The sequence below is a fragment of the Photobacterium galatheae genome, assembly GCF_000695255.1.
In the GTDB taxonomy this organism is placed as follows: Bacteria; Pseudomonadota; Gammaproteobacteria; order Enterobacterales; family Vibrionaceae; genus Photobacterium; species Photobacterium galatheae.
In genome coordinates this window covers 230,687-284,127 of sequence record NZ_JMIB01000006.1, presented here as the reverse complement: position 1 = coordinate 284,127, position 53,441 = coordinate 230,687, and the positions used below count along the sequence as shown (strand labels likewise).

At 53.4% G+C, this 53,441-nt stretch carries 37 protein-coding genes, 1 tRNA gene, 1 rRNA gene and 1 riboswitch (1 of these 40 cut by a window edge); of the genes, 34 read left to right on the top strand and 5 right to left on the bottom strand.

Annotated elements, in window-relative coordinates:
- Positions 1 to 100 precede the first annotated feature (100 nt).
- From EA58_RS05225 to metA, 3 genes are all read left to right on the top strand, one after another.
- Positions 101 to 176 (top strand) — tRNA-Thr (locus EA58_RS05225).
- Positions 177 to 183: 7 nt separating this feature from the next.
- Positions 184 to 299 (top strand): 5S ribosomal RNA (rrf, locus tag EA58_RS05220).
- Between the two features lie 219 nt (positions 300 to 518).
- Positions 519 to 1,460, top strand: a complete 942-nt coding sequence (gene metA, locus EA58_RS05215; RefSeq protein WP_036749804.1) for a homoserine O-acetyltransferase MetA — start codon at positions 519 to 521, stop codon at positions 1,458 to 1,460.
- A gap of 72 nt (positions 1,461 to 1,532) precedes the next feature.
- Here metA and EA58_RS05210 read toward each other — a convergent pair whose 3' ends face one another.
- Positions 1,533 to 2,870, bottom strand: coding sequence for a cation:proton antiporter (locus EA58_RS05210; RefSeq protein WP_036749800.1), 1,338 nt, complete (start codon positions 2,868 to 2,870; stop codon positions 1,533 to 1,535).
- A 199-nt stretch (positions 2,871 to 3,069) separates the two neighbouring features.
- On the opposite strand from EA58_RS05210, the gene metH reads away from it, so the two are divergent.
- The gene (gene metH / locus EA58_RS05205; RefSeq protein ID WP_036749798.1) at positions 3,070 to 6,738 is read left to right on the top strand and encodes a methionine synthase; all 3,669 of its coding nucleotides are present in this window, start codon (positions 3,070 to 3,072) and stop codon (positions 6,736 to 6,738) included.
- 118 nt (positions 6,739 to 6,856) lie between these two features.
- Here metH and lysC read toward each other — a convergent pair whose 3' ends face one another.
- Complete coding sequence (lysC, locus tag EA58_RS05200; protein WP_051641906.1) at positions 6,857 to 8,236, bottom strand: lysine-sensitive aspartokinase 3; 1,380 nt, start codon at positions 8,234 to 8,236, stop codon at positions 6,857 to 6,859.
- A gap of 105 nt (positions 8,237 to 8,341) precedes the next feature.
- Positions 8,342 to 8,523, bottom strand: a riboswitch (Lysine riboswitch).
- Positions 8,524 to 8,774: 251 nt separating this feature from the next.
- Between lysC and EA58_RS05195 the strand changes: the two genes are divergently transcribed.
- Positions 8,775 to 9,893, top strand: coding sequence for a pyridoxal-phosphate-dependent aminotransferase family protein (locus EA58_RS05195; protein WP_036749868.1), 1,119 nt, complete (start codon positions 8,775 to 8,777; stop codon positions 9,891 to 9,893).
- A 57-nt stretch (positions 9,894 to 9,950) separates the two neighbouring features.
- Here EA58_RS05195 and EA58_RS05190 read toward each other — a convergent pair whose 3' ends face one another.
- Together EA58_RS05190 and uvrA are read right to left on the bottom strand one after the other, a co-directional pair.
- Positions 9,951 to 11,732: a PglL family O-oligosaccharyltransferase gene (locus EA58_RS05190; RefSeq protein WP_036749796.1), complete on the bottom strand. Its 1,782-nt coding sequence runs from the start codon at positions 11,730 to 11,732 to the stop codon at positions 9,951 to 9,953.
- A 106-nt stretch (positions 11,733 to 11,838) separates the two neighbouring features.
- Positions 11,839 to 14,664: an excinuclease ABC subunit UvrA gene (gene uvrA / locus EA58_RS05185; protein WP_036749865.1), complete on the bottom strand. Its 2,826-nt coding sequence runs from the start codon at positions 14,662 to 14,664 to the stop codon at positions 11,839 to 11,841.
- A 249-nt stretch (positions 14,665 to 14,913) separates the two neighbouring features.
- On the opposite strand from uvrA, the gene EA58_RS05180 reads away from it, so the two are divergent.
- The 6 genes from EA58_RS05180 to EA58_RS05160 all read left to right on the top strand — a co-directional run bounded on the left by EA58_RS05180 (position 14,914) and on the right by EA58_RS05160 (position 24,206).
- Positions 14,914 to 15,450, top strand: coding sequence for a single-stranded DNA-binding protein (locus EA58_RS05180; RefSeq protein ID WP_036749794.1), 537 nt, complete (start codon positions 14,914 to 14,916; stop codon positions 15,448 to 15,450).
- A 219-nt stretch (positions 15,451 to 15,669) separates the two neighbouring features.
- On the top strand, positions 15,670 to 17,139 hold the full coding sequence (locus EA58_RS05175) for a cytochrome-c peroxidase (RefSeq protein WP_036749791.1): 1,470 nt from the start codon (positions 15,670 to 15,672) through the stop codon (positions 17,137 to 17,139).
- Positions 17,140 to 17,295: 156 nt separating this feature from the next.
- Positions 17,296 to 20,367 carry a hypothetical protein gene (locus tag EA58_RS05170; RefSeq protein ID WP_036749788.1) on the top strand — a complete coding sequence of 1,024 codons (3,072 nt, stop codon included), beginning with the start codon at positions 17,296 to 17,298 and terminating at the stop codon, positions 20,365 to 20,367.
- 2 nt (positions 20,368 to 20,369) lie between these two features.
- Entirely contained in the window at positions 20,370 to 22,010 is a 1,641-nt protein-coding gene (locus EA58_RS05165; RefSeq protein WP_036749785.1) for a hypothetical protein, read from the top strand.
- Positions 22,007 to 22,396, top strand: coding sequence for a hypothetical protein (locus EA58_RS21525; protein WP_152547939.1), 390 nt, complete (start codon positions 22,007 to 22,009; stop codon positions 22,394 to 22,396). The genes EA58_RS05165 and EA58_RS21525 overlap by 4 nt, the downstream gene beginning before the upstream one ends.
- Positions 22,389 to 24,206, top strand: coding sequence for a reverse transcriptase family protein (locus tag EA58_RS05160; RefSeq protein ID WP_051641903.1), 1,818 nt, complete (start codon positions 22,389 to 22,391; stop codon positions 24,204 to 24,206). The genes EA58_RS21525 and EA58_RS05160 overlap by 8 nt, the downstream gene beginning before the upstream one ends.
- A gap of 80 nt (positions 24,207 to 24,286) precedes the next feature.
- Here EA58_RS05160 and EA58_RS05155 read toward each other — a convergent pair whose 3' ends face one another.
- Positions 24,287 to 25,171 (bottom strand): LysR family transcriptional regulator, encoded by an 885-nt coding sequence (locus EA58_RS05155; protein ID WP_036749783.1) that lies wholly within the window; start codon positions 25,169 to 25,171, stop codon positions 24,287 to 24,289.
- A gap of 202 nt (positions 25,172 to 25,373) precedes the next feature.
- Between EA58_RS05155 and csrD the strand changes: the two genes are divergently transcribed.
- The 23 genes from csrD to EA58_RS05040 form a co-directional block, all read left to right on the top strand.
- The gene (gene csrD / locus EA58_RS05150) at positions 25,374 to 27,317 is read left to right on the top strand and encodes an RNase E specificity factor CsrD (RefSeq protein ID WP_036749782.1); all 1,944 of its coding nucleotides are present in this window, start codon (positions 25,374 to 25,376) and stop codon (positions 27,315 to 27,317) included.
- A 161-nt stretch (positions 27,318 to 27,478) separates the two neighbouring features.
- Positions 27,479 to 28,933 (top strand): PilN domain-containing protein, encoded by a 1,455-nt coding sequence (locus EA58_RS05145; protein WP_036749779.1) that lies wholly within the window; start codon positions 27,479 to 27,481, stop codon positions 28,931 to 28,933.
- On the top strand, positions 28,930 to 29,565 hold the full coding sequence (gene gspM, locus EA58_RS05140; protein ID WP_036749778.1) for a type II secretion system protein GspM: 636 nt from the start codon (positions 28,930 to 28,932) through the stop codon (positions 29,563 to 29,565). The genes EA58_RS05145 and gspM overlap by 4 nt, the downstream gene beginning before the upstream one ends.
- Positions 29,558 to 29,890, top strand: a complete 333-nt coding sequence (locus tag EA58_RS05135) for a hypothetical protein (protein ID WP_036749775.1) — start codon at positions 29,558 to 29,560, stop codon at positions 29,888 to 29,890. The genes gspM and EA58_RS05135 overlap by 8 nt, the downstream gene beginning before the upstream one ends.
- Positions 29,891 to 29,901: 11 nt before the next feature.
- The gene (gene mshL, locus EA58_RS05130) at positions 29,902 to 31,566 is read left to right on the top strand and encodes a pilus (MSHA type) biogenesis protein MshL (RefSeq protein WP_036749773.1); all 1,665 of its coding nucleotides are present in this window, start codon (positions 29,902 to 29,904) and stop codon (positions 31,564 to 31,566) included.
- Between the two features lie 5 nt (positions 31,567 to 31,571).
- Complete coding sequence (locus EA58_RS05125) at positions 31,572 to 32,414, top strand: ExeA family protein (RefSeq protein WP_036749770.1); 843 nt, start codon at positions 31,572 to 31,574, stop codon at positions 32,412 to 32,414.
- Between the two features lie 2 nt (positions 32,415 to 32,416).
- The gene (locus EA58_RS05120) at positions 32,417 to 33,718 is read left to right on the top strand and encodes a tetratricopeptide repeat protein (protein WP_036749767.1); all 1,302 of its coding nucleotides are present in this window, start codon (positions 32,417 to 32,419) and stop codon (positions 33,716 to 33,718) included.
- 4 nt (positions 33,719 to 33,722) lie between these two features.
- Positions 33,723 to 35,468 (top strand): GspE/PulE family protein, encoded by a 1,746-nt coding sequence (locus tag EA58_RS05115; RefSeq protein WP_036749764.1) that lies wholly within the window; start codon positions 33,723 to 33,725, stop codon positions 35,466 to 35,468.
- Complete coding sequence (locus EA58_RS05110; RefSeq protein WP_036749761.1) at positions 35,468 to 36,688, top strand: type II secretion system F family protein; 1,221 nt, start codon at positions 35,468 to 35,470, stop codon at positions 36,686 to 36,688. Before EA58_RS05115 ends, EA58_RS05110 begins: the two co-directional genes overlap by 1 nt.
- A 197-nt stretch (positions 36,689 to 36,885) precedes the next feature.
- A complete protein-coding gene (locus EA58_RS05105) occupies positions 36,886 to 37,491 on the top strand; it encodes a prepilin-type N-terminal cleavage/methylation domain-containing protein (RefSeq protein ID WP_235199558.1) in 606 nt (201 codons plus the stop codon).
- 9 nt (positions 37,492 to 37,500) lie between these two features.
- Positions 37,501 to 37,971, top strand: coding sequence for a type II secretion system protein (locus EA58_RS05100; protein ID WP_036749758.1), 471 nt, complete (start codon positions 37,501 to 37,503; stop codon positions 37,969 to 37,971).
- A 98-nt stretch (positions 37,972 to 38,069) separates the two neighbouring features.
- Entirely contained in the window at positions 38,070 to 38,576 is a 507-nt protein-coding gene (locus EA58_RS05095) for a prepilin-type N-terminal cleavage/methylation domain-containing protein (RefSeq protein WP_036749755.1), read from the top strand.
- Positions 38,563 to 39,174 (top strand): type II secretion system protein, encoded by a 612-nt coding sequence (locus EA58_RS05090; protein ID WP_235199557.1) that lies wholly within the window; start codon positions 38,563 to 38,565, stop codon positions 39,172 to 39,174. Before EA58_RS05095 ends, EA58_RS05090 begins: the two co-directional genes overlap by 14 nt.
- Positions 39,174 to 39,920, top strand: a complete 747-nt coding sequence (locus tag EA58_RS05085; RefSeq protein WP_036749749.1) for a PilW family protein — start codon at positions 39,174 to 39,176, stop codon at positions 39,918 to 39,920. Before EA58_RS05090 ends, EA58_RS05085 begins: the two co-directional genes overlap by 1 nt.
- Positions 39,910 to 40,365, top strand: coding sequence for a hypothetical protein (locus EA58_RS05080; RefSeq protein WP_036749747.1), 456 nt, complete (start codon positions 39,910 to 39,912; stop codon positions 40,363 to 40,365). The genes EA58_RS05085 and EA58_RS05080 overlap by 11 nt, the downstream gene beginning before the upstream one ends.
- Before the next feature lie 1,216 nt (positions 40,366 to 41,581).
- Entirely contained in the window at positions 41,582 to 43,909 is a 2,328-nt protein-coding gene (locus EA58_RS05075) for a DUF6701 domain-containing protein (RefSeq protein WP_152547937.1), read from the top strand.
- Between the two features lie 189 nt (positions 43,910 to 44,098).
- Complete coding sequence (gene mreB / locus EA58_RS05070) at positions 44,099 to 45,142, top strand: rod shape-determining protein MreB (protein ID WP_036749742.1); 1,044 nt, start codon at positions 44,099 to 44,101, stop codon at positions 45,140 to 45,142.
- A gap of 40 nt (positions 45,143 to 45,182) precedes the next feature.
- On the top strand, positions 45,183 to 46,046 hold the full coding sequence (gene mreC / locus EA58_RS05065; protein WP_036749740.1) for a rod shape-determining protein MreC: 864 nt from the start codon (positions 45,183 to 45,185) through the stop codon (positions 46,044 to 46,046).
- Positions 46,039 to 46,527 carry a rod shape-determining protein MreD gene (mreD, locus tag EA58_RS05060; RefSeq protein ID WP_036749737.1) on the top strand — a complete coding sequence of 163 codons (489 nt, stop codon included), beginning with the start codon at positions 46,039 to 46,041 and terminating at the stop codon, positions 46,525 to 46,527. Before mreC ends, mreD begins: the two co-directional genes overlap by 8 nt.
- Positions 46,528 to 46,617: 90 nt before the next feature.
- Positions 46,618 to 47,184, top strand: coding sequence for a Maf family protein (locus tag EA58_RS05055; protein WP_036749734.1), 567 nt, complete (start codon positions 46,618 to 46,620; stop codon positions 47,182 to 47,184).
- Positions 47,185 to 47,203: 19 nt separating this feature from the next.
- The gene (gene rng, locus EA58_RS05050; protein WP_036749732.1) at positions 47,204 to 48,673 is read left to right on the top strand and encodes a ribonuclease G; all 1,470 of its coding nucleotides are present in this window, start codon (positions 47,204 to 47,206) and stop codon (positions 48,671 to 48,673) included.
- A 25-nt stretch (positions 48,674 to 48,698) separates the two neighbouring features.
- Complete coding sequence (locus EA58_RS05045) at positions 48,699 to 52,604, top strand: YhdP family protein (protein ID WP_051641901.1); 3,906 nt, start codon at positions 48,699 to 48,701, stop codon at positions 52,602 to 52,604.
- 89 nt (positions 52,605 to 52,693) lie between these two features.
- A protein-coding gene (locus EA58_RS05040; protein WP_036749853.1) for a carbon-nitrogen hydrolase family protein crosses the window boundary here: on the top strand, positions 52,694 to 53,441 show its 5' portion. 83 nt of this gene lie beyond the right edge of the window; 748 of the gene's 831 nt are visible here — the first part of the coding sequence; its start codon is at positions 52,694 to 52,696; its stop codon lies beyond the right edge, outside the window.

Here is a 53,441-nt window from a genome sequence, read left to right as displayed (position 1 = left end):
TGAATGTACACTGCGCTTCTCGCATCAAAATCGTCATCGCACAGCGACAAATTCTTCAGACAAAGCAGTGAAGCGTAAGACTTTGTTGAGATAAAAATTTGCTGGTATAGCTCAGTTGGTAGAGCGCACCCTTGGTAAGGGTGAGGTCCCCAGTTCAAATCTGGGTACTAGCACCATAATTTGCCTGGCGACCATAGCGCTGTGGAACCACCTGATCCCATGCCGAACTCAGACGTGAAACGCAGCAGCGCCGATGGTAGTGTGGGGTCTCCCCATGTGAGAGTAGGACATCGCCAGGCTCCCCATTCAAAACCCAGCCTTTGGCTGGGTTTTTTCGTTTTAGCCAAATATCCTTTCATCTTAAGATTACTGATTGAAAATGAACTCTTTTTATTAGTTTTCTTCTTCAACACCCTTCTATCTATAATTCTTTTAATGCGTTATTGCTTGCAGTCATCCGTGAAATTTTATAATTTTTGGGTATCTGGACGTCTAAACATCTTAGGGAGAGTTTGAACATGCCCATTAAAATTCCTGACCAGTTACCGGCTACTGATATTCTCAGGGGAGAGAATATTTTCGTGATGTCAGAAAAACGAGCAGCCAGTCAGGGAATTCGTCCGCTGAAATTGTTGTTACTGAATCTGATGCCGCGGAAGATTGAAACAGAAACGCAGTTTTTGCGTCTGCTATCAAACAGCCCGCTGCAGGTTGATGTTGAGTTGTTGAGGATCGACAATCGTCCGACGAAGAATACACCGACCGAGCATCTGGATACGTTTTACCGTCAGTTTGAAATGGTGAAAGACCGTAATTTCGATGGTCTGATAGTCACAGGGGCACCGCTGGGGCTGGTACAGTTCGAAGATGTTCTGTATTGGGAAGAGATCCAGACGATTCTGAATTGGGCGAAGGGACACGTAACATCGACGATGTACGTGTGCTGGGCCGCACAGGCGGGCTTGAAGTTAATGTATGATCTGCCGAAGCGAACCCGAAAAGAAAAGCTGTCTGGTATCTATACACATACGACTCACAATTTGCATCATCCTTTATTGCGTGGCTTTGACGATACCTTTCTCGCGCCACATTCCCGTTATGCAGACTTTTCCCCAGACTTTTTAACGCAGCATACAGACTTAGATCTATTAGCGACCTCTGAGCAGGCTGGGGTTTATCTGGCAGCAACGAAGGACAAGCGAAATGTTTTCGTCACAGGTCATCCTGAGTACGATGCGAAAACTTTGCATCTGGAATATATACGGGACTTGAGCGAAGGCATGGAGCCATGCATGCCTGTGAATTACTACAAGGATGATAATCCGGACAACGAGCCAGTTGCCAGCTGGCGTAGCCATGGTCATCTGCTGTTTTCGAATTGGCTGAATTATTGTGTATATCAGCAAACACCATATGATCTGGAACATTTCTCAGAAGATAAGTTTACCAAAGACGACTGAAGTTTCAGCGACATTGATACAAACAAAAAGACCTGCTGGTAGCAGGTCTTTTTGTTTGATGGCAGTGAAACCTTACGATTTAGGATTGGTTTCGGGCTGTTGATGGGATGGGAGTGTCTGATCGCTGTCGCTGTTATTTTTTGCTTCCCAGGCTTTGGCTTTTTCGATCATTGATGTGATGGTCGAGCCCTGGATTAGGATCGAGAACACCACAACCGCATAGGTCATCACCAGAATCAGTTCTTTGACGTCAATATTTTTTTCCGGGATAACAATGACACCGGCCGGAATCGCCATCGCCATTGCCAGGGCCAAGCCGCCCCGCAGGCCCCCCCAGGTCAGTATTTTCACTGATTCCGGGTTGTATTTCCGGAATCGCTTGAAGCCGACATAAGAGAGTTTGACACTCAGGTAGCGGGCCAGCAAAACCAGAGGTACAGCGATCACCATCAGTGTCCAGTCTTCTTCATGGAAACTGAAAGACAGCATGCTCATCCCGATCAGCAGGAACAGAACGCCGTTCAGGAATTCATCGACCAGTTCCCAGAAGTGATCCAGGTGGTCCTCACTTTCTTTTGAGAAACCAATATAGCGGGTCCAGTTGCCGATCATAATGCCAGAGACAACCATCGCCAGTGGGCCAGAGACATGAATGACATCAGCAAAAACGTATCCGGCTGTCGGCACGCCCAGGGTCAACAGTAATTCCATGGAGTGATCGTCCGTCGAGCTGATCAGATAGTGGAAAAGCAGACCTAAGACAAAACCGTAAGTGATCCCTCCAATGGCTTCCTGCAGGAACAGGTGGCCAACACCCAGGACGGTTGGTGCCTCATCACCGAAAGCAATAGTGAACAGCGTGACAAAAATCACCAGACCAAAACCATCATTAAAGAGCGACTCCCCTTCAATTTGGGTTGAAATACGACGCGGGGCATGCAATTTTTTAACAATCGCAAGTACCGCAATTGGATCCGTTGGAGAAATCAGTGCGCCGAATAGCAGACAGTAGATCAGGTCAAACTGGATGCCCAGTGTCTGGCAAATCCACCAGAGTGTGCCACCGATAAAAAAGGTGGAAAATAGGGTTGCGGCCAGTGCCAGGATGGCAATTTCCCACTTTTGATCTTCGAGGTGAGGCAGTTTGATTCCCAGACCGCCGGCGAAAAGCAGAAAGCCAAGAATCCCTTTCAGCAAGAAGCTTTCGAAGTCGATCTGTCCCAACTGCTCTGCGGCGATTTCTTCCAGGTGAAACCAGCCATTGTGACCCGCGATCACAATTCCGAGCGATAAAACAATGGCGCCTGCGGTGATGGCAATGGTTGTTTGCATCTTGCCTATTTTATGGTTAACAAAGGCAATTGCCATTGCGGCAGCGGCGAGAAAACAGAGGGTACTGTAAACCGACATCCTTGATCCTCATCTGTTGGAAAAGTGTTAAGCAAAAATTGTGACAAAATATAAATGTTCGGGCCCGTGATAGCCATAAAAACTTTGGACAGATCGATGAAGAATTAGTTTGCGCAAACGATGTATAGACGTCTAGATTTCCAATCAGGCTGTGATAGGATGATTGCAGCTGATAAGTTTAAGTGTAAGGAAGTAAGCAGTGTCGAATGGAACGGAATTATTACAGAAGCGATTAAATGAGCAGATCCTGATCATCGATGGCGGGATGGGCACTATGATCCAAAGCTATAAGCTGGATGAGCAGGATTATCGAGGTGAACGTTTTGCCGACTGGCATTCCGACCTGAAAGGAAACAATGACCTGCTGGTTCTGACTCAGCCGCAATTGATCAAGGATATTCACGCTGCTTACCTTGAGGCTGGGGCCGATATCCTCGAAACCAACACCTTTAACGCCACAACCATCGCGATGGCAGACTACGACATGGAGAGTCTGAGTGCCGAGATCAACTTGGCGGCAGCCCGGCTGGCACGCCAGGTCGCAGATGAGTGGACCGCAAAAACGCCGGATAAACCGCGTTTTGTTGCGGGTGTCCTTGGCCCGACCAACCGAACCTGTTCTATTTCTCCGGATGTGAATGATCCGGGTTATCGTAATGTGACTTTTGATCAACTGGTTGAGGCGTATTCAGAATCGACCCGTGCGCTGATTGAAGGTGGTGCCGATATCATCCTGATCGAAACGATTTTCGACACTCTGAATGCGAAAGCCTGTGCTTTTGCGGTGGATTCGGTATTCGAAACACTGGGAATAACCCTGCCGGTGATGATTTCCGGGACGATCACCGATGCCTCCGGCCGTACCTTGTCCGGTCAAACGACCGAAGCTTTCTATAACTCACTTCGGCACGTCAAACCGATCTCTTTTGGCCTGAACTGTGCGCTGGGTCCTGATGAACTGCGTCAGTATGTCGAAGAGCTGTCGCGCATTTCCGAATGTGCTGTTTCAGCGCACCCGAATGCCGGTCTGCCGAATGCTTTTGGTGAATATGACCTTGAAGCAGATGAGATGGCCGAACATATCCGGGAGTGGGCGGAGTCCGGTTTCCTCAATTTGGTGGGGGGCTGTTGCGGAACGACACCGGAACATATCCGTGAAATGGCCCGGGTGACGGCGAATCTCCCGCCAAGGAAGCTACCGGATTTACCCGTGGCTTGTCGATTGTCTGGCCTGGAACCCCTGACCATCGAAAAAGAAACTCTGTTTGTGAACGTCGGTGAGCGAACCAATGTCACCGGGTCAGCTCGTTTTCGTCGTTTGATCAAAGAAGAATTGTATGACGAGGCGCTGGAAGTCGCTCGTCAGCAGGTTGAGGCTGGCGCACAGATCATTGATATCAACATGGATGAAGGCATGCTGGATGCAGAAGCGGCCATGGTGCGCTTTTTGAATCTGTGTGCTTCTGAGCCGGAAATTTCCCGTGTTCCGATCATGATTGACTCCTCGAAGTGGGAAATTCTTGAATCAGGTCTGAAATGTGTTCAGGGCAAGCCAATTGTCAACTCAATCTCACTCAAGGAAGGGAAAGAGAAATTTGTTGAGCAGGCTAAATTAATCCGTCGCTACGGTGCGGCGGTGATCGTGATGGCGTTCGATGAAGTGGGTCAGGCTGATACCCGTGAACGGAAGATCGAAATCTGTACTAATGCCTATCATATTCTGGTTGATGAAGTTGGTTTCCCGCCGGAAGATATCATTTTTGACCCGAATATCTTTGCGGTCGCGACAGGGATTGAAGAGCATAACAACTACGCCGTGGATTTCATTGAAGCGGTTGGGGATATCAAGCGTCATTTGCCGCATGCCATGGTCTCCGGTGGGGTGTCGAACGTTTCTTTCTCTTTCCGGGGGAATGAGCCGGTGCGTGAGGCAATTCACGCGGTCTTCCTGTACCACTGCTTCAAGAACGGGATGGATATGGGGATCGTGAATGCCGGTCAGCTGGCGATTTACGATGACTTGCCGGAAGAGCTGCGTGTGGCCGTGGAAGATGTGGTCCTCAACCGTCGTGATGATTCCACGGAGCGTCTGCTGGATTTGGCCGATAAATACCGGGGCAGCGGCGAAGCGGTGGAAGACAAAACCGCCGCGGAATGGCGGGGCTGGCCCGTTGAAAAGCGACTGTCTCATGCACTGGTTAAAGGCATTACTGAGTTTATTGTTGAAGATACGGAAGAAGCTCGCCAGCAGGCCAGCAAACCGCTGGAGGTGATTGAAGGGCCGTTGATGGCAGGAATGAACGTGGTGGGTGACCTGTTCGGTGAAGGCAAAATGTTCCTGCCGCAGGTGGTGAAATCGGCCCGGGTGATGAAGCAGGCTGTGGCCTATCTGGAGCCTTACATCAATGCCGAGAAACAGGCAGGTAAGAGTAACGGAAAAATCCTGCTGGCAACCGTGAAAGGTGACGTGCATGACATCGGTAAGAACATTGTCGGCGTCGTCTTGCAGTGTAATAACTTCGAGATTATTGATCTCGGAGTGATGGTGCCTTGTGACAAAATTCTGAAGGTCGCGAAAGAAGAGCATGTCGATATTATTGGCTTGTCTGGCCTGATCACCCCTTCATTGGATGAAATGGTGCATGTGGCGAAAGAGATGGAGCGTCAGGGGTTTGAGATTCCGCTGTTGATTGGCGGGGCGACGACTTCTAAAGCGCATACTGCGGTAAAAATTGAACAGAACTATCATGCACCTGTGGTGTATGTTTCGAATGCATCCCGGGCTGTCGGGGTGTGTGCGGCATTGTTATCTGAGACGCAACGACCTGCTTTTGTCGAGCGCCTGGATCAGGAGTATGAGGTGGTGCGCGAGCAGCATGCCCGCAAGCGTCCGCGCAGTGCACCGGTCAGCCTGGAAACGGCGCGTGCCAATAAAGTGGCGATAGACTGGAACAGCTATACACCGCCAGCCCCTAAACAACCGGGTATCCATGTGTTTAAAGACTTCGATATCGCGACGCTGCGGCGTTACATCGACTGGACGCCTTTCTTTATGACCTGGTCATTGAGTGGCAAATATCCGACGATTCTGCGTCATGAAGTGGTCGGGAAAGAAGCACAGCGGTTGTTCGATGATGCTAATCAGCTGCTGGATGACATTGAAGCAACCGGTATGATCAAAGCCAATGGCGTGTGTGGTCTGTTCCCGGCGAATAACATTGGTGATGATATTGAGGTTTATACCGATGAAAACCGGACTCAGGTGCTGACCACGCTACGTGGTCTGCGTCAGCAAACCGAAAAACCAAAGGGGCCGAATTACTGTTTGTCGGATTATGTTGCTCCGAAAGACAGTGAAAAAGCTGACTGGATTGGTGCATTTGCTGTCACGGGCGGGATCGGTGAGTACGACATTGCTGAGCAGTTTAAAGCCAAAGGGGATGACTATAATGCCATCATGATTCAGGCGGTGGCCGATCGTCTTGCAGAAGCGTTTGCCGAATGCATGCACGAGCAGGTGCGTAAGGAAATCTGGGGTTATGCGCCGGATGAAGCCCTGAATAATGAGGATCTGATCCGTGAGAAATATCAGGGGATCCGTCCGGCACCGGGCTATCCGGCTTGCCCTGAACATACAGAGAAAGGCGAGATCTGGAAACTATTGGATGCGGAAGCCAATACCGGGATGCAGTTGACCGAAAGTTTTGCCATGTGGCCGGGTGCCGCGGTGTCGGGCTGGTATTTCTCTCATCCGGAATCCCGTTATTTCGCGGTTGCACAGATTCAGCGAGATCAGATGCTGGACTATGCTGAGCGAAAAGGCTGGGATGCAACCGAAGCGGAGAAATGGCTCGGTCCAAATCTGTAGTCGGATTCGTAGCAAGTCGTGGTCATCGGATGCGGTGGCCGCTGTTTAGCTCAGCGTGTGAAGACATCAAAAAAGGCGCTCATGGAGCGCCTTTTTTGGATCTGCGAGATGATTCGGATTACTCGAAAATCTTATGATGCAGATTCTGAGCAATCGAGAGCGCGTGCTCGGTTTTCACCAGGAAGCACAGGTTGTGTGGACTGGCACCGTAACAAATCATCCGCAGTTTGTATTCTTCCAGCGTGTTGAACACAGTGCTGACCGAACCGGCGGTTTGGCTCATGCGGTTTCCGATCAGAGAGATCAGGCACAGATCCTGTTCAATCTCGACACGGCACAGCTCGCTGAGTGCCGCGTGTGCTCCCGGAGGAAGCGTAGGTGCACCGCCACCCGTGTCTGTCTGATCCATCGTCAGAGAGACGCTGACTTCAGAGGTAGAAATCAGATCAACCGAGACTTTGTGTTCAGCCAGAATACGGAACACTTCAGCCAGGAAGCCGTAGGCGTGGAACATGTTCAGGCTGGTCAGGGTAATCAGGGTCTGATTGTTGCGCAGTGCCAGTGCACGGAACAGAGGCGCTTCACTGACTGATTTACGGATCCAGGTTCCGCCTTGCTCTGGTGCTTTCGAAGAACCCACGAACACAGGAATCTGACGGCGAACCGCCGGGATCAGTGTGGATGGGTGAAGAATTTTGGCACCAAAGTTGGCCATCTCAGAGGCTTCACTGAAGCTGATTTCTTTGATCGGCGTAGCTTTTGGCGCAATCCGTGGATCGGTCGTATACATCCCGGGGACGTCGGTCCAGATTTCCAGCGTACCGGCGTCGATCGCCTCAGCCATCAGCGCAGCGCTGTAGTCGCTGCCACCGCGGCCCAGTGTGGTGGTACGGCCCTGTTCATCACTGCCAATAAAGCCTTGTGAAACCACGATTTTATCCTGTAGTAATGGCAACAGTTTTTCTTCCGTCAGTTGACGGATCATCTCTGGTTCCGGGCTGGCTTTCCCGAAGCGGCTGTCTGTCCGCATGACATCACGGATATCATAGCGCACAGCATCGGCACCCATTTCGCACAGAATTTGAGTAAACAGATAAGTTGACAGCAATTCGCCATTCGCGACCAGTTGATCGGTCAGTTCAGCAGACTTCTGAACTGCGGTTTGAGCCGCGAGAGCAGCAACCTGATCCAGCAGTGTGTCAATTTTCCCGGCAACCGTTTCAGGTTGTTGTAAGTCTGCCAAGACACTGTGATGGATTGCACGCAGGCGATCCATCAGACTGCTGCGGTGTGCAACATCAGCGACACCGTTGGCCAGTTCGACCAGAATATTGGTCACACCGGAACATGCGCTGATGAGAACCAGCTTAGTCTTCGGATGATTAATGACGATCTTGGCACTACGGCTCATTGCGACGAAATCAGCCACGCTAGTGCCGCCAAATTTTGCGACAGTAATTTCAGCGTTCTGCGCTGAAGAAAAATGTACAGGGCTCAAAATGATCTCCCACTTAACAAAGCGTAAAGTCATGGGGCAAAATTTGGGGAATCTTTCCGACTTGATGTCAGAAGAGCCGTTCGGCGAGACATGATAAAGACAGCTGCGACCAGAAGCTCTCCACCTGTGCTTGATGCTGCAGGTGACAGCCAGAAGGATTCAACCTTCAAAGCCGATACGGCAAGCCCCCTGTCTTACCGTATCTCGGCGTTGCTCCCCCTCTCTATGGTGCTTTGGGGTGGGGCCCCGCCGCATAGATACCTGGATAACGCGCCTCTTCCGTTTTCACCTGAAAATGAGCTTTTCAGGGTGAACAAAAATTGCCCTTATTGAATAGGAGCAGGGGGGCTTTGTCAATGCCTGAATGCATTTTTCTGTGTCGTTATTGTTACTGATCCTGCAGAAATTTGTCCCTGAGGTTCCAGCGTCGTGCGGTTCTGTTATGCTCGGTTGGGATATTTTATGAATACCACTGTTGCCAATCATCATTAAAGTGCTGATCGAGAAGGATTTCAGCTACGATGCCAATGGAGGCCCCATGACAATTCAAAGTTTTTATCCGCCACAGCGTACCCTGATGGGACCCGGCCCATCCGATATTTATCCTCAGGTGCTACAGGCGCTCAGTCGTCCGACTTTGGGCCATCTTGACCCATTATTCATTGGCATGATGGATGAACTGAAAAGTTTGCTCCAGTATGCTTTCCAGACCACGAACCCTTTTACCATTGCGGTTTCTGCACCGGGCAGTGCCGGGATGGAGGCGTGTTTTGTCAATCTGGTTGAGCCGGGGGATAAGGTCATCGTCTGCCGCAATGGGGTGTTCGGCGAGCGGATGCGTGAAAATGTTATCCGTTGTGGTGGTGAAGCCGTGCTGGTGGATAACGAATGGGGTGAGCCGGTTGATCCGCTGGCCGTTGAAGCGGCACTGAAAGCGCACCCGGATGCCAAAATTCTGGCCTTTGTCCATGCCGAAACCTCAACCGGCGCGCTCAGTGATGCGGAAACGCTGGCGAAACTGGCTCGGGCGCATGGGTGCCTGACCATTGTCGATGCTGTGACGTCACTGGGTGGTGTGCCGCTGAAAGTGGATGAATGGCAGCTTGATGCGGTGTATTCCGGCAGCCAGAAATGCCTGTCCTGTGTGCCGGGGCTGTCACCGCTGACCTTCTCGCCTCGTGCGATAGAGGCCATACAGCAACGTAAGACGCCGGTACAGAGCTGGTTCCTGGATCAGAGCCTGGTGTTGGCTTACTGGAGTGGTGAAGGGAAACGGAGTTACCATCATACCGCGCCAGTGAATAGCCTGTACGCGCTGCATGAAGCACTGGTTCGTCTGCAAAACGAAGGGCTGGAAAATGCCTGGCAGCGCCACGCCGAGATGCATCAGTCACTGCGTGCCGGGCTGGAAGCCATGGGCATTCGATTCGTCGTTGAAGAAAAGAGCCGTTTACCACAATTGAACGCTGTGTATATTCCGGATGGCGTGGATGATGCTCAAGTGCGTCAGACCTTGCTGGAGAAATACAATCTGGAGATCGGGGCGGGCTTAGGTGCGCTTGCCGGGAAGGCATGGCGTATCGGACTGATGGGTTATGCTGCCCGTAATGAGAATGTGGCACTTTGCCTGAAAGCGCTGGAAGATGTGCTGAAATAATCCGTGACGGGCAAAATGGATAAGAAAACGGCTGCTGTGCAGCCGTTTTTGATCGGATTAGTTTTGCGCTGTTTTTGTCTCAGTCTCAGTCTCAGTCTCTGTTTTTGGTGTTGGCTGAGTGAATATCGGCAATGTCTGATCGCTGAAATCCAGGCTCGGGAACAAGTACTGGGCTTCTTCCCGTACATGCTCGGCCTGACGGGAATGGGCCATTGCCTGATGCGCTCGGATCAGATATTGGTACAGAATCGGCCGCGGTAACTCCCGGGCTTTCTTCTCGGACCAACGAATGAATCCCTGTATCAGCTCAGGGTTGTTCTGATGTATCCCCACTTTGAGCTGGGTCTGATATAAGTCCCATTCGAACCGATGGCGCCAGGCCCAGGTGTTGTTCACTTTCTCCAGGACGGCTAAATCGGGCGGTGAAGTGGTTTCAAAGCGGGTCAGTGCTGCTCCGGAGTACAGGGTTGTCAGCATAAAAGCGCTGATACAGGAAGGGAGCAGTATCCCCCCGATTCGGAAAGGTTGATGATAACGCAGCGGCTGTTTGAAATATTTGGCGCTGAGTGAGTCGACCCAGTGCAGCAGGAAAATGAAAATCACCCAATGGATCAGCGAATGATAGAACGGATACTCCAGCTGGGTATGTAAAGTGATCGGAAACAGCAAAGCAACCAGTGCCAGCTGGGTATTTGCCGGAGCACGCCGGATCTTCGCCAGCACGGCGACGGCGGCAATGAGTAGCGCCAGCAACGGCAGAATTCCGCCTTCACTGGCCCAGAACAACAGTTCGTTGTGCGGATGGTCCAGGTTGGCTAACCCGTATGGCTGCGTGGGATCGGCCTGATGCCATTGTGCAGTCTGCATCAGGTAAGCCGGCTCAAAGTTGCCGTATCCTACCCCCCGCATGGGCGCATGCAGGAACATCTCCGTGACTTGCGGGTATATTATCGTACGGGCACTTTCCAGTGAAACCCTGCCCGGTTGCGGCGACCAATTCAATGTACTGGTCAGATTCCAGGCCAGACTCAGTCCCATGACAACCATCAGCAGCCACATACGCCACTGGGCCCGGGCAGCAAACTGGGTCAGGTATGGCAGGATCAGCAATACGCCGACGACAGCAGCGATCCAACCCGTCCGGGAGCTGAGGACAATCAGCATAGGCACGATGGCAACGGGGGTGAGCAACAAACCCAGCTGGGAGAATGTCCAGCGGCGTTGATAGGTGGGTAGGCGCGCCAGCAGGTAGGCCGAGAGGATCAGTCCGGTTGCCAGAAAAGTGGCCATGACATTGGGTTGCTGGAAGATGCCGTAGGGGCGATTGATTTCCGTATTGTAACCCAGGGCGTTCTCAGGGGAGACCCAGAGAAACAGATACCAAGCCAGAGCTGTTTGCAGCCAGACCGCCTTCAGGATCAACCACAAAATTTGCTGGCGTTGTTTCTGGCTGAATGCGAACTGCTGGAGTGCCACAAAGAATAGCCAGCCAGCCCAGAGCGCAAATAATCGGTTTGCTGCCGCTTCAGGGGTCGCTTCCGGATAGAAGATCGGAAGCGTCAGCATGACGCAGCAAAGAAAGAGCACCAGCGTCAGACGAGAATAACGTAATATTTTCTGGCGACTGATTTCCAGCAAACCAATGGCGATGGCAAAACTGAATGGAATCCAACTGCTGACATTGAACGGGAGTTCGAGTCCGGAACCGCCCTGATTGTGCTGAAAGTAGTGCATGGTCAGCAAAAACAGGAAAGTCAGCGCCAGAATAAAAGGTCGCGTCAGGGGTTTGCTGATCGTGGCTGCCGCCAGCCGGGTGCCCCGTAATTGAATGACAGTCACGTTGTCCAGTCCCTCGACATATCGTCAAAAAAATCAGGCTGGTGGCCAGCCTGATCGAGATGATTATTGTTGTGCAGCTTGCTGATTACGCCTGCTGAGCGGCCTTTCACGGTAACAAAGGCTTAAGGAAGCGGGCTGTATGTGATCCCGCCACTTCAGCGACCTGTTCCGGTGTTCCGGCTGCGATGATTTCACCACCGCCATTACCGCCTTCCGGCCCCAGATCGATGATCCAGTCTGCGGTTTTGATCACATCAAGATTGTGTTCAATGACTACAATGGTGTTGCCGTGATCGCGCAGCTTGTGCAAGACACTCAGCAACTGCTGAATATCGTGGAAATGCAGACCTGTGGTCGGTTCGTCCAGAATATACAGGGTTTTACCTGTATCGCGCTTGGACAGCTCGCGAGCCAGTTTTACCCGCTGTGCTTCACCGCCAGACAATGTGGTCGCAGCCTGACCCAGACGAATATAGGATAAACCGACATCCATCAGCGTTTGCAGTTTTCGGGCAATTGCGGGGACAGGATCAAAAAATGTCCGGGCGTCCTCGACGGTCATTTCCAGTACTTCGTCAATGGTCTTGCCTTTATATTTCACTTCCAGGGTTTCACGGTTATAGCGTTTCCCTTTACAGCTGTCACAAGGCACATAGACATCTGGCAGGAAGTGCATTTCCACTTTGATCACGCCGTCACCCTGACAGGCTTCGCAGCGGCCACCTTTCACGTTAAAGCTGAAGCGCCCCGGCTTGTAACCCCGTGAGCGGGATTCCTGTGTTCCGGAAAACAATTCACGGATCGGGGTGAAAATACCGGTATAGGTTGCCGGGTTCGAGCGCGGTGTCCGGCCAATCGGGCTTTGATCGATGTCGATGACCTTGTCCAGATGTTCCAGCCCCTGAATATCAAGATAAGGTGCTGGCTCACCGGAAGTGGCACCATTCAGTTCATGGTGGGCGATCCGGAAGAAGGTGTCGTTGATGAGGGTTGATTTACCCGAACCGGAGACACCGGTGACGCAGGTCATCAGGCCAACCGGGATCGAGACATCCACTTTTTTCAGGTTATTGCCGCGAGCGCCGGTCAGTTGGACGATTTTTTCCGCATCCATCGGCGTGCGTTCTGCCGGAACTTCAATCTGTTTTTTTCCGCTCAGGTAGTGACCGGTCAGGGATTCCTGCGACGACAGGATGTCGTCCAGTGTACCTTCAGCAATGACCTGACCGCCGTGTACCCCCGCGCCCGGGCCGATATCAATGATATGATCGGCGCAGCGAATCGCATCCTCGTCGTGTTCAACGACCAGCACGGTGTTGCCCAGATCGCGCAGCCGGGTCAGGGTGCTGAGCAGACGTTCGTTATCACGCTGGTGGAGACCAATGGAGGGTTCATCCAGAACATACATCACACCGACCAGTCCTGCGCCGATCTGGCTGGCCAGTCGGATTCGCTGGGCTTCACCACCCGACAGGGTTTCAGCACTGCGCGACAGGTTGAGGTAGTTCAGGCCGACGTTGACCAGAAAGGTCAGACGGTCGTTGATTTCCTTCAGGATTTTATCGGCAATTTGTGCACGCTGGCCTTCCAGTGTCAGCTCGGTGAAAAACGTCAGAGCCTGACTGATGCTCATCTCACTGACATGAGGCAGGTTGGTCTGTTCGATAAAGACATGGCGCGCCTCTTCACGAAGGCGGGAACCGTCACAACTTGAACAGGGCTTGGTCGAAATATATTTGGCCAGATCTTCCCGGACCGCGTTGGATTCGGTTTCGCGGTATCGGCGCTCCATGTTGTTGAGGATGCCCTCAAACGGGTGGCGGCGCACCGTGACATCGCCGCGATCATTGATGTACTTGAACTCGATGTTGGTCGTCCCCGACCCTTGCAGCAGCACTTTCTGCACTCTGTTCGGCAGGGTGTGAAAGGGGGCTTCGACATCGAAATCGTAATGCTCAGCCAGTGAGCTCAGCATCTGGAAATAATAATAGTTGCGCTTATCCCAGCCGCGAATTGCACCACCGGCCAGACTCAGCTCTTTATTCTGAACCACACGGGCCGGGTCGAAATACTGCTGGACACCCAGACCGTCACAGGTGCCGCAGGCACCGGCTGGGTTATTGAAGGAGAACAGGCGCGGTTCCAGTTCGCGCATACTGTAGCCACAGTGTGGACAGGCGAAGTTGGCGGAAAAGATCAGCTCTTCCATGTCGCCATCGTCCATCGGACTGATCACCACAGTCCCGCCGGACAGCTCTAGTGCCGTTTCAAAGGATTCAGCCAGACGTTGCTGGAGATCATCGCGAACCTTGAAGCGATCCACCACGACTTCAATGGTGTGCTTTTTGTGTAATTCGAGCGTCGGTGGATCGGACAGATCGCAGACTTCCCCGTCGATCCGGGCGCGGATATAGCCCTGAGCGGCCAGATTGGCTAGGGTTTTCAGGTGTTCACCTTTCCGCTCTTTGACGATTGGTGCCAGCAACATCAGTTTACTGCCTTCTGGCAGCGTCAGGACTTTATCGACCATCTGGCTGATCGTCTGGGCGGCCAGCGGGACATCATGGGTCGGGCAGCGCGGTTCACCGACCCGGGCAAACAACAGGCGCAGGTAGTCGTAAATTTCGGTAATGGTTCCGACGGTTGAACGCGGGTTGTGTGAGGTTGATTTCTGCTCGATGGAAATCGCCGGAGACAAGCCTTCAATGTGGTCGACATCCGGTTTTTCCATCAATGACAGGAACTGTCTGGCATAGGCTGACAGCGATTCGACATAGCGGCGCTGACCTTCGGCATACAGGGTATCGAAGGCCAGGGAAGACTTGCCGGAACCTGACAGGCCGGTAATCACAATCAGCTTATCCCGCGGGATAGTCAGGCTGATATTTTTGAGATTGTGGGTGCGGGCACCCCTGACTTCGATCTTATCCATGGTTGCAGTCATCAGCGCTTGAATAAATTGGTCTGCATTATGGCATAGCCCAAAAAGGCTTAAAAGACTTGACTGTATAAAAACACAGTGCTTTGATCGTCTTTTATGCGTTTAGTCTGGACGTGGAATGGGTGATGTTGCCCTATGCCTGTGGGGGCGCCCCATGTTAAACTCGACAATTAAGTTTAAACTTTGAATGAGAGCAGGGCGCCGTTTGGCACCCTCAACAGCGAAAACCTGGAGTGAACTATGGCCAGTCGTGGCGTGAATAAAGTTATCCTGGTAGGTAACTTGGGAAATGATCCTGAAATCCGTTATATGCCAAACGGCAATGCAGTAGCGAATATTACCATTGCTACTTCTGAAACCTGGCGTGACAAAGCGACCGGCGAACAGCGTGAAAAAACTGAGTGGCACCGTGTTGCCCTGTTTGGCAAGCTGGCTGAAGTTGCTGGTGAGTACCTGCGCAAAGGGTCTCAGGTTTATATTGAAGGTCAGCTGCAAACTCGTAAGTGGCAGGACCAGAGCGGTCAGGATCGCTATACCACCGAAGTTGTGGTGCAGGGTTTTAACGGTGTGATGCAGATGCTGGGCGGCCGTCAGGGCGGTCAGGGCGCGCCAATGGGTGGCCAGCAGCAGCAGGGTGGTTGGGGTCAGCCTCAGCAACCACAACAGCAGCAGCAACAACAGCAAAGCTATGCACCGCAGCAGCAGTCTGCGCCTCAGCAGTCTCAGCCTCAGTACAATGAACCACCAATGGATTTCGATGACGATATCCCGTTCTGATCAATTCCTCAGGATTGACTGAATTTTTGAAGAAAGGCCCCTGATTTTTCAGGGGCCTTTTCTTTTTGCGAGGCCGGACGGGTTGCATTCGTTTTTGTACATTTTTGTTGTATTTTCTTTCTTGATGATAAGACGCACAGCAAATTTTTCAGCCCTTACACTCATCTTTATGGAAAGACAGATCAAGTGAAGGATGCGTCAGTGTCTGGGGGAGTGTTTATGAAAATTTTGTTAGGCGTCTGCCTGATTACATGCTGCCTGCTGTCCGGGTGTCAGTTAGATGAGGAGATCCGCGAGGAGGCCAGACAGCAAGGTCTGACTGGTGATGTTGCACAGCATCGTCAATTGCCGGCAATTGATGATCCGTTACCACAATTGGGTTTGAAACTTTTTTACACCAAAGCGTTGAGCGGGGATAAGGATGTCGCCTGTGTGTCCTGTCATCATCCGGTGCTAGGGGGCGGCGATGGCCTGTCGCTATCAATTGGCACGGGGGCCATTGAAGATGACGTGCTTGGACCTGAACGGCAACACTCGTCACTCGCAGCCAATTATAATGGTGGTGGGCCGACTGTCCCGCGCAACGCACCAACGGTATTCAATATTGCGTTTTATGATCAGACTCTGTTTGATGATGGCCGGATTGAGTGCGTCAATGCATCGACGGGCGCGAACGGGGAAGGCGACGATATTCGCACACCTGATGTTGCAATTGGCATGATTGATCCAGATGCCGGTGATAATTTGACCATGGCACAGGCCCGTTTTCCCATCACGTCAAAGGCTGAAATGCGAGGATTTACCTTTCTGCCAGACGCCAGCAATGATGAGATCCGGGCGCATTTAGCGAATCGCCTGGCCGGAGCGCCCGGCTACGAAAATGAGCTGGATAAAAATCAGTGGCTGACATGGTTCAGAGCTGGTTTTTCCGATCCGGAAGGGACAGCACAGGCACTGATCACCGAGAAAAACATTGCTCGGGCACTGGGTGAGTTTGAGCGATCCATGGTCTTTGTGGATACGCCCTGGAAGGCTTATCTGGCCGGGAATGATGATGCCATCAGCCTGAAAGCGAAAATGGGAGCACTGCTGTTTATGCGGCCTGTCAGGAAAGGGGGAGCCGGATGTATGGCGTGCCACAAAGGTGATTTTTTCACGGATGAATCCTTTCACGTGCTGGCGGTGCCTCAGGTCGGTATTGGCAAAGATCATGACAGTGGGATTGACGGGACGAATGACAGGGGTCGCTGGTATCAGACCCGGCAAGTCGATGATCGATTTGCGTTCCGGACGCCTACGCTGCTGAATGTGACGGAAACCGGACCTTGGGGGCACTCCGGCGCTTACACCACGCTTCAGGGCATCATTCGTCATCACTTGAATCCACGCAAAGCGGTGTACAACTATGATGTCAGCCAGCTGGATCCGCGGGTGCAAACGGAAGACATGCTGGAAAACACGGAACAGGCTTTACAGCAACTGTCCCGCCTGCAACGGGAGGGAAAATCCAAGTTGGTGGCAACTTATCTCAGCGATTCCCAAATCGATCTGCTTATCGCATTTCTGGCATCACTCACAGACCCATGTGTGAAGCGCAGTGAATGCTTGTCGCCATGGATCGATACGGGAGAAAGTCCGGACGATTTGCAACTGATTGCTCTGGATGGGCAAGGTCATCCGCTCGAATGAGTCTGAGAGCGCGCTGTGACTCCCCAGCATCTTGATTCCGAAAGAAAAGCATCGGTAAAAACTGTGATGTTCTCGTGAAGACGGCGCGATGCGGCACGGAGGGTATGTATCCGTGTGATAAGGTCAACAAGTTGCATTCAGGCTTGAGATCGGATCATGAAACTCGTCAGGAAAACACAGTTACATTTTCAGGAAGCACAATCAGAGAAGGTATATGAAATTGCCTTGTTTGAAATGCCCGGTGCCGACACCGAGCGGTATATTGTGTCTGTCCGGTACAGTCATCGGGGGGCGACGCTCAAAGAAAGCCAGAAAACGCCTGCGCCGGTTGATCTGGCCCGTGCTGAAAAAGTGTTTGATTCGGTTGTCGTTGCCAAACGCAATCAGGGATATGTGATTCCCGGCGCAACCGTCAAGCCGTCTGCCCGTACATCGGTGAATCTGGGGCGGCGGATTATGCTGGAGAAAAATCCTGCGTTCAGAGCCCGGCAGATCTGGCGTCTGCCACCGGAGAAAGATCCGGATATGGCATTCATTATTGCCGGTTATCTGGGCCACGACGTATGGCGTTACGATTACAGTATCTTATGGACGCTGGGCCGGATTGGTTCGTCCCAGAATATCGCCATGATCCGGCCTTATCTGAGGCACAGCAACCCGGTTCTGGCCAGTCTGGCGAGGGAAGTCACGCTGGCGCTGACGGAACCGGATGCACAGCAGCAGGTGTATCTTGACCTGACCGGTGAGGATGCGTTGCTCACACCGGAGTCACTGACGCAGCAAGTCGCAGAATTTTGTGCGCTACCGCCGATGGCGGCGGCTGAACAGCCGATCAATGAATGCCTGAAACAAGCTTATCTGCAATCCATATTTCATCCGGCGATCCGTCAGGCGCTCATCGCGGTGCTGCCGCAGATTCCCTTCGCCCCCGGCGCTTTTCAGGGGCTTCGTTATTTGCTGAAAATGAGTGAATTCCGCCTGGATGCCGAAATCTATGCCTTACTGAATCTCCGACTGGAATTCAGCCGGGCCTATTTTACCCGGAACTGGAAGTATCACTATTCGCCAGACGCAGGCCGGATGGATGTCTCCCGGGAACTGGCCTCGGGCCAAGCACGGCTGGCCCACTCGCAAAAGACCCATCAATATCTTGTGAGCCGTTGCTGGCGGACGCTCCGGCAACTCGGAGCTGCAGGCAATTTGTATTACACGGACATGGCGGCACAGTTTCTGCTGGGTTATTCCGATGCTGAGCATGCTGGCAAAGCCAAGTGTGTTGAAGGCTATCAATATGACGAAGACTGGAACCGGGTGGTCACCCAGGTGCGTCATTATGATGAATATTCAAAATGTCGGGTGCTGAACGCGATCATTCGCACCCAACATCCGGGCTATCAGAAGAATGCTCGCGGTTTCTGGTTCTTTCAGCCAGAAATCGACGATGACGGGCGGGGAGAGGCCTTCCCGCATTTGTGGGATCAGGTTCCAGAGAGACTGCTGCAGATCGCAACGGCGACACACTGTCAGCCCGTCTCTGATTTTGCCGTACGGGCGATGGAAGACAATGTCTCTTTTTGTCAGTCACTGTCAGTTGATGCGCTGATACCGCTGGCCCTCAAGCCATATGTGTCCTCACAGCAGTTTGCATTGCGTGAACTGGCATCGCGTGCCGTGCGCGAGCCCTTCTCAGAATCGGCTCTGCTGAGGTTGCTGGCCAGCGACGCTCCGGCAGTTACTGCGTTTGCGATCACACAGCTCGATCAGATCCGGGATTTCCAAAACGCAACGGCGTTTCTGGCTTCACTGCTGTGTCTGGACAGTGAGCCGCTTCGTCAATGGCTCAACAGTGCGGCTCTGGCATCGAAGCTGGCTTATCTTGATCATGCCCGTCTGCTTCAGGATTGTGTACGCCAGTTCGGTGAAACTGACTTGAGCCAGCATCAGCACCTGGATTTCGTGTTTGACTGGCTGGCGCAGCATTGCAGCCGGGTTTTCAGTGGTCTGGCGCTGCCGCAGGTTGAGAGCCTGATCCAGTGCGGTTGCCCTGCGACAATGTGGCTGGGCTGTCGGCTGCTGGATGCAATGCCGATTGGCTACGATGCGATCAGCCCGGAAACGCTGAAAATAATTCATGGTGCTGAATCTGAAGCCATTCAGGCATTCAGTATCTCGCTGCTCAAAAAGCTGACCCCGGATGTCATGGCGACACGGATGGATGATCTGCTCAGCCTGCTGAGTCAGTGCTCGGCGTCAGCGCAGGAGGCCATTTTCAGTGTCCTGATTACTGCGATACAGTCTCGTCCGGTTCATCGCGACAAAGTGTTTCTGCATGTGATTCGCCAGTTACATGATCGCGAGCTGGCGCAGCCATTACAGCACCGCATCAATGATTTTCTCCGGCAGCATTTTGAAAGTGAACTCAGTCAAAATCACCATGAGGCACTTTGGTTGCTGGCCACCGCGCGATCAGAAATGGCCCACTCACTGGCAGCAACGGCACTTGAATCAGCACTGGGCCGTGTATTGGCAAGTTCTCCCGTGTTGTCAGATGATCAATGGTTCACTTTGCTGTTCAGTTCAACGGCGGCACTGAGAGCGTTGGCCCGAGCGTATTTTGAGCGCGATCCGGAAGCGATGCGTACCCGGTCAGATCAACTGTTGTCGGTACTGGAAAGCCGCTGGCCGGACACTCAGGCGTTTGGATTCACCTATTGTGAGCAGCACATGCAGCGTGAAGACTGGCCTGCCGATCAGATTATTGCGGTATGTGACAGTGTTCAGGAACCCGTCCAGCAGTTTGGCCGCCGTCTGATGCAGAGCTATTTTGATGCAGCCGATGGCCGGCAGTATCTGTTGCAACTGAGTCAGCATCCGTCTCCCGAGGTTGAATGTTTTGTCAGTGAATTACTGCCCGACTATGCCGCCGGAGATGAGGCGGTCACGGTAGCGCTGAAACCCTATTTCCTCTCGGTGCTTTCCCGAGTCAATCGCGGACGGCAGGCGAAAGATCGCGTGCTGCACTTCCTGCGCGAACAGGTGGTGATGACCCCTCAGACCCTTGAGATGGTGTGCGATTTGCTGACGCGGCTGTCGCTGACTTCCGTTCACAAAGATAAAGCAGAATACATCAAACTCATGATGACGCTGAAACAGCAACATGCGGATGTGGCGTTACCGGCACAGTTGCGCCAGCGTTCCATTCGTCAGCTGACCGAGTGCAAGGAGTAATCATGGAAGTCACTTACCGTTATGCCCGTCAATCTCAGGTGGGTTCTGACCGTCAGCGGTCTGAAATGGCCTTCGCTCCGGATTTATCCCGCCCGCCAACGTTTTTTGTTGGAGAACTGAAAGACAAGCGCCGGTTCAGGGAAGGTATGTCCTGTCTGCATCAGGTGGTGATGTCTGACATGCGGTTTCAGCCCAAAAACCGTGATGACTATCAGCGCTGGCTGGCCGATGAAGAGGTGCGGTTGCTGGCCGAATTTTCCGAGGTCGCCAAGGCAAACCGGCAGGAATTAGAGGCTGTTCAGGCCGATCTGGCAAGGATGAATGCAGTTGCCAGTGAGATCATGGCACCGTATTACAAGGCGCAAGCCAAGTATTTTAATTATCTCTATCAGCAGGATATTGATGCCTGGTATGTGCTGGATCCGGTCATCACTGTGCATCCGGATCAGGTGTTTTTTGAGTGTTTCTCAGAAGATGAATCCAGCTACGGCAAGTTAAGCTGCCGCTATGATGTGTTCGAGCATGTGTCCGAGCAGGCTTTTGGCACCACGAATATCGACTATTCGCTGGGGTTGTATCAGGAATTTCAGAAGATCCGGGATTATCGCGCGACTTTTCTGAAGATTGACCCGGAAGGTTTCAATATTCAGACGTCTGGCAGCAGTGGATTTGAGGAAAAGAAAATTGATCTGCCGGAAAGCTGGGTCCGTGGTTTCCTGCAGGTGAGTTCAGCCATGACCCTGCCGATGGTGAAACTGCGCCTGCAGCCGATGGATATCCATAATCTGTGCCTGCACCTGAAGCGGAAGAAGGAACAGACCGGCCCGCGCGCCATGAAATTTGAACTGTTGCCGGGGCAACCGATCCGTGTGGTGATGGAGCCCTGGAATGAAGTCATTCGCTTTGATCGCTCTATTTATCAGGGCGATACGCCGCGGACGATCCGGGTGTGGGGACGTCGTCGGTTGCTGATCCTGGAGCGTTTGTTACCGGTTGCCGATGCTTTTGATGTGTTCCTGCTGGAGGATGGTTTTCCTTCGTTTTACATCGCGCACATGGGGGCGATGTCTTTTACGCTGGGCCTGTCCGGCTGGAGTGCCAATGACTGGTCGCGGGCCGGAAATTTTGATCTGCTGGCCCCGCGGGATGCGGTGGAGCAGACGACCAGCCAGAAGGTGTATGACGCGCTGGCGGCCAGTCATCTGGAAAGTGCTGCCAGTCTCGCTGCCCGACTGAATCTGGACTTGAGTGTCGTGAAGTCGGCACTGGCACAGTACAGCCAGCTTGGTCTGGTGCTGTATGATCTGGAGATGGACGTTTACCGGTTGCGGCATCTGTACAATGCGCCTGTAGATCTGGATGAGATCCGTTTCAGTCATGACCGGGAGCGTAAAGCCAGCCATTTTGTTCAGGCAAACCTGGTGACGGTCGAGATGATGGCACGTGGTGATCTGGGGGCTGAGGTTTCTGGCTGTGTGCTGGACAATGGCCGGGAGCATCAGGTGGCCCTGACGATTGATCGTGATCAGCGCCTGATCAATGCCCAGTGTGAATGTCATTTCTGGCATCAGCATAAACTCCGACAAGGCCCGTGCGAGCACATGCTGGCACTGCGCCTGAAAAGTGCAGGAGGGTCGCTGTGAGCGGACAATTTGTTGAAGCCATCTCACTGAAACGACAGCGTTTGATTGAGTTACAGGCTGATATGCATACAATGCAATTGCATGGTAGCGCGGCAAAAGAACCTTGCATCGCGAATGGTGGATCACCATTCTGGTTTAAAGGCTGCCCACGCGTCACTGGCGCAATCTTAACTGGGCCGCACAGTCACCTATATCGCTATTGCGGTATGACTTCGCCGAAGTCAATCAGCGACATAGGTAACGTGCGGCATCGAGTTGATTCCGCCAGTACTGAGAACTCTTCGAAGGAAGTGGCCGCGCTACCTGCTCTCTTCCTGCAATCCATCCTGCCCGTATCTCCAGAAGTGAGTACTTCTTTGCAATCAGTGGTATCTGGTCATGTCTAATTCTCATTCGAATCCACAAACCCATGAGCCGACTCAGGACCCGTCTCCGAAGCTGACACGGCAACAGATATATGACCGGATCCGTGAATCCAGTAAAGATGAATATATTCTCAGCGAAATGACCCGGCTTGGGTTCTGGAAACCCGGTGACAGTAAGCCCAGCCTTGCAGAGCAGTTTGTGAATAAACGCGCATCGCTGATGGCGCGTCTGCACGGACTCAGCCAACTGGATAAACGCTACAGTGATCCGGAAAAGGCGCTGGCCGAGATGCACAAAGCGCGCAAGCTGGCGGCGCTGGAAAAGCGGGAGCAAACCCGGATTGCGCGGAACAGGGCGGCATTTGAGCAGGCCCTGGCCTGGTATCAGCGCCAGAAAAAGCAATTTACTTTTCTGGGAGAATCTGTTTCCGCCGGTTTATCCCAGAAAGCTTCTGATCCACTCCGCTTATCGACGCGGCACCTGATCCACTTTCAGTCGGTTGAAGATGTGGCCCGGCAGATGGATATCTCCACCGCTGAGCTGCGTTTTCTCTGTTACCGCAAAGAAGTCTCGACGGTCACTCATTATCAGGAGTTTGAGCTGCCGAAGAAATCGGGCGGCACTCGGGTGATTTCAGCCCCGATGCCCCGGATGAAGCGGGCGCAGTACTGGCTGCTGGACTACGTGCTGAACCTGCTGCCAGTTCATGATGCGGCCCATGGGTTTGTGCCCGGGCGCAGTATTGTGACCAATGCTCAGCCACATGTCGGCAAAGCTGTGGTGATTAATCTGGATCTGAAAGATTTTTTCCCGAGTATCACCTACCGGCGGGTCAAAGGGCTGTTCGGCAAACTGGGTTACAGTGAAGAGCTGGCCACGACGTTTGCACTGCTCGCAACCAAGCCGGTGACGCAAGCCGTCGAAATGGATGGCCGCACCTGGCATGTGGCTCAGGGGGAGCATGTCCTGCCTCAGGGATCTCCGTGCAGTCCGATGATTACCAATGTGCTGTGTCGCCGGATGGATGCGCGATTACAGGGTATGGCCGATAAACTGGGTTTCACCTATACCCGTTATGCAGACGATCTGACGTTCTCCAGCCAGGATGCGGGCAAGGTACAGTCGCTGCTCTGGCGCTGCAAACAAATTGTGACGGATGAAGGGTTTGTTGTGCATCCTGAGAAAACCCGGGTGATACGCCGTCATCAGCGTCAGGAAGTGACGGGCGTGGTGGTGAATGACCGGCTGTCTGTTGACCGGGCGACACTGAAGCGTTTCAGGGCCGTTCTTCAGCAGGTTGCGCTGGATGGGCCCGAAGGGAAAACTTGGGGAGCCGGAGAGCTGTTCCAGAGTCTGGCCGGTTATGCCAACTTCGTCGCCATGGTGAATCCAGAGAAAGGTCTTCCACTTCAGAAGCAGGTACTGCACCTGAAGCGTCAGTATGGTTTTACCGTGCCGAAGGGGAAAATCGGTGAACTCAATAAGCGGTTGTTCAGGCTGAAAGTCGCGAGAGGGCAGAAGCCCCGGACTCACTGGTGGCAGCCGGAAGAAAAGCCGATGCCGGTCTTGGCACTGACCCCGAAACAACGTCAGGAAGAACTGGAACAGAAGCGTGCTGTTGTTCCGAAAAAGGAAGCTTCAGTGTCAGATGTTGAACCGGAAGAAACGGAAGCAGCTTCAGACGAAGTCAAATTGAGCCCTTTTGCGTGGGTGATGGTTGTGGCAGTGATGCCATTTGCGCTGCTCTGGATGTTTATCAAAGCGCCGATCAAAAGCAAACTGTGGGTACTTGGCATTGGTGCTGTGATTTACTGGCTGTTTTTTTCCTGAGTCCTGTTCATTTCATGCTCCGTTTACTTGTCCATGCCATGAATCCGGGCCAGCGGTTGATACGCTGGCCGATTTTTTTCCTATCCTGAAGCACCGGCTTTCTGCTTGATAAAATCAATAAACAGCTTGGTTTTGGTGTGGTTGTAGTTGAGTTTGGGGTAATAGGCGTAAGCCGCATTCAGAGGCTGCTTCAGTTCGGGTAAAACCGGCACCAGCAGGCCATTGCTCAGCTCACGCCTGACGGTATTCTGACCGACTAGAATCAGACCCATGCCAGCCACCGCCGCTGCCACCAGGGCTTCCGGGTTTTGTGTGGTAAAGTTGCCACGCAGTCTCAAGCGGCGGTTGTTTTCAAAAATATGCTCCTGCTCATGACCATGGTTGCCAAACAGCAGACAGTTGTGTTGTGTTAGCTGCTCCGGCGTCTCAATGGCTGGCCGATCTTCCAGGTAACCCGGTGAAGCATAGAAGCCGGCCTGAAAACTGAATAGCCGGGTGGCAATATAGCTGGTGGAATTAAAGTCGGTCAGCTCCCGGCTGATAAACACATCCAGGTTCAGATCCGGCAGTTGCCCCGGTGTCACCGTGTGCAGCTCAACCTGTATATTGGGATAGGTTTGCAGAAATTCATCCAGATAATGCACCAGCACCCGGCTGCCGGTTGCCAGCGGTGCCCCGAGACGCAGCACACCCTGAACCTCGCCGTAGGTTGAGGTGGTTTCTGCCAGGATTTGCTGCCAGTCATCCAGTAAGTGTACGCTGCGGCGATAGAAGACTTTGCCTGCTTCGGTCACGGTCAGGTTGCGGGTCGTCCGCTTGAGTAGCTGGACGCCCAATTGTTTCTCCAGCCAGGACAGTCGCTTGGACAGCGCAGAACTGGATGTATTGAGTGTGCTGGCGGCCTGGGCCAGTGAGCCCTGTTCCACAACGCTGACAAAACTTTTCGTGCAGGTGATCCAGTCCATGTTTCTCCAATAAGATGGGGTGAGCGAGCCTGTAACCTCAGGGTAACAAATCAGCAAAGTGTCGTACCGGACACTGACGTTCTGGGCTGCCAGTGGTATTTTCCTGTGGAAACAGTCGCTTTAAAATGTTTACCGACTTGTGTGAGTTGACCACAGCGCCTGTCGGTTTTGAAATGTTTTTTTGAATAAAGTTGGACACTGAATGAGAAAAGCCTCAGGGATGAAGCTGACCAATCGATTGGTCGCTTTCGTGACCCTTATTGTCATCTGCGCCATGTTTGTCATTTTTATCGGTGGTGCGATCAGCTTCCGTAAGCTGGGGCAGGACTATCTGCACCATTATCTGGCTGGTGTCGTTGAGGTGATCGATCTGGAAATGCTTGAGCCTCAGGGCTCCCAGTCACTGAACCGATGGTTGCCTAAATTACTCAAGGCCAGTCATGTCGTCTCACTGGATGTCAGTCATGAGGCGGGTTCTGTGTATCAGTTTCAGGGTCAGCAGAAAATTGACGATCCGAATATTCTCTATCATACCCAGTACCCGCTGACCCATAACCCCGGTTATGTCGTCCGGATCCAGTCGATCCCACCCTATACCGAGCTGACGTATTCGCTGGGGGCGATGTCGTCGATCAGTCTGGCGATCATGATCATCATTGCCGGGCTGGTCTGGGGCGTGAACTGGCTGAAACGTCAGTTGCATGGCTCTGAACTGCTGGAAGAGCGGGGGCGGATGCTACTGGCCGGCAAGCTGGATGACTTCGCCAAAGGGTCGGATCGAGAGTGGCCCGATACCGCCAGTCTGGCCCTGGATAAGCTGATCTCCGAGCTGAAGGATGCCCGTCAGGAACGCAGTCGTTTTGATACTTTTATCCGTACCCATACTTTTCTGGATCAACTGACCGGTTCAGCGAACCGGGTGCTCTTTGACAGCCGTCTGCAGTCGGTGGTTCAGGATCAGGACAACCACGGCGCGGTAATTCTGGTCCGCATTTCGGAGTGGGAAGAACTGCTGTTGTCCAAAGGAAAAATTGTCGCGGACGAGCTGATCCAGGAGGTCGGCATGGTGCTGTCGAATATGATCCAGCGCTACCCCGATAGCGTGCTGTCCCGCTATTTCGAGGCGGAGTTTGCCATCATGTTGCTGCAACAGCCCAGCAAGGAAGTGAACCTGTTTGTGAACCAGCTGCTGAAAGCACTGGAACGGCTGACCCCCACTGCGCCTTTGCATCGTGAGAACTGGTGCCATATTGGAATGACCTATTTTGCCAGTGGTGAGCGTCGGGGGCGGATCATGGATGAAGCGGATATGGCGCTGCGCAGCGCTCAGCTGCAGGGTGCCAACAGTTGGTCTGTGTTCCAGAAAGATCCTCAGGGGGAAGATACCCGGGGCAGTGTGCGCTGGCGAACCTTGCTCGATGGCGTGTTCAGTCAGGGTGGCCCGCAACTTTATCAGCAACCCGCTTATATGGCGGAAGGGAAAACCTTGTTACATCGGGAATTACTTGCCCGGATCCGGGATGAAAATGGTCTGGTACTCAAAGCATCCCGGTTTTTACCTGCGGTAGAACAGGTTGGCTTTCATGTCCGGATGGACAAACAGGTGGTGAGTCAGGCACTTGAACTGCTGAAAAACGGGCCGACTCTGGATAACTTTGCCGTGAATGTCAGTGTTGAGTCGCTGCTGGACAAAACCTTTGTCCGCTGGTTCCGGGATGAGCTGCTTCAGACTCCCCGGCCCGTGCTGAAACGGTTGAGTATTGAAGTGCCGGAGCGGAACCTGTCGCGTCATATTGATGCTGTCCGAACCTTCCTGAAAATGCTGACTGGCCTGGGATGCAGTCTGGGTGTCGATCAAGCCGGGAGAACCATTGTCAGTACGCATTACATCAAAGATGTGAATGTCAGCTATATCAAACTGCACCGTAGTCTGATCCGGGAAATTGATCAGCGGCAGGAGAATCAGTTATTTGTCAGAAGTATGCTGGGTGCCTGTGCGAATACCGGTGTATCTGTGATCGCGGTTGGTGTGGAAAACGCCAGAGAGTGGTATGTCTTACAGCAACTGGGGATTCATGCGGGTCAGGGGCGTTTTTTTGAACCCGAGCGAGATTTTTCACAAATTGGGATGAAAAAGAGAAGGTGAGATTGTGTTGGTTAAAAAAATACCATCTTGGAGTGATTATTCTATACATACCTGATTGCGAACAGTATCATCGGTCAAATAATTGACATAATCAGGTCAATATCTGGCCTGGAAGGCTGCTGAGCCGACCAGAGAAAGATGACGGAAAACGGGTTGATAACATGCTGATCAAAAAGTTTCTGAAGCGGAAAACTGTCAGTAAGGTTGCCAGTTTTGCTGTTTTTGAAAATAAACTGACACTTGTCAGCCAATCTGAGCATGGCTCCGACTGGATTCACGACAGCCGGGAGCTTGGCTCACGGGACCATTGGGTCCAGGCGCTGGACAGTCTGATTGTTCAGCATCAGCTCGCGGGCAGCCGCATCCGTTTTGTCCTCGGACATGGCCTGTACCAGAGTCTGACAATTGATAAACCCGCCTTACCGCGTCAGGAACTGGCCAGTGCGCTGCCTTTTCTGGTGAAGGATCTGGTGTCGGAGCCACCGGCCAATCTGGTCGCAGACGGTTACGACGAACCCCTGAAAAACCGCCTGCAAGTTTTTGTGACGGAACGGAAACAGATACAGCGACTGGTTCTGGCCAGCCTGGCTCTGGGGTGTGAGCCGGAACTCATCACTGCCGATGAAGTGGTGCTGGGTGAGTTGACGGATGCAAACCAGAGTCAGTTGGTACTTCATGGCCGGCTGCAGTCCGGACTGCAGTTGACTGCATTCAAACAGCAGATCATGTGTTTCCAGCGTCAGTTGCGAGGTTTCCGCCAGCCGCTGATGGGGGACGAAACCTCATCGCTGCAAATGGACGGACTGGCGTTGGAATTGCAGCGTTCTCTTGATTTTCTCAGTGCTCAGTTGCGCGATATGCCCATTGCTCAGGTGCTGGTCAGTTGTGACAGCGAGGATGATACGTTACTCGCTGACGCGCTCAGGCAACGGCTCAGTGTGCCTGTTGTGGCGGTCAGCAAGGCGCCGTCCGGTCTGGCCGACTATGACGCCCGGGTCGCCTGGGCTGCACTGGCACATCAGCCGCTTCTCAACCTGTACCATGACAGCCTCAAGCCGCAATCCCGCTGGCTGACACTGCCGAATCTGGCTGCCAGTTGGGCGATTGGCGGTGTGTTGCTGGCCTCTTTTGCGGGTTGGCAAAGCTGGCAGGAATACCGCGTCAGTGCGCAGCTGGCGCAGGAGCAAGCCCGGCTCAGCCAGAAGCAAACGGAGCTGGAGACCGCCAAAGCGGCGTTGGCCCGTCACCTGCCCAGTGAACTGAAAGTGAAACTGAGTGGTGATCTGGCGCAGCGGCTGGCGGCAAAACAGGCCACGCTGAAAGCCATCGCCATGCATGACAAAAGTCTGCAAGCCGGTTTTGCCTCGCTGCTTCGGCAACTGGCACAAGCAGCAAGTCCGGATATTTCCGTGAACCGCATCCACCTGCAAGGGGACAAGCTGGATCTGGAAGGCGTTGCCCGAACCCCAAACGCTGTGCCCAACTGGCTTCAGGGGTTTTCCCATTACCCGCAACTGACAAACCGGGGGTTTGAGGTGATGTCGCTGGGCAGAAATGAACAGAACATCGTGACCTTCAAGCTACATGCACAACGCCGCGATGAGGAGCAGCCATGAGCATCTGGCCCATACTGGTGGAGCGTTTTGACCAGCTCAGTCGCAGAGAGCAATGGCTGGTGGCGCTGACAGGCTGGGTTGTCCTGCTGTTGGGTGGGTATCAGCTGTTGATTGAGCCGGTTCAGCAAGCCAGAGTCTCGACTGAGCTGCAATATCATGCGACGCAGGCTGAATTCATTCGGCGTGATGGGGAACTGCATCAGATTCAGCGACAGCTCAACACGAACCCGGACAAGGCATTGGATGCGCAGATTGTCCGGCTGGAAGCGAGCAATGCCCGGATGGACAAAACGCTGAGCGATCGGGTGGCCAGTCTGGTGACCCCAGCCCAGATGGCCACATTGATGGATCAGGTCCTGCAGCATTCGCAGCGGCTCAAACTGGTTTCACTGGAATCTCAGCCGACGGCCCAGCTGGTGCATGGTGAGGATGCCGGTTATTACATTCATCCGGTTCGTCTGACACTGCGCGGTCGGTATTTTGACCTGGTGAATTATTTACAGCAACTGGAAGCGTTACCGGTGAAATATTACTGGCGGAGCCTGGAGTATCGTGTCGACATCTACCCGTGGTCTGATATAACACTAGATGTATATACCTTGGGTGAAAGTAAGGATTTCATTGGTGGTTAGGGTTAGAAACGTTTGTCTCGCAGTGTGTCTGGCAGGGCTCAGTTTGCTGGTTCGGGCCGAAAGCGACCCGACGGCACCGCTGGGATGGCAGGCACCGGCAACACAGAAAAAAACGGCGCAGCGCCGGCTGCCTGAACTGCAGGGGATTGTCTGCCCGCAGCAGGAAACATGCAGTGTGATTCTGGATAACCGGGTGGTGCAGCCCGGTGAACAAATCAGCGGTTATACCCTGAAATCCGTTCAGGATGATGCCGTTATTCTTCAGCGGGGTGGCCGGCAATGGCGACTGGCGCTGTTTCACGAACAGATCAAAATACACGAATAAAGTGAGCTGACATGCGCTTATTGTTTATCGGGATCATGACCTCTTTGCTGACGGCTTGCTCTGCCAATATGGGGCATCACAGGCCCGTTGAAGTCAAGGAAGCTTTGAATCAGGCGGCCAATGAGGCACAAAGCCGTCCGCTGACAGATTTGCCTTCTGCGGTCAGTGCCGATCTCATGCCCAGCCTGAGCCGGCAGGGATATGGTCGCAGTGGCGCTTATGAGAGACGCTTTCGTGTGAATGCCCGTGGCGTCGAAGCCCGGGCATTTTTCTCCAGTCTGGTACACGGCACCGTGTTCAACATGGTGATCCACCCCAATGTCAGTGGGCGGATTACCTTATCCTTGCAGGATGTGACGCTGGATGAGGTGCTGGATGTCGTCTCAGATATGTATGGATACAACGTCCAGCGCAAGGGCAATATCATTCAGGTCTTTCCGGCGACCCTGCGCACGGAAGTGATCCCGGTGGATTATCTGCAGCTTCAGCGTCGCGGTATTTCTTTGACTTCCCTGACTACAGGCTCGATCAGTGATCCCAAGAATGACGGTAGCTACCAGTCATATGATCATCGCCGCACCCGCACTGAGGGGGAAGATGATTACAATCGGAATGGCAGTAGCGAACGCTCTTCTTATTCAACCGGCGGAACCCGGATTGAAACCCGTTCTGAAAGCGATTTCTGGAACCAACTGCAACGGGCGGTGCAGGCGATGATAGGCCCCGGTCAAGGGCGGAGCATTGTGGTGTCACCGCAGGCCAGCCTGCTGACCGTCAAAGCTTTTCCGAATGAACTGCGTGAGGTGCGCGAGTTTCTCGGAGTCTCGAAAAAACGTCTTCAGCGTCAGGTGGTGCTTGAAGCCAAGATCATGGAAGTGACCCTGAGTGACAGCTATCAGCAGGGGATTAACTGGCGCAATATCACCAAGACGATTGGCGGCACCGGCATTATTTTTGACCGAACCGGCCCGTCAGCCCTGCCGGGGGGCAATGAGATTGCCAATCTGCTGGACGGGCAGACCAATATTACGATCAGCGACGGGAATTTTTCTGCGGTTCTGAGTTTCCTGGAGACGCAAGGCGACCTCAACGTGCTGTCCAGCCCCCGGGTCACTGCGGCAAACAACCAGAAAGCGGTGATTAAAGTGGGGGGCGACCAGTATTTTGTGACTGAAGTGGATGGCGGCGAAGCGATCACCGATGGTGGTGTTGCCTCGCCGAATGTTGTGCTGACGCCTTTCTTTTCCGGTATTTCTCTCGATGTTACCCCTCAGATTGACGATGATGGCGGCGTATTGCTGCATGTTCACCCCACTGTTGTTGAGGTGACTGAAGAAATCAAAGATATCGCACTGGGCGAGACTTTTGGCACTTACAGCCTGCCGCTGGCCAAAAGCTCGGTCCGTGAATCGGACTCGGTGATCCATGCCAGCAGTGGCGATGTGGTGGTGATTGGCGGCCTGATGAAATCGGCCCTGAAAGATCAGGAAACCAAAGTCCCGTTCCTGGGAGATATTCCGGGGCTGGGTTATCTGTTCCGCAATATCAATCAGGTACAGACCAAAACCGAGCTGGTGATCCTGTTGAAGCCCACCGTCGTGGGCGAGCAGACCTGGCAGCAGGAAATTGAACGCTCACGGTCACTGGTCGACAAGTGGTTTCCGGATGAGGGATAAGACCAATGTATCTGGATCACTTTGGTTTCAAACAACTGCCTTTTCGCCTGACGCCGGACACGGAACTGTTCTACGCGCTGCCGCCACATCTGGAAGCGATTCAGATGACATTGTCTGCACTGGCGATGGGGGAGGGCTTTATTCAGATTGCCGGTGAAGTTGGCACGGGGAAAACACTGGTGTGTCGAATGCTGGTCCGGCAACTGCTAGCACAGTATGAACTGGCGTATCTGCCCACGCCGGCCATGAGTGGCCGGGAGCTGCGCGCGGCCTTGGCAAAAGAGCTTGGGCTTGAGCCAGAAGAGGATCACCTGACCCTGACGGAATCCATCCACCGGACACTGATTGAGCGCAAACGTGCCGGGCGTTCTGTGGTGGTGTTGCTGGACGAAGCCCAGGCATTACCCGATGACGCACTGGAAGCCTTGCGTTTGCTGGGGAACCTGGAAACTGAGCAGGAAAAACTGCTGCAGATTGTCTTATTAGGTCAGCCTGAACTGGATGCCCGGCTGGCAACCCCGCAGCTGCGCCAGTTTCACCAGCGGATCACTTTTCGAGCGGTCTTGCGTCCGTTGGATCTGGCTGAGACGGTTTCTTATATCGATCACCGGCTTGGGAAAGCGGGTGCAGAATCGGGTCTGATCCCACTGGCGAGACAGAAAGAGATCTGGCAGGCCAGTGGCGGGATCCCGCGTTTGATCAATCAACTCTGCCATAAGGCATTCATCATGGCCTGCAGCGCCGGACGGGGGGCTGTGAATAAAGCCGATATTCGCGCCGCTATCGAAGATACCCGGGCCGCCCGGCAGCCGCGCTGGCATTTTCCGGTTTTATGGGGGTGGAACTGAGCATGAGCCAGGTGAACCAGATGCTCAACAGTTTGAGCCAGAACGGCGCGTCTCAGGGCGCGTCTGAATTGAAAGCTGCCCGGATAAAACCGTTGCCGAAATCTCAGTGGCCGGTCTGGCTGATCTCGGGACTGATGATTGCCGGGATGGCTGGTGCGACGGGCTGGTGGTTCGGCCAGCGGGACCGGGAACCGGCCCCAGTCATCCTCGGTTCGACCGAGGTGATATCCATTCCGGACGCACAGGCGTCTCCTGAAGCATTCCCGAAACCCGTTGAGGTGGCTCAGGTGGCAGCCGCAAGTCCACAAGACTTAGTTGAACCTGAATCTGAACCTGAACCTGTACATAAGTCTACGGCTGAACGGGCCCATCATTCTGGGCAGCAGGCGGTGAAACCGCAGTCTTCATCGGCTACGGTCGTCGACGTTGAGCGTCAGCCGAACAAAGCCACCGCTGCAGTGGACAACCCGCGGCGGGTACCGTCGGAGTCTGCCGGAACGACACACAGGGCGCTGCCGGCACAGGCTCTGACGCAAGCGTCGGTGCGTCAATCGGTTCCTGTTGCTCCGGCATCGGTTCCCTCTGCACCTGTCACATCTGCGCCTGTCACATCTGCATCTGTCATTCAGGCATCAGCGCAACCTGAAGTCGTGACAGCCGTTGACGCTGAACCCGAGGCCGAAGGGCACACGGAAGCCGAATTGTTGATTGAACGCGTGGCCCTGCCACCAGAGCAACTGGCTCAGGTCGATTACGACAAAGCCATGAAAGCGCTGGGGGAAGGGGACAGCCCGAAAGCGCTGGAATATCTCAAGTCTGCTTTGGAGTATCAGCCCGATTGGGTGGAAGCCCGCCAGCAATTGTCGGCCTTGTATTATGGCCGGGGAGATGTACGTCGTGCGATGCTGACGCTGCAGCAGGGATTGGCGAAACAGCCGGCGCAACAGACACTGCGCCTGACGCTGGCAAAATTGCTGGCCAGCGAATCCCAGCCGGAAGTGGCACTGGATGTTTTGAGCGAGCTGCCCCAGCAGCCCGACAGTGAGTTCCTTGCCCTGCGTGGCGCGCTGGCACAGCAACTGAAGAATCAGCCGCTGGCACTGAGCAGTTATCAGCAACTGATAGAAACCGAACCTTTTGATGGCCGCTGGTGGCTGGGGCTGGGGATCGCACTGGATCGTAACCAGCAAACAGCCGACGCCGTGGCTGCTTACCGCAAAGCGCTGAAGCTGGGGCAGGTTTCCGGCGCATCTCAGCAATTTATCCGTCAGCGCCTCAGTACGCTGAAGGCACAGGAGGGCTGAGCACATGCAACTTCGATTACGCAAACGTCTGGGCGATCTGCTGGTTGAAGAAGGGATCGTCAAGCAGGAACAGCTGGATCGGGCGCTGGATCAGCAGCAAAGCACCGGGCGTAAGCTCGGAGATACCCTGATCAGTATGGGCTTTCTGAGTGAGCAACAGCTACTGGCGTTTCTGTCCCGCCAATTGGATATCCCCCTGATTGATTTGAACCGGGTCGCGGTCGACAGTGAAGCCGTCGGCTTGTTGTCTGAAGTTCATGCCCGGCGACTGCGGGCGCTGGTGATCAGCCATAAAGGCGACACGGTGCGGGTGGCGATGAGTGATCCGGCGGATCTGGCCGCGCAGGAAGTGGTGCTGAATCAGCTCTATCAGTATCGGGTGGAACTGGTGATTGCGCCGGAACGGCAACTGATTGGGGCGTTTGACCGCTATTATCGCCGCACCAAAGAAATTGTGACTTTTGCCGAGCAGCTGCATGCGGAGCATCAGGACGATCGGGATTTCAGCTTTACGGTCGACAATTTTGACAACGAAGAAGTCACGGTCGTCAAACTGATTAATTCGCTGTTTGAAGATGCGATTCAGGTGGGTGCGTCGGATATCCATATCGAACCTGATGCCAGTGTGCTGCGGATCCGTCAGCGGATCGATGGTGTGCTCCACGAAACCTTGATCAACGAATCGGCGATTGTCTCGGCACTGGTTCTGCGCTTGAAGCTGATGAGCGGACTGGATATTTCAGAAAAACGTCTGCCGCAGGATGGGCGCTTCAATGTGACGGTGCGCGGACACTCGGTGGATGTGCGTGTCTCGACCATGCCGGTGCAGTATGGCGAGTCGGTGGTGATGCGTTTGCTTGATCAGTCGGCCGGGATCCTCAGCCTGGATGAGATTGGGATGCCGCCCGAGATCTTGTCCCGGTTTCGCCGTCAGCTCAAACGTCCCCATGGAATGATTCTGGTGACCGGGCCTACCGGTTCCGGAAAAACCACCACCTTATATGGTGCGCTCAGCGAGCTGAACAAACCGGGTAAAAAACTGATCACAGCGGAAGATCCGGTGGAATACCGCCTGCCACGGGTGAATCAGGTGCAAGTGAATCCAAAAATTGGCCTGACGTTTTCTTCGATCCTGCGGACGTTTCTGCGTCAGGATCCGGACATCATTCTGGTGGGGGAAATGCGGGATCAGGAAACCGTAGAAATTGGTCTGCGATCTGCCCTGACCGGCCATCTGGTGCTGTCGACCCTGCACACCAACGATGCAGTGGACAGTGCTTTACGGATGATCGACATGCAAGCGCCGGGCTATCTGGTGGCCAGTGCTGTACGAGCGGTGTTGGCGCAGCGGCTGGTTCGTCGTGTCTGTCAGGATTGTGCAGAAGAGACTGAACCCGATGCGGCGCAACGGCAGTGGCTCAAAGCCCGATTTCCGGAGTCTGCCGATCAGCCATTCCGGCAAGGCCGGGGCTGCCAGAGCTGCAACCTGACGGGGTATAAAGGCCGTATCGGGGTGTTCGAATTGCTGGAAATGACCCCGGCAATGATGGATGCCCTGCGGGCCAGTGATACGGTGACATTTGCCCATCTGGCACGGGATTCTGAAGGGTATCAACCTTTGATCGTGTCAGCGATGGCGCTGGCTCGGAATGGCCGAACCAGCCTGGAAGAAGTGCTGATGCTGAGTGAAGGGGATTATCTGGCCCCAGAATTTGAGGCCTTGCTGGCTTCTGCCGTGGAGCATCACTGATGCCAATATTTGATTATCGGGGGCGGAGCAGCCAGGGGCAGTTGCAAAAGGGACAGCTGGAAGCCGCGACTGAAGAGGCAGCAGCAGAGCAGCTCATGCGACAGGGGATCATTCCGCTGGAGATTCGCCGGGGTCGCAGTCAGGGCAATCTGAATCTTGGTGAGTTGTTTCAGCGATCGGTGCCGCAGGAAGTTCTGGTCATTCTGTGCCGTCAGTTATACAGCCTGACCAAGGCGGGTGTGCCTTTACTGCGGGCCATGAAAGGACTGGAACAAAGTACCAGTCATCCTCTATTACGCACAACGCTGGATGCGGTGACGGTCGAGCTGACCAATGGCCGGTCGCTGTCACAGGCGATGAAGCTGCACCCGAAAGTATTTTCTGAACTGTTTGTTTCCATGATCCACGTGGGGGAAAACACGGGCCGGCTGGAAGATGCTTTGTTGCAGCTGGCTCGATATTACGAGCAGGAACTGGAAACCCAGCGTCGGATCAAGTCAGCCATGCGTTATCCGACCTTTGTGCTCTCAGCAATTGTATTGGCGATGATCGTGCTCAATACCAAAGTGATCCCGCAGTTTGCCGGCATGTTCAGCCGTTTTGGTGTCGAGCTGCCATTTCCGACCCGACTTCTGATTGGCTCGTCTGATTTTCTGATGGATTACTGGCCCCTGCTGCTGGGAATGACGGTGATGAGCTGGATCGCTCTGAAAGCCTGGCGGCAGACTGCAGAAGGTAAGGAAACATGGGATCGCTGGCGGCTGAAAGTCCCTGTGGTGGGTGATATTGTCAACCGGGCTCAGTTGTCCCGTTTTTCCCGGACTTTTGCGCTGATGATCCGGGCCGGGGTGCCTCTCAATCAGGCACTTCAGTTATCTGCTGAAGCTTTGGAAAACCGGTATCTGGAAAATCGGCTGCTCGAGATGAAAAGTGGTATTGAGGGCGGTACCAGTATCACGCAAACCGCAAGGCAAAGCGGTATTTTCACCCCGCTGGTGTTGCAGATGATTGCTGTTGGTGAGGAAACCGGGCAGGTCGATGAGCTGCTGCATGAAGTGTCGGACTTTTATGACCGGGAAGTGGATTATGATCTGAAAACCTTAACGGCCAGAATTGAGCCTTTTTTATTAGCCGTTGTCGCCGGCATGGTACTGATTCTGGCACTCGGTATTTTCCTGCCGATGTGGAACTTGCTGGATTTAACTCGGGGCGGACTTTAAACAAGTTTGCCGTCTTCACGTCAGGCTGAATGCTCAGTCATCACTTTTTTGTCATGATTGGTGAGGGGAATAAAGACTAAGCACAAGGAAACCTTATAGAAATTTTTATTCTCCCCGTTATTTTTATTGGTATTTTTTTAGGATAGTGAGAAAATGCTGATGTTTATTTTGACGCCAACTCGTCATGTTTTTGGCTCATGATGCTGAAGTTTTCGAACAGGCAAACCGGTTTAACATTGATTGAGCTGGTCATCGTGATTGTGGTGGTCAGTCTTCTCTCGATGGTCGCCATTCCACGTTATCTCGATATCGCGGATGAAGCCAAAATTGCGGCACTACAGGGTGTCGCCGGGAGCTTTTCTGCGGCAGTGATTTCTGCCCGGGCGCAATGGGAAGCCGATGGAAAACCCAGCCAGCAGCGACTGAACTGGGTCAATTATGACGGCACGCGATTTAGCCTGACCACGTCGAAATCTGGTCACCGGGAAGGTTATCCTTTTGCGTTAGTGACACTGAGCCGTCGTCCGTTGAGTGCATTATCGGATCAGGATTGTCTGGATTTAATCGACAATCTTTTACAAAGCCCGCCACCTGCCACCCCGGATGAAAACGAGGCAGCGTCTGGGCAATACCAGTATTTCGTCAGAGCGGAGGTAGTCAGCGGTCACCAGCTTTGTCGTTATTACCAGCTGGCTTCAGCCAGTGACTTTGGGACCGGCATGAAATCAATCACCGCCGGCCATTCTTTTATTTACACGCCGGCGTTGGGTCGGGTTGATATGAAGATAGAACACAATAATTAGGAGTCAGTTATGAAACGTCAAGGTGGTTTTACCCTGATTGAACTGGTGGTGGTGATCGTGATTCTCGGTATTCTGGCGGTCACAGCAGCCCCTCGTTTTCTGAATCTGCAGGATGATGCGCGAAACTCGGCGTTGCAGGGCCTGAAAGGTGCGATGGATGGTGCGGCCGGAATTGTTTACGGTAAAGCTGCGATTCGTGGGAATGAAGCGTCCGCTTCAGAAGTTGCAGTTGATGGCGTACAAACTATTTTTGGTTACCCGACAGCGGCCGCTAATGGGATTGGTGCTGCGTTTGAGTCGGGTGACTGGGCTGTTGCACCAACGAGTGTGACAGGTGGTTCGGCGTTACCGGCGGGTCAGATTGGCTACACCTTCAGTGACCGCACCGCAGCGGGCTGTTACGTCAGGTACACACAAGCAACATCGGGTGCAATCGCGACAACACTCGTGGTGGATGGCGACGGTTGTACACTGGACTAAGTACTTCTGGTTAATGAGTATTAGCCAAAGGCGTTGAGATTGAGGGGTGGACTCCTGCCCCTTTTTTTCCTTTATCACAGGGCATCTCGGGTGACAGCATGGCTTGCCATTACCGCGCTGGCCGGCAACGCGGCTTTACGTTGATTGAGCTGATTCTGGTGATCATACTGCTGGGTGTCCTCAGTATGACCGCCGCCTCACGCCTGATTGGCCGCAGTAGTTTTGATGCCTATCTTGCCCGCGATCAGGCTGTCAGCCTGGCTCGCCAGATCCAGCTCAGAGCCATGAGCAATCAGACACCTCAGGGGACACTGGATCCCTGCCTGTCACTGAGGGTGCAATCTAACCATTTTGGCCCTGCAACCTGTGCGGCCACCACCTATTCTGGCCGTGCGCTGATAACCTCTGCAGATGGGGTGACGATCGGCGGAACCATTCAGGGCGACATACAGTTTGATCTGCTGGGGCGGCCTTATCAGCTAGACAGCCATGGCAGCAAGACCTTGCTCTGCGTGACTGGCTGCCAAATCACCTTCATTTCCCGCAATACGCAGTCTGCGTCGCTTTGTATCAACCGCGAGGGCTATATCCATGCCTGTTCGTAAGATGGCCCGAATCCCACGCGGTTTTACGCTGATTGAAGGCATTCTGGCGATTGTGATCATGGCAATTGCCATGGTCATGCTGGTCAGCTTTTTATTCCCTCAGGCCGAACAGTCGGCGGTTCCTCACTATCAGGCGCGGGCTGCCGCTGTTGGGCAGGCCGCCATGAATGAAATCCTGGCCCGAAAATTTGATGAGCAATCAGACCCCTTTAATGACAGCGTGATCCGTTGCGGAGAAACCGGCTATCCCTGTTCTTCACCGGTGTCTCTGGGGGGCGATAGCGGCGAAGTGAACAGCGGTTTGCTCAACGTCGGTATGGCCGATGATGTGGATGATTTTATTGGTTGCTGGGGGACTGCCGCCCAGTGTACCGGGAGCAGTCAGCCTCGACGAGGTAAGTTGCAGGATTTGATCCGGGGTTCTGCTGCGCAAGAGAGCGACTACCGCAATCTCTGGCTGGAGGTCAGTGTGGCTTATGAAGGGGATGCGTTTGACGGTGCATCAACGTCGGTCACGGCACAGAAACGCATTCGTGTGCTGGTGAAAACCAGCCGTTACGGAGACTATCTGTTCACGGCGTTCAGGAGTAACTACTGATGCGTTTGAATCGTGGTTTCACCCTGATAGAGCTGATCATGGCGATGGTGGTGCTGGCATTTATTTCGCTGGGCATCGGCACTTATCTCCAACTGGGCGCGCAGGGTTATACCGAGACCATTCACCGGGAGCGGCTTCAGTCGGAAGCCCGTTTCGTGATCGAGCGGCTGACGCGGGAAATCCGTCATGCGGCACCGAACAGCGTGAGTTTCAACAGTGGTTGCCTGTCGTTTTACCCGGTGTATCTGACAGCGACTTATCGCAATGCTCCCACCGGCAATGAGCCTTTGACCGTGCTGGTGCCGCCAGACGAACAGCAGATCGCTTTATGGGATCAGGCACTGGAAAACGACCGGGTTGCGGTTGGCTTTGTCAGTGCGGGAGATTATCAGGCCGATGATGCTGACAGTATGGTGATTACAAAAGTCAGCAAACGACCCACCATGTCCGATCTATCGGCCACACTCCAGCTTTCACAATGGCTGGGGGATCGCTCGCCCGGACAACGGCTGTATCTGTTTTCCCGTCGAGTGGCGTTTTGTCAGCATGGTGAGCGGCTGATTCGCCAGATCAATCAGGAAGCGGGTGAGGTGCTGACCGATAAGCTGAATCGCTTTGATGTGGCCGTTTCTGGCAGCGGTTTGAACAGCAACGGACTGATTCATTTTGACATGACATTGACGGATCCGGTCAGCCGGGAGTCTTCGGACTACAGCCAGAGCGTGCAGGTGATCAATGTCTTATAGCCGCGTGACATCTTTCAGACGGCAACAGGGCAGTGCCCTGGTGGTTGCGATTTTTGTCATTGTGGTCATGGCTGCGCTGGCGGCGGCCATGTTGCGGGTCAGTGGTTCCAGTCAGGACATGACGACCCGGGAAGTGCTATCGACCCGTGCCTGGCTGACGGCGCATTCGGCGAATGAAGTCATGATGAGCCAGCTCTTTCCACTGACGGGTACTTCTGTGGAACCACCGTTGACGATTTGCCAGCGCCTTGACCCGGAAAGCGGGACTGCAAAGGAATTTTCCCCTTCAGATTTTCACGGCTGCCATGCAACGACAACTTGCAAAAGTGCTTCTGTTGGGGCTGCCAACACTTACCTGCTGGTCAGTACGGCCAGTTGTGGCAGCGGCCCGCATAGCGTGACCCGGATTCAGGAACTTTGGGCAAAGGATTTGGTGAATGAGTAAGTATTGGCGACTTCTTTATTGTCTGTGTGTCTTACAAAGCTTCTTGACTGCAGGTGGGGTTGTTGCCGCTGAATGCAGCAAAATGAACAGCAATAAGGATTTATATATTGAGTTTGAGATTGATTCTGCAACGTTAAATGAATCTGTGATTGCTGTGCAATCGTCAGGTAATGGCAAGAATAAATTATCCAAGATGATTTGGACGAATAATCAGTCAAATAGCCATGCCACGATCATTGAGAGAGAAATGCAAGTTGGAGAACATTATTTTGTTCGGCTTGTATATGATCGAACAGATAAGAAAAGTGGTTATCTGAGTTATTATTTGAAATTTTCTGATTCTGATACATGGGAATTACAACAAGTAAAATTTCTTAATTTAAATTCAATTAAATCTGCAAGTTTTACTATTGATGGTGCGGAAGTCTTACCTGAATGTCATTTGGAATCACCACCACCACCATTAATTCCTAATGTTTGTGATTATTTCCCAGGGCCAGCACAGAGCTGGAGTGGCAATAGAAATAATTATTTCTCAATGAATTTAAGAAATACTCTTGTGAATCGGTCTAAGCCTGATGATCATTCTGTCGGCTTTTCTAATAATATTGTTGAAACTGAGTTTATTGGTTTTCCAAAAAACACCTTTGTTCAGGGGGATTGTAATCAGGAGCCTTGTCAGTTAGATGGTCCAATGGCGAATCAGTTGAATTTATCATGGGTCGGTGATAGAGCAAGGGTTGAGAGTGATATTGTTGTCAATGATAATGTTACAGCTATTCCTAATACATTTTATAAATCGACTTTTGGCGGATTATTCGCTGGATTAACCATTGGAGAGTTTGGACATCTTACAATGCCTGAAGGAGAATATTGGGTCGATAATATGAATGTTCGAGGTGTTTTGTCCATTGAAGGAACCGTTGTATTACATGTCAAAGGGCGCTTAGATGTTGCTGGAAGTATTAATACGTCCAATGAAAGTGATAATTTGACCATACTTTCCTACGGCTGGGAAAAAAGTTGCCCATTTCCTAGCTCTACCGGAGAACCGCCAGCCAATTTACCCAGTATCGTTCCACCACAAGTGGCTTCACCGATAGCAGTAAATTTGAATATTCAGGGTAGTTTGAACGGTCGTATTTATTCTCAAGGGTCAGTTGCATTATCGGGAAGTGTCACGCTCCAAGGTGCGGTGACAGCTTGCCAGTTAGAAATGAGTGAGTTTGCTCAGATCGTCGGAAACAGCCAGTGTTTTAATCCACCCGAGGATAGCTACCAGCTCACAGTCAATCCGAGTCAGGCGTTGAGCCTGCTGTGCGATCGTCAACCCGTGGAATTTCAGGTGCTGGATAAAACCGGTGCACTGGCCACAAATTTTCAAGGTGACCTCGATGTCACGACAAATCTGACCCGACATGGTGATGCGACATGGTATACACAAGCCAGTGAGGGGACAGGAAAAGATGCCAGCCAGAGCCAGCGTTTTGCTGTGGTGAATGGAATCGCCCGGCTCTGGCTGAAAAGTGACGTGATTGAAACCATTCAGGTCAGCGGGCAACTGGTGGGGCATGGCAACCCGGCGGTCGATGGTCAGTACAGTTTTGTGCCGTTTAACCTTCAGATCAGCGATCAGGCACTGAAGCTGGTGGCCGGGAAGCCTGAGTCTGTTACGGTGTCGGCCATGAGCTGCGATGCCAGCCAGACGACACCGGAAGTCGCGAAAGATTACAGCGGAGATCGTGTCCTCCAAATGAGCACCGCTTACACCCTGCCGGATGGCGGGACGAAGACGATCGAATTGCAAGACAAGACTGGGGACTGGCAGGCTTCCAGCGTGATCCTGACCTTTACAGAGGGCCGGGCGAGCAGCGCCCTGCGCTATCTGGATGCCGGGCAGACACAGCTGAAATTAGTGGATCCGAATTGCACCAAAGCGGGAGGATGCAGTCTCGGGGGTGACGGACAACCGCTGGATGATCTGGCATTCGGTGACTGGACGCAACTGGAAGGAACCCAGACCGTCTGGTCTCGCCCTTATACATTTGCGCTGTGTCAGATTCAGTCTCAAAGCCACCTTGATTTCACAGGCACATCAAACTCCGGGGCGGGGTTTGCTGCGGCTGGGGAAAACTTTTCGGCCACATTTAAACCTGTGATCTGGACCGATGAATTGGTCGCCCCGGTACAGGACTTATCTCATGATGGTCGCCATGATGCTGAAACAACCACGCATGCTGATAGTCGCTGGTGTGCTGTACAGACCACCCCAAATTACTATTCGGTCACAGGGCTGACTGCGCCCATTCAATTGTCGATACCCGCGAAGCCAGCAACACCCACTGGTGATGGCGCGGTCGGCGGGCAATTGCGCGGTACAATGAACAGCGACTTTCAAACACAGGTTCAGGCCGAGCAGGGGTTGAGGATTACAGACCTGAACTGGAGCGAGGTCGGAAGTTTGTGGTTGCAGGCAGACGCCGACTATCTGGGTATGACTCTGGTTCAGGGCGTAGGAGAAATCGGGCGTTTTTACCCAGATCACTTTGCGATCACGGCCAGTGAAGTGCAAGATGCGTATGGTGTCTTTACTTATATGGATCAACCGTTTTCACTCAGTGCGACCGTTGAAGCGCAAAATGCCCGAAATGCACCCACGTTGAACTATGGCGATTTCAAAAGCGATTACAAGGAATCATTGGTGCTTCGGGCCATTGACTCAGATGCCACTGGCGTGGTTGCCAATGAGCTGAGTACGCGGCTGTCTGAACAAAGCCGGTATCAGCACTGGGAACAGGCGAGGCAGGATATCCGTCAGGATAGTCTCAGCTTTTTGCGTTTGCTGAGTCAGGAGCTGCCGAAAGTCACCTCGCCAGATGGGCCGTACCGAGTGCAGTTTGGACTGACCGTGGCTGACCGGGCTGATTGTGCCTTTCGCGGATGTACCGATTTCGATCTGAAAACTTTGGCAGTGCGGAATCAGGAAGGGGCAACGCCTGAAGGGGCCGCGCCGCTGAGTGGAGATATTCATGCCCGCTATGGCCGGATGCGGCTGGCAGACAGTGTGGGCCGGGAAGGTGAAAACATCAATATTCCGGTGACGCTGGAATATTGGGATAACGTGCAGTTTGTCACGAATGAAGATGATGCATTTTCACACGTTGACGGGCAGCACGCTTTCCGGCAGGGCATCACGAATACAGAGAGTCCGGCAATCACGGTATCGGGTGGAGAAAAGACGGTTGTTAGTGGGCACTCACAATCTGGTGATCTTTATGCCACTGGTACCGCTGTACGGGAGCAAGTCCGCTTCTGGCAAAAACTGGTGTCAGAGATCCCAGCGCCGATTGCCGGCGAAAATGAAATCAAAGATTCTGCTGCTGGCACACATGTTGGGGCTGTGCCTCAGCGCTGGCTGCTGTACGATTGGCGCGGCCTGGGGGATGAAAACCCGTCAGCCGTCGTGACTTTCGGACTTTATCGTGGCAATGATCGCATCATTTACCGCGGTGAGATGAATATTAATCAGGCCCTGAATGAATAGGGAAGTGTGGGCTTACATCGTTTCTAACCGCAGTTCGCTGCCGGAAAAGCAAACACTGAAGGCTGACAACTCCTAAAAATGAGGATCTGTGGCAGGTTTGACAAAGCTTATCTTGTCTCGCTACCGACCCCTTGATACATTTAGGCGCAATTTTTACGAATTTTGAGCTTGCAGGATTAGCCGAAAACTATGTTTAAAAAACTTCGTGGCATGTTTTCTAATGACCTGTCTATTGACCTGGGTACTGCCAATACCCTGATTTATGTCAAAGGACAGGGGATCGTTCTCGATGAACCATCTGTGGTCGCCATTCGCCAGGATCGTGCTGGCGCAACCAAAAGTGTCGCGGCCGTTGGCCACGAAGCCAAACAAATGCTGGGTCGTACGCCGGGCAATATTGCGGCAATTCGTCCAATGAAAGACGGCGTGATCGCCGACTTTTACGTCACAGAAAAGATGCTTCAGCACTTTATCAAGCAAGTTCACGACAATAGTGTGCTGCGTCCGAGTCCACGTGTGCTGGTTGCGGTGCCTTGTGGCTCAACACAGGTGGAACGCCGTGCAATTCGTGAATCTGCGCAGGGTGCTGGTGCCCGTGAAGTTTACCTGATCGACGAGCCAATGGCGGCCGCGATCGGTGCGGGTCTGCCGGTTTCTGAAGCGACAGGTTCGATGGTGATCGATATCGGTGGCGGTACGACGGAAGTTGCCGTGATCTCCCTGAACGGTGTGGTTTACTCCTCTTCGGTTCGAATCGGTGGTGACCGTTTTGATGAAGCGATTATCAACTATGTTCGCCGTAACTACGGCAGCCTGATTGGTGAAGCAACGGCTGAACGTATCAAGCACGAAATCGGTTCTGCATATCCGGGCGATGAAGTTCGTGAAATCGAAGTTCGCGGTCGTAACCTGGCTGAAGGTGTGCCACGCAGCTTCACCCTGAACTCCAATGAAATTCTGGAAGCACTGCAAGAGCCGCTGACCGGTATCGTTTCTGCGGTCATGGTCGCGCTGGAACAGTGTCCACCAGAGCTGGCTTCTGATATCTCTGAGCGTGGGATGGTACTGACCGGTGGTGGTGCGCTGCTGCGTGATCTGGACCGTCTGCTGACCGAAGAAACCGGGATTCCTGTGGTTGTTGCAGAAGACCCGCTGACCTGTGTTGCCCGTGGTGGTGGTAAAGCGCTGGAAATGATCGATATGCATGGTGGCGATCTATTCAGCGAAGACTAATGTCTACTTCGGCAAATATCCCGACAGGTCATAGTGTTACATGAAACCTATCTTTGGCAGAGGCCCTTCTCTGCAATTGCGCCTGTTTCTTGCCATGTTACTGTCGGTCGGCTTAATGCTGGCCGACAGCCGTCTTGATGCTTTCGCTCAGGTTCGTTATGTCCTGAACTCGGCGGTTGCGCCGCTGCAATACGCTGCAAATCTCCCTCGCGAAATTCTGGATGGGCTTTCCAGTCAGCTGAGCTCTCATCAGCGTTTACTGGCAGAAAACAAAGCGCTTAAGCGTGATTTACTGGTGCTGCAAAGCGATGTGCTGTTGCTGGACCAGTTGCAACAGGAAAACCAGCGACTCCGTGAACTGCTGGGTTCCCCTTTCGTGCGTGATGAACGCAAGATGGTCGCCGAAGTGATGGCGGTTGATTCCGATCCTTACAGTCATCAGGTGATGATCGATAAAGGCCATGTCGATGGCGTTTATGAAGGTCAGCCTGTGATTAACGACAAAGGGATTGTCGGTCAGGTTTCTTATGTCGGTGCGCATAACAGCCGTGTTCTGTTGCTGATTGACCCGACGCATGCGATTCCTGTGCAGGTCGTCCGCAATGACATTCGGGTAATTGCTTCTGGCAGTGGCGAACAGGAACTGATTCAACTGGAACATGTGCCAAGCAGTACCGATATCAAAGTCGGCGATCTTCTGGTGACTTCGGGTTTGGGTGGCCGATACCCTGAAGGCTATCCGGTCGCACGGGTTACTGAATTCTCGTTTGATAACAAACGACCTTTTGCGCAAATTAAAGCGATGCCGACCGTGCAGTTTGACCGATTGCGCTATCTGCTGCTGGTCTGGCCGACCGACAGAGAAAGGCAGGTCATTACAACAGGAGAATCGGTCGATGGTTGATACTCGCGCCAATGGCATTCTGCTGATCTGGCTGTCGTTTGTGGTTGCTTTGATTTTGCAGGCCGCCCCGTGGCCTGGTCAGTTTGAGGCCTTCCGGCCATCCTGGGTGATGCTGGTGGCATTTTACTGGGTGCTGGCTCTGCCGCATCGGGTGAATGTGGGCACGGCATTGGTTCTGGGCCTGGTCTGGGATCTGCTGCTTGGCTCAACGCTGGGGATCCGCGGCCTGATGATGTCTGTGTTGTGCTACATTGTCGCCCTGAATTTCCAGGTGATGCGTAACCTGTCATTATGGCAGCAAGCGATGATTGTTGCCTTGTTATCTCTGGCGGGAAAACTGGTCGAGTTCTGGGCGGAATATCTGGTGGTCGAGATTGATTTCGACCCCAACCGACTCTGGGCAGTGCTACTCAATTTCCTGCTCTGGCCCTGGCTGTTCCTGTTTTTGCGTCGTATTCGCCGCAAGTTTTCAATTCGTTAGGGGGGCTTTCGCCCCCTTTTTGACAGAGCCGTTTGATGCTGACTTGAACGTAGCCGTCATGGCTCTGTCGTATTTCAAGGTAGAATCAAGATGACACAACTTTATCTGGCTTCCGGCTCGCCGCGTCGTAAAGAATTACTGACTCAACTCGGCTATTCCTTCGATATTTTGACGCTGGATGTGGCAGAGTGCCATCAGCCAGGCGAAACACCGGCTGAATACGTACAACGCCTGTCACTGGATAAAGCAATGGCCGGGGTCTGTGCCACAGATGGAAACACCCCGGTGGTCGGGTCAGACACGATCGTGGTTGTTGATGAGCAGATTCTTGAAAAACCGCGGGATTTTGCGCACAGCCACGAGATGCTCATGCTATTATCCGGACGAAGCCATCAGGTCATGACAGCGGTGACTGTCGCGACGCAGGCTCGCCAGATGACCAAACTTGTGGTGACTGAGGTCTGGTTCCGGCCACTGACTGAGCAGGATATCCGGGATTACTGGCAAAGCGGTGAGCCCCGGGACAAAGCCGGCAGTTATGCCATTCAGGGGATTGGCGGGAAATTTATCCCCCGTATCGAAGGAAGCTACCATGCTGTAGTTGGCCTGCCGTTGGTGGAAACTGATGCGCTGATCCGCGATTTTATAGCCCACTAAAATAAAGACAGAGGCATCCATGAGTACCGAGCTGCTGATCAATGTGACCCCCAGTGAAACCCGTGTGGCCATGATCGAAGGAGGAAACCTCCAGGAAATCCATATTGAGCGTGAATCGAAGCGTGGCATTGTCGGCAATATTTACAAAGGGAAAGTGAGCCGTGTTCTGCCTGGGATGCAGGCCGCTTTTGTCGATATCGGTCTGGATAAAGCCGCGTTTTTACATGCGTCTGATATCGTGCCCCATACGGAGTGCGTCGCGGAAAACGAGAAACAGCAGTTTCAGGTCCGGGATATTTCTGAGCTGGTTCGTCAGGGGCAGGATCTGGTGGTGCAGGTGGTGAAAGATCCGCTGGGAACCAAAGGTGCCCGGCTGACCACAGATGTTACCCTGCCGTCCCGCTATCTGGTGTTTATGCCGGGGGCCAGCCATGTTGGTGTTTCGCAGCGCATTGAAAGTGAAGCGGAGCGTGAGCGGCTTAAATCCTTGGTGATGCCGCACTGCGATGAGCTGGGTGGATTTATCATCCGAACTGCAGCAGAGGGCGCGACAACGGAAGAAGTGGCGCAGGATGCAGCCTTCCTGAAGCATTTGTGGCGAAAAGTGCTGGAACGTCGCAGAAAGTATAAAAGCAAATCGATGCTGTATGGCGAACTGGGTCTGGCCCAGCGCATACTGCGGGACTTTGTTGGGACGGAACTGGACTCTATTTTTGTCGATTCCCGCCTCGCTTTTGAAAATTTAAGGGAATTTACCGACGAGTTCGTGCCTGAAATCAGCAATAAGCTGGTGCGTTACACCGGTGAGCAGCCGATTTTCGATTTGTACGATACCGAGAGTGAAATCCAGCGGGCACTGGATCGCAAGGTTGAACTGAAATCGGGCGGGTATCTGATCATTGATCAGACGGAAGCCATGACCACGATCGATATTAATACCGGGGCTTTTGTGGGTCGCCGTAATCTGGAAGAAACGATCTTCAATACCAATATCGAAGCGACCAAGGCCATTGCCCGTCAGCTGCGATTACGGAATCTGGGCGGTATTATTATTATCGATTTTATTGATATGGCCTCAGAAGAGCATCGGCGCCGGGTGCTGACCGCCCTGGAGCAGGCGCTGTCTTACGACAGAGTGAAAACCAATATTAATGGCTTCACACAACTGGGGTTGGTGGAGATGACCCGGAAACGCACCCGGGAAAGTATTGAACATGTGCTGTGTGGGACTTGTCCAACCTGTGAAGGTCGCGGCACGGTGAAAACGGTCGACAGTGTCTGTTATGAGATCTTGCGTGAGATCACCCGGGTGAACCGGGCGTATGATGCCGATCGTTTTGTTGCCTATGTTTCCCCCGCTGTGGCTGAAACCCTGGCGGGCGAGGAATATCATGCCCTGGCCGAACTGGAAGTTTTCATCGGCAAGCAGGTCGAAGTGAAAATTGAACCTTTATACAACCAAGAACAATTTGACGTTGTCATGATGTAACCCCTGAGGCGAGAGTGGAAGTGCTGTGCTGATAAAATTGACCCGCGTCCTGAAGTGGACGTTGCTGACACTGCTGGTCATCGGCGCGGTGCTGATCACGTCCCTGCGTCTGCTGCTGCCTCAGCTGAATAATTACCGTGAGCCGATTACGGCGTGGCTTTCTGCGCAAACCAGTATGCAGATCGGGGTGGCGCAGGTCGAAGGGCGCTGGCATAACCTCGGCCCGGTCATGGCGCTTCATGGCGTGCATCTGGGTCAGAATAGCCACGACATGATCCAGGTGCGGGAAATCGATCTGGAACTCGATCTGTGGCATTCCCTGCTGAACCTGAAACCCGTTTTCCGGGACGTACAAATTTATGGTCTGTCACTGGATGTCACGCAGCTCCCTGCCCGCAATGATGCCCCGGATTCAGCCGGACAATTGGATCTGGCTCAGCTTGAGCAGGTGCTGTTCGTTCAACTGGGAACATTTTCACTGCGGGATGCATCGCTGGTCGTAACGTCTCCGGCAGGCCACCGTCAACCCGTGACGCTGAAAGAGCTGAAGTGGGATCGACGGGGAGATATGCATCTGGCCGAAGGCGTCGTCAGTATTCCGGGCACTGATCTGAGTCAGCTCAATGTCGTCGCAAACCTGTCTGCGGAAAATGGCCTGCCCAGCCTGTCTGGGACGGTTTACGTCAAAACCCAGAACCTTTCTTTTACACCCTGGCTCAATCAGGCCATTCTCGGCGGACAAAAAATCACAGACAGCCAGATGAATACGGAAGTCTGGCTGACGCTGGACAATGGCCGTCTGAGTCACAGCAAAGTCCGTTTTGAAGACTCTTATGTCCGCTGGCAGGAAAAAGGCGTCAAGCATGAGCTGGCTCTGTTGCGAGGCATGCTCTCACTCTCTCCGGTGTCACAACAGGGCGCACCGGGCTGGCGTCTGGACAGTCATAAACTGGTGCTGGCCACCGATGAAAAAGCCTGGCCGCGTCTGGATTTTTCCGCTCAGTGGTTGGCTGCAGACGGACAGGGACAGGCACTGGCTGCGGACTTACCTTTGATGGATAAAGTTCGTCAGGGGAGCTGGCAACTGGCGGTCAGCAGTATTGAGCTGGCCCGGCTTCATCCGCTGAGTACCCTGTTACCGGGCGACAGTGCTGCCCGTCAGGCGGCTCAGACGCTTCAGTCTGCCGGCCTGTTGAAAGATCTGCGATTTGCTGGCCAGGGGCTGGACAATCCGCGTTTTTCCCTGACGCTGGAGAAATTCTCGAACAGACAATGGATGTATCTGCCCGCTTTTCAGGCTCTGAATGCGACGGTGGCCGGTGATGCACATCAGGGACAAATCACACTGGACGTTGCTCAGCAGACGCTGGACTACGACAAGGTCTTTCAGGCACCGATGCCGATCAATCAGGCAGATGTCCGCGCTTTCTGGCAGATGGATGAACAAGGCTGGCGGATCTGGAGTGATACTCTGTCGGTGAAAACACCCCATCTGAAGGCCCGTGGGCAATTCAGACTGGATGTACCGGCGAATGCACCTTCCTGGCTGTCATTCTACGGTGAAACAGACTTGAAAGATGCCGGGGCGGCCTGGCGGTATTTGCCCAGGCCCGCGTTGGGTCAGCAACTGACCGATTATCTGTCAGCCGCGATCCGGGGCGGTCACTCCGAGCAAGCTCAATTACTGTGGTACGGCGATTTGCCCGCATTCCCATATACGCAGCATGACGGTCAGTTTGAGGTTCATGTACCGCTGAAAGCAGGGCGTTTCAGTTTTGATACGGCCTGGCCGGAACTGACGGAGTTGGATCTGGACCTGGTGTTTCGTAATGATCGGATGCAGCTTGATGCCCGTCATGCCAAAACCAAAGGCGCGACTGCCCAGCGAGTGAGTGGCGATGCCTGGCTTCACCCCGAGGGCCACCTCAGGCTGGAAATGGAAGTGGGCGCTCAGGGGGAGCAGGTACGTGATTATATGATGGCGACCCCGTTGGTTGATTCCGTCGGGGCGGCATTGACGGCCGTGCAGGTTGACGGTCCGGTCAGTGCCCGACTGGCGCTGGATATCCCGTTCAGTGGCGAGCAGCCGCATGCGCAGGGTGAAGCCTTGCTGGATAACAACGACGTCACGATCGAAAGCCTGGCATTACCCCTGTCGCAGGTAAAAGGAAAAATTGAGTTCAGCGATGATCAGATCACCGCTGAGGATGTGACGGCCTACTGGCTTGGGCAACCATTAGCGGTCAGCTTTCAGGGGGCCAGTGCGGCATCCGGTTATCAGGTGAATGTCGATCTGGATGGCGTGTGGCAGATCCCGTCTTTGCAGCAGCGGTTACAGGATCCGTTGCTGGCCAGAGTGACGGGGAATAGCCGCTGGCAGGGGAACGTGGGCGTGGTGTTGCACGATACCGGGCTGGATTATCAGGTTTCAATTCAGGCACCGTTGAAAGGCATTCGCAGTCAGCTCCCCTATCCGTTGGCGCTGAAGCCCGGAAGCCCGGCCAAAGCCGTGCTGATGGCCGCGGGAAACACGTCGCGGCTGGAAGCCAGTCTGACTGTGCCTGATGCACAGTATCAGGCCGAAATTCATCTGTCACCGACGCCAACGATTGTGCGCAGTGGGCTGAATATCGGGCAGTCGGAGCGCCGTGGTTTACCCAAAAAAGGACATGACATTCGGATTCAGGCCAACCGCGTTGATGCGGATGCCTGGGAAACGCTGGTTCAGGCCATCATGGCTCAAAAGCAGGATTCATCTGAACCGGCGTTCATCGAACTGCCTTTGCCGACCCGGGTCAATGCCCGAATCCAGCAGCTGACGCTGGCGGGGTTGAACTGGCATGATCTTGAACTGGCGGTGCGCAAGCAACCCACCAAATGGCATGCTGTTTTAGGGAGCCGGGAAGTGAGTGGCGAACTCTTCTGGCCGGATTACCAACCGCTGAAGATTAACCTTGAGCAGTTCCATTTGAACTTACCTGAAGGTGAAAAGCCGTTACAGCCGATCGCTTCTACGCGTAAATATGTACCTCAGATGACGATTCCGCCGGTCACTGATTTTGACCGGAGCATCATGACTTATCTGCCAGAGATGGATGTGAAGGTGAAAGATTTGTGGCTGCAGGGCTATCGCCTTGGTGCACTGAGCGGACGGCTGCGCCGCGAGGAGCAGACGCTGATTCTGGAAGAGTTGCAGTTGGATTCGGGGACAACATCGCTCAGTCTGGATGGTCACTGGACCATGAGCCAGTATCAGAATGAAACGCAGATTGCTTTTGATATTTCCGGTGAGGACAGCTCTGAACTGATGGGACGACTGGGGGTCTCTGGGGGAATTCAGGATGCGAGCTTCAAGAGTTATGCGTCGATTCAATGGCAGGGTGCCCCCTGGTCGATGCACCGGGAAACGCTGACCGGTGAACTCAAAACGGAAACCGGCAAAGGGGTGATCCGAGACGTGGGCGGTGCCGGGCGGATCCTGGGGCTGTTCAGTTTAGACTCGATTATCCGCAAGATGCAGCTCGATTTTACCGGCATCTTCGATGATGGTCTGGCCTTTGACTACATCAAAGGCTCCGGGCGAATTGAAAATGGCCGCTTCCGGACCGACGATGTTGAGATGAAGGCGCTGGCCGGAGATATGTATATTCGGGGAAGTGCTAATCTGGTAGATGAAACGGTGAATGCCCGGGTGAAGTTTATTCCGGATCTGACGTCTGGTATTCCGGTCCTGACGGCATTTGCGGTGGCACCTCAAACTGCGATTGTGGTGTTTGCCATTTCGACAGCGCTGTCGCCTGTGGTGGACGTCTTTACCCAGATTAACTATGTCGTAAGCGGACCGATTGAGTCGCCGACCGTGACCGAACAGTCTCGTTTTACAGGGGAATTCAAGGTGCCTGATGCGTTGAAACAACAAGCGACACCATAAGCCTGACCGCGAATGGCGATGCCCGGCTTTACCTGAGAGGAAAGTTGAGGACATAATGATAAGAAAATCAATTCATAATGGAGTATGTGATGGCCAAAGTGGGTGTTGTACAGATGAATTCCGGGCCGGATCCAGAGGTGAATCTGGCGCAGCTGGAGAAAAAGCTGAAAGGGTTACAGCTTCAGGGAGCCAAGCTCGTTGTCACCCCGGAAAATTGTCTGGTCTTTGGGGCTCGTCAGGACTATGAACGCCATGCTGAGCCGCTGGGCAACGGACCGTTACAGTCTCAGCTGGCGGCGATCTCAAAGCAACTGGGGATCTGGCTGCTCATCGGCTCGATGCCGATTCGCCGTGATGATGGTGCGATGAGCACCACCGCGCTGCTGTTTGACGATCAGGGAGTACTGCAGGCGCATTACGATAAACTGCACATGTTTGATGTGGAGGTGGCCGATAGTCACCACAGCTATCGGGAATCGGATACGTTCCGGCCGGGTGGTGCGGTTCAGGTTGTGAAAACACCTTTCGGCAACATCGGTCTGTCAATCTGTTATGATGTGCGTTTTCCGCAGCTCTACAGTGCGCTGCGGGCTCAGGGTGCAGAGATTATCGTTGTCCCTGCGGCCTTCACCAAAGTGACCGGTAAGGCGCACTGGGATATCCTGCTGCGCGCCAGAGCGATCGAAACGCAGTGCTGGATTGTCGCGGCAGCCCAGTGGGGCGAGCACAATCAGGGGCGGGAAACCTGGGGACATTCCATGATTGTGGATCCCTGGGGACAGGTCGTTGCCTGCCAGGAGCAGGGAACGGGTGTTGTCGCCGCGGAGATCGATCTGA

Excerpts from the sequence above, each read along its gene's own strand:
- metA (WP_036749804.1), top strand. The coding sequence starts at position 519 with ATGCCCATTAAAATTCCTGACCAGTTACCGGCTACTGATATTCTCAGG.
- EA58_RS05210 (WP_036749800.1), bottom strand. The coding sequence starts at position 2,870 with ATGTCGGTTTACAGTACCCTCTGTTTTCTCGCCGCTGCCGCAATGGCA.
- EA58_RS05195 (WP_036749868.1), top strand. The coding sequence starts at position 8,775 with ATGACAATTCAAAGTTTTTATCCGCCACAGCGTACCCTGATGGGACCC.
- uvrA (WP_036749865.1), bottom strand. The coding sequence starts at position 14,664 with ATGGATAAGATCGAAGTCAGGGGTGCCCGCACCCACAATCTCAAAAAT.
- EA58_RS05180 (WP_036749794.1), top strand. The coding sequence starts at position 14,914 with ATGGCCAGTCGTGGCGTGAATAAAGTTATCCTGGTAGGTAACTTGGGA.
- EA58_RS05175 (WP_036749791.1), top strand. The coding sequence starts at position 15,670 with ATGAAAATTTTGTTAGGCGTCTGCCTGATTACATGCTGCCTGCTGTCC.
- EA58_RS05170 (WP_036749788.1), top strand. The coding sequence starts at position 17,296 with ATGAAACTCGTCAGGAAAACACAGTTACATTTTCAGGAAGCACAATCA.
- EA58_RS05165 (WP_036749785.1), top strand. The coding sequence starts at position 20,370 with ATGGAAGTCACTTACCGTTATGCCCGTCAATCTCAGGTGGGTTCTGAC.
- EA58_RS05160 (WP_051641903.1), top strand. The coding sequence starts at position 22,389 with ATGTCTAATTCTCATTCGAATCCACAAACCCATGAGCCGACTCAGGAC.
- EA58_RS05155 (WP_036749783.1), bottom strand. The coding sequence starts at position 25,171 with ATGGACTGGATCACCTGCACGAAAAGTTTTGTCAGCGTTGTGGAACAG.
- csrD (WP_036749782.1), top strand. The coding sequence starts at position 25,374 with ATGAGAAAAGCCTCAGGGATGAAGCTGACCAATCGATTGGTCGCTTTC.
- EA58_RS05145 (WP_036749779.1), top strand. The coding sequence starts at position 27,479 with ATGCTGATCAAAAAGTTTCTGAAGCGGAAAACTGTCAGTAAGGTTGCC.
- gspM (WP_036749778.1), top strand. The coding sequence starts at position 28,930 with ATGAGCATCTGGCCCATACTGGTGGAGCGTTTTGACCAGCTCAGTCGC.
- mshL (WP_036749773.1), top strand. The coding sequence starts at position 29,902 with ATGCGCTTATTGTTTATCGGGATCATGACCTCTTTGCTGACGGCTTGC.
- EA58_RS05125 (WP_036749770.1), top strand. The coding sequence starts at position 31,572 with ATGTATCTGGATCACTTTGGTTTCAAACAACTGCCTTTTCGCCTGACG.
- EA58_RS05120 (WP_036749767.1), top strand. The coding sequence starts at position 32,417 with ATGAGCCAGGTGAACCAGATGCTCAACAGTTTGAGCCAGAACGGCGCG.
- EA58_RS05115 (WP_036749764.1), top strand. The coding sequence starts at position 33,723 with ATGCAACTTCGATTACGCAAACGTCTGGGCGATCTGCTGGTTGAAGAA.
- EA58_RS05110 (WP_036749761.1), top strand. The coding sequence starts at position 35,468 with ATGCCAATATTTGATTATCGGGGGCGGAGCAGCCAGGGGCAGTTGCAA.
- EA58_RS05105 (WP_235199558.1), top strand. The coding sequence starts at position 36,886 with ATGATGCTGAAGTTTTCGAACAGGCAAACCGGTTTAACATTGATTGAG.
- EA58_RS05100 (WP_036749758.1), top strand. The coding sequence starts at position 37,501 with ATGAAACGTCAAGGTGGTTTTACCCTGATTGAACTGGTGGTGGTGATC.
- EA58_RS05095 (WP_036749755.1), top strand. The coding sequence starts at position 38,070 with ATGGCTTGCCATTACCGCGCTGGCCGGCAACGCGGCTTTACGTTGATT.
- EA58_RS05090 (WP_235199557.1), top strand. The coding sequence starts at position 38,563 with ATGCCTGTTCGTAAGATGGCCCGAATCCCACGCGGTTTTACGCTGATT.
- EA58_RS05085 (WP_036749749.1), top strand. The coding sequence starts at position 39,174 with ATGCGTTTGAATCGTGGTTTCACCCTGATAGAGCTGATCATGGCGATG.
- EA58_RS05080 (WP_036749747.1), top strand. The coding sequence starts at position 39,910 with ATGTCTTATAGCCGCGTGACATCTTTCAGACGGCAACAGGGCAGTGCC.
- EA58_RS05075 (WP_152547937.1), top strand. The coding sequence starts at position 41,582 with ATGAGTGAGTTTGCTCAGATCGTCGGAAACAGCCAGTGTTTTAATCCA.
- mreB (WP_036749742.1), top strand. The coding sequence starts at position 44,099 with ATGTTTAAAAAACTTCGTGGCATGTTTTCTAATGACCTGTCTATTGAC.
- mreC (WP_036749740.1), top strand. The coding sequence starts at position 45,183 with ATGAAACCTATCTTTGGCAGAGGCCCTTCTCTGCAATTGCGCCTGTTT.
- mreD (WP_036749737.1), top strand. The coding sequence starts at position 46,039 with ATGGTTGATACTCGCGCCAATGGCATTCTGCTGATCTGGCTGTCGTTT.
- EA58_RS05055 (WP_036749734.1), top strand. The coding sequence starts at position 46,618 with ATGACACAACTTTATCTGGCTTCCGGCTCGCCGCGTCGTAAAGAATTA.
- rng (WP_036749732.1), top strand. The coding sequence starts at position 47,204 with ATGAGTACCGAGCTGCTGATCAATGTGACCCCCAGTGAAACCCGTGTG.